51 protein-coding genes are annotated in these 57369 nt (G+C 75.2%); 35 read left to right on the top strand and 16 right to left on the bottom strand.

Translation table 11 applies throughout. The features are described from left to right. Positions 1 to 116: 116 nt before the first annotated feature. The 8 genes from gatC (at position 117) to JIG38_RS10140 (ending at position 7597) form a co-directional block, all read left to right on the top strand. Positions 117 to 413 carry an Asp-tRNA(Asn)/Glu-tRNA(Gln) amidotransferase subunit GatC gene (gene gatC / locus JIG38_RS10175; RefSeq protein ID WP_199423678.1) on the top strand — a complete coding sequence of 99 codons (297 nt, stop codon included), beginning with the start codon at positions 117 to 119 and terminating at the stop codon, positions 411 to 413. Then, a complete protein-coding gene (gatA, locus tag JIG38_RS10170; protein WP_199423677.1) occupies positions 413 to 1999 on the top strand; it encodes an Asp-tRNA(Asn)/Glu-tRNA(Gln) amidotransferase subunit GatA in 1587 nt (528 codons plus the stop codon). Before gatC ends, gatA begins: the two co-directional genes overlap by 1 nt. Further along, the gene (gene gatB / locus JIG38_RS10165; RefSeq protein WP_199423676.1) at positions 1996 to 3510 is read left to right on the top strand and encodes an Asp-tRNA(Asn)/Glu-tRNA(Gln) amidotransferase subunit GatB; all 1515 of its coding nucleotides are present in this window, start codon (positions 1996 to 1998) and stop codon (positions 3508 to 3510) included. Before gatA ends, gatB begins: the two co-directional genes overlap by 4 nt. A gap of 3 nt (positions 3511 to 3513) precedes the next feature. Next, positions 3514 to 4152, top strand: coding sequence for a GNAT family N-acetyltransferase (locus JIG38_RS10160; protein WP_199423675.1), 639 nt, complete (start codon positions 3514 to 3516; stop codon positions 4150 to 4152). Positions 4153 to 4159: 7 nt separating this feature from the next. Further along, complete coding sequence (locus JIG38_RS10155) at positions 4160 to 4573, top strand: YidH family protein (RefSeq protein WP_199423674.1); 414 nt, start codon at positions 4160 to 4162, stop codon at positions 4571 to 4573. A 13-nt stretch (positions 4574 to 4586) separates the two neighbouring features. Beyond that, positions 4587 to 4946 carry a DUF202 domain-containing protein gene (locus JIG38_RS10150; protein ID WP_199423673.1) on the top strand — a complete coding sequence of 120 codons (360 nt, stop codon included), beginning with the start codon at positions 4587 to 4589 and terminating at the stop codon, positions 4944 to 4946. Positions 4947 to 5047: 101 nt separating this feature from the next. Beyond that, positions 5048 to 5992 carry a 2-hydroxyacid dehydrogenase gene (locus JIG38_RS10145; RefSeq protein ID WP_199423672.1) on the top strand — a complete coding sequence of 315 codons (945 nt, stop codon included), beginning with the start codon at positions 5048 to 5050 and terminating at the stop codon, positions 5990 to 5992. Between the two features lie 93 nt (positions 5993 to 6085). After that, positions 6086 to 7597: a peptide MFS transporter gene (locus tag JIG38_RS10140; RefSeq protein ID WP_199423671.1), complete on the top strand. Its 1512-nt coding sequence runs from the start codon at positions 6086 to 6088 to the stop codon at positions 7595 to 7597. A gap of 41 nt (positions 7598 to 7638) precedes the next feature. Here the strand turns inward: JIG38_RS10140 and JIG38_RS10135 are convergent, their stop codons facing one another. After that, positions 7639 to 8649, bottom strand: coding sequence for a LacI family DNA-binding transcriptional regulator (locus JIG38_RS10135; protein ID WP_199423670.1), 1011 nt, complete (start codon positions 8647 to 8649; stop codon positions 7639 to 7641). Between the two features lie 295 nt (positions 8650 to 8944). Between JIG38_RS10135 and JIG38_RS10130 the strand changes: the two genes are divergently transcribed. From JIG38_RS10130 to JIG38_RS21025, 9 genes are all read left to right on the top strand, one after another. Beyond that, a complete protein-coding gene (locus tag JIG38_RS10130) occupies positions 8945 to 10252 on the top strand; it encodes an extracellular solute-binding protein (RefSeq protein ID WP_199423669.1) in 1308 nt (435 codons plus the stop codon). 5 nt (positions 10253 to 10257) lie between these two features. Further along, positions 10258 to 11280, top strand: a complete 1023-nt coding sequence (locus tag JIG38_RS10125) for a carbohydrate ABC transporter permease (RefSeq protein WP_199423668.1) — start codon at positions 10258 to 10260, stop codon at positions 11278 to 11280. Beyond that, the gene (locus tag JIG38_RS10120) at positions 11277 to 12167 is read left to right on the top strand and encodes a carbohydrate ABC transporter permease (protein ID WP_199423667.1); all 891 of its coding nucleotides are present in this window, start codon (positions 11277 to 11279) and stop codon (positions 12165 to 12167) included. Before JIG38_RS10125 ends, JIG38_RS10120 begins: the two co-directional genes overlap by 4 nt. A 248-nt stretch (positions 12168 to 12415) precedes the next feature. Continuing rightward, positions 12416 to 14791 (top strand): beta-xylosidase/alpha-l-arabinosidase, encoded by a 2376-nt coding sequence (locus tag JIG38_RS10115; RefSeq protein ID WP_199423735.1) that lies wholly within the window; start codon positions 12416 to 12418, stop codon positions 14789 to 14791. Continuing rightward, positions 14788 to 16356: a glycoside hydrolase family 43 protein gene (locus JIG38_RS10110; protein ID WP_199423666.1), complete on the top strand. Its 1569-nt coding sequence runs from the start codon at positions 14788 to 14790 to the stop codon at positions 16354 to 16356. Before JIG38_RS10115 ends, JIG38_RS10110 begins: the two co-directional genes overlap by 4 nt. A gap of 198 nt (positions 16357 to 16554) precedes the next feature. Continuing rightward, a complete protein-coding gene (locus JIG38_RS10105) occupies positions 16555 to 17220 on the top strand; it encodes a 4a-hydroxytetrahydrobiopterin dehydratase (protein WP_199423665.1) in 666 nt (221 codons plus the stop codon). Positions 17221 to 17274: 54 nt separating this feature from the next. Further along, on the top strand, positions 17275 to 17778 hold the full coding sequence (locus tag JIG38_RS10100) for a methyltransferase family protein (RefSeq protein WP_199423664.1): 504 nt from the start codon (positions 17275 to 17277) through the stop codon (positions 17776 to 17778). 73 nt (positions 17779 to 17851) lie between these two features. Then, complete coding sequence (ilvD, locus tag JIG38_RS10095; protein WP_199423663.1) at positions 17852 to 19567, top strand: dihydroxy-acid dehydratase; 1716 nt, start codon at positions 17852 to 17854, stop codon at positions 19565 to 19567. 16 nt (positions 19568 to 19583) lie between these two features. Further along, positions 19584 to 20417 carry a DUF4253 domain-containing protein gene (locus JIG38_RS21025; protein WP_199423662.1) on the top strand — a complete coding sequence of 278 codons (834 nt, stop codon included), beginning with the start codon at positions 19584 to 19586 and terminating at the stop codon, positions 20415 to 20417. Between the two features lie 18 nt (positions 20418 to 20435). Here the strand turns inward: JIG38_RS21025 and JIG38_RS10085 are convergent, their stop codons facing one another. The 4 genes from JIG38_RS10085 to JIG38_RS10070 form a co-directional block, all read right to left on the bottom strand. Next, the gene (locus JIG38_RS10085; RefSeq protein WP_199423661.1) at positions 20436 to 20804 is read right to left on the bottom strand and encodes a nitroreductase family deazaflavin-dependent oxidoreductase; all 369 of its coding nucleotides are present in this window, start codon (positions 20802 to 20804) and stop codon (positions 20436 to 20438) included. A gap of 141 nt (positions 20805 to 20945) precedes the next feature. Continuing rightward, the gene (locus tag JIG38_RS10080; protein WP_199423660.1) at positions 20946 to 21638 is read right to left on the bottom strand and encodes a GNAT family N-acetyltransferase; all 693 of its coding nucleotides are present in this window, start codon (positions 21636 to 21638) and stop codon (positions 20946 to 20948) included. A 48-nt stretch (positions 21639 to 21686) separates the two neighbouring features. Continuing rightward, positions 21687 to 22034, bottom strand: coding sequence for a hypothetical protein (locus JIG38_RS10075; RefSeq protein ID WP_199423659.1), 348 nt, complete (start codon positions 22032 to 22034; stop codon positions 21687 to 21689). A gap of 111 nt (positions 22035 to 22145) precedes the next feature. Further along, positions 22146 to 23333, bottom strand: a complete 1188-nt coding sequence (locus JIG38_RS10070) for a cytochrome P450 (RefSeq protein WP_199423658.1) — start codon at positions 23331 to 23333, stop codon at positions 22146 to 22148. Positions 23334 to 23378: 45 nt separating this feature from the next. Here JIG38_RS10070 and JIG38_RS10065 point away from each other — a divergent pair, with 45 nt between their 5' ends. The 5 genes from JIG38_RS10065 to JIG38_RS10045 are packed head-to-tail and all read left to right on the top strand — an operon-like array spanning position 23379 to position 29032. Then, a complete protein-coding gene (locus JIG38_RS10065; RefSeq protein WP_199423657.1) occupies positions 23379 to 24443 on the top strand; it encodes a 3-oxoacyl-ACP synthase III family protein in 1065 nt (354 codons plus the stop codon). Continuing rightward, on the top strand, positions 24440 to 25231 hold the full coding sequence (locus JIG38_RS10060) for a glycosyltransferase family 2 protein (RefSeq protein WP_199423656.1): 792 nt from the start codon (positions 24440 to 24442) through the stop codon (positions 25229 to 25231). The genes JIG38_RS10065 and JIG38_RS10060 overlap by 4 nt, the downstream gene beginning before the upstream one ends. Then, a complete protein-coding gene (locus tag JIG38_RS10055) occupies positions 25228 to 26439 on the top strand; it encodes a cytochrome P450 (protein WP_307844783.1) in 1212 nt (403 codons plus the stop codon). Before JIG38_RS10060 ends, JIG38_RS10055 begins: the two co-directional genes overlap by 4 nt. After that, entirely contained in the window at positions 26436 to 28088 is a 1653-nt protein-coding gene (locus tag JIG38_RS10050; RefSeq protein ID WP_199423655.1) for a class I adenylate-forming enzyme family protein, read from the top strand. Before JIG38_RS10055 ends, JIG38_RS10050 begins: the two co-directional genes overlap by 4 nt. Continuing rightward, positions 28085 to 29032, top strand: a complete 948-nt coding sequence (locus tag JIG38_RS10045; RefSeq protein WP_199423654.1) for an NAD-dependent epimerase/dehydratase family protein — start codon at positions 28085 to 28087, stop codon at positions 29030 to 29032. Before JIG38_RS10050 ends, JIG38_RS10045 begins: the two co-directional genes overlap by 4 nt. Positions 29033 to 29038: 6 nt before the next feature. Here JIG38_RS10045 and JIG38_RS10040 read toward each other — a convergent pair whose 3' ends face one another. Then, positions 29039 to 30079 carry a phosphotransferase family protein gene (locus JIG38_RS10040; protein ID WP_199423653.1) on the bottom strand — a complete coding sequence of 347 codons (1041 nt, stop codon included), beginning with the start codon at positions 30077 to 30079 and terminating at the stop codon, positions 29039 to 29041. Between the two features lie 76 nt (positions 30080 to 30155). Between JIG38_RS10040 and JIG38_RS10035 the strand changes: the two genes are divergently transcribed. The 7 genes from JIG38_RS10035 (at position 30156) to JIG38_RS10005 (ending at position 37791) form a co-directional block, all read left to right on the top strand. Further along, entirely contained in the window at positions 30156 to 30704 is a 549-nt protein-coding gene (locus tag JIG38_RS10035) for a pyridoxamine 5'-phosphate oxidase family protein (protein WP_199423652.1), read from the top strand. 265 nt (positions 30705 to 30969) lie between these two features. After that, on the top strand, positions 30970 to 32844 hold the full coding sequence (locus JIG38_RS10030) for an acetolactate synthase large subunit (RefSeq protein WP_199423651.1): 1875 nt from the start codon (positions 30970 to 30972) through the stop codon (positions 32842 to 32844). Continuing rightward, positions 32844 to 33623 carry an aspartate/glutamate racemase family protein gene (locus JIG38_RS10025; protein ID WP_199423650.1) on the top strand — a complete coding sequence of 260 codons (780 nt, stop codon included), beginning with the start codon at positions 32844 to 32846 and terminating at the stop codon, positions 33621 to 33623. Before JIG38_RS10030 ends, JIG38_RS10025 begins: the two co-directional genes overlap by 1 nt. Further along, complete coding sequence (ilvN, locus tag JIG38_RS10020; RefSeq protein WP_199423649.1) at positions 33620 to 34144, top strand: acetolactate synthase small subunit; 525 nt, start codon at positions 33620 to 33622, stop codon at positions 34142 to 34144. The genes JIG38_RS10025 and ilvN overlap by 4 nt, the downstream gene beginning before the upstream one ends. Before the next feature lie 48 nt (positions 34145 to 34192). Further along, entirely contained in the window at positions 34193 to 35221 is a 1029-nt protein-coding gene (gene ilvC, locus JIG38_RS10015; RefSeq protein ID WP_199423648.1) for a ketol-acid reductoisomerase, read from the top strand. Between the two features lie 295 nt (positions 35222 to 35516). After that, entirely contained in the window at positions 35517 to 36560 is a 1044-nt protein-coding gene (locus tag JIG38_RS10010; protein WP_199423647.1) for a 3-isopropylmalate dehydrogenase, read from the top strand. 79 nt (positions 36561 to 36639) lie between these two features. Further along, positions 36640 to 37791 carry a branched-chain amino acid aminotransferase gene (locus JIG38_RS10005; protein ID WP_199423646.1) on the top strand — a complete coding sequence of 384 codons (1152 nt, stop codon included), beginning with the start codon at positions 36640 to 36642 and terminating at the stop codon, positions 37789 to 37791. Between the two features lie 56 nt (positions 37792 to 37847). Here JIG38_RS10005 and JIG38_RS10000 read toward each other — a convergent pair whose 3' ends face one another. After that, on the bottom strand, positions 37848 to 38435 hold the full coding sequence (locus tag JIG38_RS10000; protein WP_199423645.1) for an ASCH domain-containing protein: 588 nt from the start codon (positions 38433 to 38435) through the stop codon (positions 37848 to 37850). A 300-nt stretch (positions 38436 to 38735) separates the two neighbouring features. On the opposite strand from JIG38_RS10000, the gene cimA reads away from it, so the two are divergent. Continuing rightward, complete coding sequence (cimA, locus tag JIG38_RS09995) at positions 38736 to 40331, top strand: citramalate synthase (protein WP_199423644.1); 1596 nt, start codon at positions 38736 to 38738, stop codon at positions 40329 to 40331. 30 nt (positions 40332 to 40361) lie between these two features. Here cimA and JIG38_RS09990 read toward each other — a convergent pair whose 3' ends face one another. Together JIG38_RS09990 and JIG38_RS09985 are read right to left on the bottom strand one after the other, a co-directional pair. Continuing rightward, on the bottom strand, positions 40362 to 41285 hold the full coding sequence (locus tag JIG38_RS09990) for a hypothetical protein (protein ID WP_199423643.1): 924 nt from the start codon (positions 41283 to 41285) through the stop codon (positions 40362 to 40364). 97 nt (positions 41286 to 41382) lie between these two features. After that, complete coding sequence (locus JIG38_RS09985) at positions 41383 to 42435, bottom strand: glutathione S-transferase family protein (RefSeq protein WP_199423642.1); 1053 nt, start codon at positions 42433 to 42435, stop codon at positions 41383 to 41385. Positions 42436 to 42520: 85 nt separating this feature from the next. On the opposite strand from JIG38_RS09985, the gene lplAB reads away from it, so the two are divergent. Continuing rightward, on the top strand, positions 42521 to 43570 hold the full coding sequence (gene lplAB, locus JIG38_RS09980) for a lipoate-protein ligase LplAB (RefSeq protein WP_199423641.1): 1050 nt from the start codon (positions 42521 to 42523) through the stop codon (positions 43568 to 43570). Next, entirely contained in the window at positions 43567 to 44052 is a 486-nt protein-coding gene (locus tag JIG38_RS09975) for an NUDIX hydrolase (protein ID WP_199423640.1), read from the top strand. Before lplAB ends, JIG38_RS09975 begins: the two co-directional genes overlap by 4 nt. 12 nt (positions 44053 to 44064) lie before the next feature. On the opposite strand, the gene JIG38_RS09970 is transcribed toward JIG38_RS09975, so the two are convergent. Then, complete coding sequence (locus JIG38_RS09970) at positions 44065 to 47565, bottom strand: ATP-binding cassette domain-containing protein (protein ID WP_307844781.1); 3501 nt, start codon at positions 47563 to 47565, stop codon at positions 44065 to 44067. Between the two features lie 127 nt (positions 47566 to 47692). Then, the gene (locus JIG38_RS09965; RefSeq protein WP_233404778.1) at positions 47693 to 48412 is read right to left on the bottom strand and encodes a YggS family pyridoxal phosphate-dependent enzyme; all 720 of its coding nucleotides are present in this window, start codon (positions 48410 to 48412) and stop codon (positions 47693 to 47695) included. Positions 48413 to 48489: 77 nt separating this feature from the next. On the opposite strand from JIG38_RS09965, the gene sigJ reads away from it, so the two are divergent. Further along, positions 48490 to 50082: an RNA polymerase sigma factor SigJ gene (gene sigJ, locus JIG38_RS09955; RefSeq protein ID WP_307844780.1), complete on the top strand. Its 1593-nt coding sequence runs from the start codon at positions 48490 to 48492 to the stop codon at positions 50080 to 50082. Positions 50083 to 50212: 130 nt separating this feature from the next. On the opposite strand, the gene JIG38_RS09950 is transcribed toward sigJ, so the two are convergent. Continuing rightward, positions 50213 to 50809: a carboxymuconolactone decarboxylase family protein gene (locus JIG38_RS09950; protein WP_199423638.1), complete on the bottom strand. Its 597-nt coding sequence runs from the start codon at positions 50807 to 50809 to the stop codon at positions 50213 to 50215. Between the two features lie 188 nt (positions 50810 to 50997). Between JIG38_RS09950 and JIG38_RS09945 the strand changes: the two genes are divergently transcribed. Both JIG38_RS09945 and JIG38_RS09940 read left to right on the top strand, forming a co-directional pair. Further along, the gene (locus JIG38_RS09945; RefSeq protein WP_199423637.1) at positions 50998 to 51387 is read left to right on the top strand and encodes a YccF domain-containing protein; all 390 of its coding nucleotides are present in this window, start codon (positions 50998 to 51000) and stop codon (positions 51385 to 51387) included. Between the two features lie 4 nt (positions 51388 to 51391). Next, positions 51392 to 51742, top strand: a complete 351-nt coding sequence (locus JIG38_RS09940; RefSeq protein WP_307844779.1) for a DUF5655 domain-containing protein — start codon at positions 51392 to 51394, stop codon at positions 51740 to 51742. Between the two features lie 12 nt (positions 51743 to 51754). Here JIG38_RS09940 and ybaK read toward each other — a convergent pair whose 3' ends face one another. From ybaK to JIG38_RS09920, 4 genes are read right to left on the bottom strand one after another with little or no spacing between them, the layout of a single operon-like run. Then, a complete protein-coding gene (ybaK, locus tag JIG38_RS09935) occupies positions 51755 to 52249 on the bottom strand; it encodes a Cys-tRNA(Pro) deacylase (RefSeq protein WP_199423636.1) in 495 nt (164 codons plus the stop codon). Positions 52250 to 52291: 42 nt separating this feature from the next. After that, a complete protein-coding gene (locus JIG38_RS09930) occupies positions 52292 to 54892 on the bottom strand; it encodes a DEAD/DEAH box helicase (protein ID WP_199423635.1) in 2601 nt (866 codons plus the stop codon). Positions 54893 to 54930: 38 nt separating this feature from the next. Continuing rightward, complete coding sequence (locus tag JIG38_RS09925; RefSeq protein WP_199423634.1) at positions 54931 to 56313, bottom strand: outer membrane protein assembly factor BamB family protein; 1383 nt, start codon at positions 56311 to 56313, stop codon at positions 54931 to 54933. A gap of 60 nt (positions 56314 to 56373) precedes the next feature. Beyond that, positions 56374 to 57336: a 3-methyladenine DNA glycosylase gene (locus JIG38_RS09920; RefSeq protein WP_372419883.1), complete on the bottom strand. Its 963-nt coding sequence runs from the start codon at positions 57334 to 57336 to the stop codon at positions 56374 to 56376. Positions 57337 to 57369: the final 33 nt, after the last annotated feature.

Genomic DNA, 57369 nt, shown 5'->3' with positions numbered 1-57369 from the left:
GGGTAGGGCCACCCCCACCACCCGCCCCGCCCCACAGCCCGTCGACCGGCGCGGTCCGCTCAGCAGGGGGTGGGCGCGCCCGGGGCGCTGGGGGACAGCCGTCTAGACTCCCCGCCATGTCCACCATCAACCGCGACGAGGTCGCGCGCCTCGCGGGGCTCGCCCGGATCGACCTGACCGACGCCGAGCTCACGCGCCTCGCGGGCGAGCTCGACGTCATCGTCGAGTCGGTCGCCCGGGTGAGCGAGATCGCCACCGCCGACGTGCCGGCGACGAGCCACCCCCTTCCGCTGACCAACGTGTTCCGCGAGGACGTGCCCGAGCAGCCTCTGCCCGTCGCCGACGCGCTCGCCGGTGCACCGTCGGCCGAGGGCGGCCGCTTCGCCGTCCCGCAGATCCTGGAGGAGGACTGATGGCAGGACGCCACCTGGCCGGACCTGACGGCACGCCCGCCGGCTCCACCGACCTCACGCGCTCCTCGGCCGCGGCGCTCGCCGAGGCCCTGGCCGCGGGCACGGTCACGAGCGTCGAGGTCACCCAGGCGCACCTCGACCGGATCGACGCGGTCGAGCCGGCGCTGCACGCCTTCCTCCACGTCGCGCACGACGAGGCGCTCGCCACGGCCCGCGACGTCGACGCCCGCCGCGCCGCCGGCGAGGACCTGCACCCCCTCGCGGGCGTGCCCGTCGCCGTCAAGGACGTCGTCGTCACCCGGGGCATGCCGACGACCGCGGGGTCGCGCATCCTCGAGGGCTGGGTCCCGCCCTACGACGCGACGCTCGTCGAGCGCCTGCGCGCCGCCGGCCTGCCGATCCTCGGCAAGACGAACATGGACGAGTTCGCCATGGGCTCGTCGACCGAGCACTCGGCCTACGGCAACACGCACAACCCGTGGGACCTCGACCGCATCCCGGGCGGCTCGGGCGGCGGCAGCGCGGCTGCCGTCGGCGGTTTCGAGGCGCCGCTCGCGATCGGCACGGACACGGGCGGCTCGATCCGCCAGCCCGCCGCCGTGACCGGCACGGTCGGCGTCAAGCCGACGTACGGCGGCGTCTCGCGCTACGGCCTCATCGCCCTCGCCTCCAGCCTCGACCAGGCCGGTCCCGTGACGCGCACCGTGCTCGACTCGGCCCTCCTGCACGAGGTGATCGGCGGCCACGACCGCCGCGACTCGACGTCGCTGCCCGAGCCCGTCGGACCGCTGGTCGAGTCCGCGCTGCAGGGTCGCACCGGCGACCTCACGGGCGTGCGGGTCGGCGTCGTCACCGAGCTCAACGGCGAGGGCTACCAGCCGGGCGTGCGCGCGCGGTTCGACGAGGCCCTCGAGCTGCTGCGCGGCGCCGGCGCCGAGATCGTCGAGGTGTCGTGCCCGCACTTCGAGTACGCGCTCGCGGCGTACTACCTCATCCTGCCCAGCGAGGCGTCGAGCAACCTCGCCAAGTTCGACGGCATGCGCTTCGGCCTGCGCGTCGTCCCCGAGGACAACCCGACCGCCGAGCGCGTCATGGCCGCGACCCGCGGCCAGGGCTTCGGCGACGAGGTCAAGCGCCGCATCATCCTGGGCACCTACGCGCTCTCGGCCGGCTACTACGACGCCTACTACGGCAGCGCGCAGAAGGTCCGCACGCTCGTCCAGCGCGACTTCGCCGCGGCGTTCGAGAAGGCCGACGTCCTCGTCTCGCCGACCGCGCCCACCACGGCGTTCCGCCTCGGCGAGAAGCTCGACGACCCGCTCGCCATGTACCTCAACGACGTCGCGACCATCCCCGCCAACCTCGCGGGCGTGCCCGGCATGTCGCTGCCCAGCGGCCTGTCCGACGACGGCCTGCCGGCGGGCTTCCAGGTCCTCGCGCCGGCGCGTGCGGACGCGCGGCTCTACCGCGTGGGCGCCGCGCTCGAGGCGCTCCTCGAGGCCCGGTGGGGTGGTCCGCTGCTCGACCGCGCCCCCGAGCTGCCCACGACCCAGGCGGCCGTCGCCGCAGAGGGGAGCGCCCGATGAGCGCCACCGCCACCACCGCCCTCGTGGACTACGACGACGCCGTCGACCGGTACGACCCGGTCATCGGCATCGAGGTCCACGTCGAGCTCGGCACCGCGACCAAGATGTTCGACGGCGCGCCGACGGAGTTCGGCGCGGACCCCAACACCCAGGTGACGCCCACCTCGCTCGGCCTGCCCGGCTCGCTGCCCGTGCTCAACCGGACCGCGGTCGAGTCGGCGATCAAGATCGGCCTCGCGCTCAACTGCGAGATCGCCGAGCTGTGCCGGTTCGCGCGGAAGAACTACTTCTACCCGGACGTCCCGAAGAACTTCCAGACCTCGCAGTACGACGAGCCCATCGCCTTCGACGGGTACCTCGACGTCGAGCTCGAGGACGGCACCGTGGTGCGCGTCGAGATCGAGCGCGCGCACATGGAGGAGGACGCGGGCAAGAACACCCACGTGGGCGGGGCGACCGGGCGCATCCACGGCGCCGAGTACTCGCTCGTCGACTACAACCGCGCCGGCATCCCGCTCGTGGAGATCGTCACGCGCCCCATCACGGGCGTCGGTGAGCGCGCCCCCGAGGTGGCGCGCGCGTACGTCCAGACGCTGCGGGACATCTTCCGCGGCCTCGGGGTCTCGGAGGCCCGGATGGAGCGCGGGAACGTCCGCGCGGACGTCAACGTCTCGCTGCGCCCGACGCCGGAGTCGCCGCTCGGCACGCGCACCGAGACGAAGAACGTCAACAGCTTCCGGTCGGTCGAGCGCGCGGTCCGGTACGAGGTGTCCCGCCAGGCGGGCGTGCTCGACGCGGGCGGCACGGTCGTCCAGGAGACCCGGCACTGGCACGAGGACACGGGCGTCACGACGTCGGGCCGCGTGAAGTCCGACGCGGAGGACTACCGGTACTTCCCCGAGCCGGACCTCGTGCCCGTCGCGCCGAGCCGCGCCTGGGTCGAGGAGATCCGCGCGTCGCTGCCTGAGGCGCCGGTGGCGCGCCGTCGCCGCCTCCAGGGCGAGTGGGGCTACGCCGACGCCGAGATGCGGGACGTCGTCAACGCGGGTGCGGTCGAGCTCATCGAGGCGACCGTCGCCGCGGGTGCGGCGCCCGCCGCGGCCCGCAAGTGGTGGATGGGCGAGCTCGCCCGGACCGCCAAGGCCGAGGGCGTCGACCTCGGCGACCTGCCCGTGACGCCCGAGCAGATCGGCGAGCTCCAGGGCCTCGTCGACGCGGGCCGGATCAACGACAAGCTCGCGCGCCAGGTGCTCGCGGGCGTGCTCGCGGGCGAGGGCTCGCCCGAGCAGGTCGTCGTCGCGCGCGGTCTCGAGGTCGTCTCGGACGACGGCGCCCTCGTGGCGGCCGTCGACGAGGCGCTCGCCGCCCAGCCCGACGTCGTCGACAAGATCCGCGGAGGCAACCTCGGGCCGGTCGGCGCGATCATCGGCGCCGTCATGAAGGCCACGCGCGGTCAGGCGGACGCCGCCCGGGTGCGCGCGATCGTCCTCGAGCGCGTCGGCCAGGGCTGAGCCGTGGCGGCCACCCCCGTCCTCGAGGGCGAGCTCGTGCGCCTGCGGCCGATCGGGCCGCAGGACGCCGAGCACATGTGGCAGATGCTCGACGACCCCGAGGGCATGCGCATGACGGGCACGACGGCGACCTTCACGCGCGCGCAGGTCGACGACTGGTGCGCGACCGTCGCCGCGCGCGAGGGCCGGTACGACTGGGCGATCACGCACGGCGGGGACGAGTACCTCGGCGAGATCGTGCTCAACGAGGTCGACGACCACTCCCGCAGCGCCAACCTGCGCCTCGCGCTGCGCCCGGGCCAGCGCGGGCGCGGCTTCGGCGGCGAGGCCATCGACATGGTGCTCGACCACGCGTTCGCGGACGCCCCGGAGGGCCTCGGGCTGCACCGCGTCGCCCTCGACGTGCTGAGCATCAACCCGCGCGCGCGGATGCTCTACGAGAGCCTCGGCTTCGTCGAGGAGGGCCGCCTGCGCGAGGCGCACCGCGACGGTGAGTTCTGGTGCGACGTCATCCTCATGGCCGTGCTCGAGGACGACCACCGCGCGGCTCGCGCCGCCGACGCCGCGCGCCGGGCGGCGGAGTCCGAGGCGGCTCGGACGGCCGAGGCCGAGCGCCGCGCGCACCGGGCCGACGACCACTGAGCCTGCCGTGACCCCGGAGCCGGCCGCGACCCCGGAGCGTCCGCACCCGCCCGGCGCGCCGCGGCGCCCCGCCTCCGTCTACGGCGTCGGCTCGGACCCCGACCCGCGGTTCAGCCTCGCCAACGAGCGCACGGCCCTGGCCTGGGTGCGCACGGGTCTCGCGCTCGTGGCCGGCGGCGTCGCGCTCACGTCCGTCGCGACCGCGGCGGGCCTGCCGGCGCTGCTCGACGTCGTCGCCGCCGCGCTCTGCGTGCTCGGCGGCGCCACGGCCGTGAGCGCGCAGCTCGGCTGGCGGGCGGCCGAGCGGGCGCTGCGCCGGGGCGACTCCCTGCCGCCGCCGCGCGCGCTCCCCGTGCTCGTGGCGGGCGTCGTCCTCGCTGCGGCGGTGCTCGCGGGGTACGCGGTCGCGGCGCTCGGGTGAGCGGGGTGGTCCGGTGAGCACGGCGGGCGCGCCGCTCGACGGCGACCCGGGCCTCCAGCGCGAGCGCACGGTGCTCGCGTGGCGGCGCACCGCACTGACGACGGCGGGTGCGGGGCTGGTCGTCGCGGGCGGCTGGGCCCGGCTCCTCGTTCCCGTGGACGGGGCCGGGTCGGCGCCCGCCGCGCCGGGGACCGCCGCCGTCGCCGTCGTCGGCGCCCTCGCCGCCGCGCTCGGCCTGGGCGGCGCCGCCTGGCTCCTGCGCCGCCGTCGGCCGCCCGGCCGCACGGCACCGCCCCTCGCCGCGTGCGCGGTGCTCGCCGCGGCGCTCGCCGCGCTGGGCACCGGGGCGGCGCTCCTCGGGGTCGGCGTGTGAGGCTGGTCCGGCGCCCGGGACGACGGGCCCTGCCGCCGACCGCCCTGCCCCCGACCGCACTGCCCCCGACGCCTGCCGCCGACGCGAGGAGACCGCACCGCATGCTGACCGTGACCGTACCGAGCACCGAGGTCCGCGACGGCCTGACCGCTCATGAGGTGCCCCCGGGCGTCCGGCTCGTCGTCTGGGACGTCCAGTCCGACCTGCCGGCCGGGGACGCCCCGGCGGCGGGCGACGACGTCGTCGTCGTGCTGCCGAACTCCTCGCTGGCGGAGGAGGCGTGGCGCCGTCTCGCGGCGGTGCCCGGGCTGCGCGTCGTGCACCTCACGAGCGCGGGGTACGAGCACGCGCTGCCCCACCTGCCGGCGGGAGTGCTCCTCTGCAACGGCCGCGGCGTGCACGACGACGGGACGGCCGAGCTCGCGCTCGGCCTCGTGCTCGCGGCGCAGCGCGGGATCGACGAGGCGGCCCGGGCGATGACGCGCCACGCGTGGGAGCCTCGGGCGCGGTCGTCGTTGGCCGACCGGCGCGTCCTCGTCGTCGGGGCGGGATCGATCGGCTCGGCGATCCGTCGCCGCCTCGAGGCGTTCGAGACCGACGTCGTCATGGTCGCGCGCACGGCCCGGGTCGAGGACGGCGTCGTGGTGCACGGCGTCGACGAGCTCCCCGAGCTCCTGCCGGACGTCGACGTCGTCGTGCTCGTGACGCCGCTGACGGACGAGACCGAGCGGCTGGTGGACGCCGCGTTCCTCGCGCGGATGCGCGACGGCGCGCTCCTCGTCAACGTGGGCCGCGGCCGGGTGGTCGACACCGACGCGCTCGTCGCCGAGCTCGAGCGCGGACGGCTGCGGGCCGCGCTCGACGTCACCGACCCCGAACCCCTGCCGCCGGGCCACCCGCTCTGGACGGCGCCGGGCGCCCTCGTGACGCCCCACGTGGGCGGCTGGACCGACGCGACCACGCCGCGCGTCGTGCGGCTCCTGCGCCGCCAGCTCACGCGCCTGGCCGCGGGCCTCGAGCCCGAGAACGTCGTCGCGCGGACCTGAGGCGCCGTCGCGCCGTGACGTCCGTCACGGCGCCCTGCTCGGCCGGGACCTTCGTGGCGGACGGGGCGTGTGCGCGGGCGCACGATGGGGATCATGCGTGAGCAGACCACCGACGCGGCGACCGTGCCCGGCGGCCGGACCTTCTTCGGCCACCCGCTGGGGCTGATGACCCTCTTCACCACGGAGCTGTGGGAGCGGTTCAGCTACTACGGCATGCGCGCGATCCTCCTGTACTACCTCACGGACTCCGTCGCCGACGGCGGTCTGGGCGTCGACGAGGGCACGGGCGCGGCGCTCGTCGCCATCTACGGCACCTCGGTCTACCTGCTGTCGGTGGTCGGCGGGTGGCTCGCGGACCGCGTGCTCGGCTCCCGGCGCTCGACGCTCCACGGCGGCGTCGTCATCGCGGCCGGGCACGTGGCGCTCGCGATCCCCAGCGCGCCGCTGTCCTACGTCGGCATCGCGCTCGTGGCGATCGGCACCGGCCTGCTCAAGCCCAACGTGTCGAGCATGGTCGGCGAGCTCTACCCGCGCCACGACCCGCGGCGCGACTCCGCCTTCTCGATCTTCTACATGGGCATCAACATCGGCTCCCTCGCAGCGCCGATCCTCGTGGGGGCCGCGCGCGCGTGGGCCGGGTACCACGCCGGCTTCGCCGTCGCGGCGGTCGGCATGGCGGTGGCCCTCGGCTTCTTCGTCGCGGGACGCCGGCTGCTCGGCGGCGCGGGGGACACGGTGCCCAACCCCGTGCGCCGCGAGGAGCGGCCCGCGCTCGTCCGCGGTGGCGCGATGGTCGTCGCGGCGGTCGCCGTCGCGGTGCTCGTCGCGCGCCTGTGGTCGGGCGAGGGCGGCGTCGGCGTGTTCATCGACACGATGAGCCTGCTCGCGTTCGCCGCGCCCGTGGCGTACTTCGTCGTCATGTTCCGCTCGCCGCGCGTCACCGCGCCCGAGCGGTCGCGGCTCGCGGCGTACGTCCCGCTGTTCGTGGCGGCGATGCTCTTCTGGATGATCTTCGAGCAGGCCGCGAGCACGATGGCGGCCTACGCGGCGGACCGGACGGAGCTCGAGGTGCTCGGGCTGACGATCCGGCCCGAGCTGTTCCAGTCCATCAACCCCGCGGCGATCGTGCTCCTCGCGCCCGTGTTCGCGTGGATGTGGGTGAAGCTGGACGACCGGCCCGCGACCGCGGTGAAGTTCGCGATCGGGCTCTCGCTCGCCGGCGTGAGCTTCCTCGTGCTCGCGGCCGCCGCCGCGGCGGCCGGGCCCGACGGCCGCTCGCCCGCGTGGGTGCTGGCGCTCGTCTACGTCATCCAGACGCTCGGCGAGCTGTTCCTGTCGCCCGTCGGGCTCGCGGCCACGACGCTGCTCGCGCCGGCCGCCTTCCGCAGCCAGGCGATGGCGCTGTGGTTCCTCGCGCCCGCGGCGGGCAACGCCATCACGGCCCAGGTCATCACCGCGACCCAGGGCGTGGACGAGGCGACGTTCTTCGGCGGCACGGGTGCCGTCGCGGTCGCGGCGGGGCTCGTCCTCCTCGCGCTCGCCCCGTGGGTCACGAGGCACATCCGCGAGGGCGAGGAGCAGGTTGCCACGCCCGTCGCGACCTGAGCCGCCGGCCGCTCCGTGGCCCGTCGAGCCGCGCTCCCGGCCTACAGCGCGCGGCAGGAGCTCCGCTCGACCAGCTCGGTCGGCAGGGTCACGTGCGTGGCCCGGCCGACGGCGTCGGAGTCGTCCATGAGCCCGACGAGCAGGCGCAGCGCCTCCTCGCCCATCCGGCGGATCGGCTGGTTGATGGTCGTCAGCGGGGGAGTCGTGGTCGCGGACTCGGGCACGTTGTCGAAGCCGATCACGGAGACGTCGTCGGGCACGGTCATGCCCAGCTCGCGCGCGACCTCCATCGTCCGGATCGCCGAGAGGTCGTTGGCCGCGAAGATCGCCGTCGGGCGGTCCGGCATGGTGAGGAGCTCGTGCGCCGGCTGGTCGGCGGTCTCCGGCCGGTAGCCACCGACCCGGACGAGCGACTCGTCGACCGGGATGCCGGCCGAGCGCAGGGCCGCGCGGTAGCCCTCCTCGCGCAGCCTCGCCGACTCGAGGTCCGTGCGGCCGCCCAGGAAGCCGATGCGGCGGTGACCGAGCGCGAGCAGGTGCTCGGTCGCGAGCACCGCGCCGCGCAGGTTGTCCGAGTCCACGGTGGGCAGCCCGGACGGACCGGTGTGCGGGTCGACCGCGACCACGGGGACGTGGCTGTCCGCGTCGACGACGGTGGGCGTCACGAGGATCGCGCCGTCGATGAGCGTGCCGCTCAGGCGCGAGAGGTAGCGCCGCTCCCAGCCGACGTTGCCGCCCGCGCGCCCACCGCCCGAGTAGGCGAGGAGCTCGTAGCCGGTCCCGCCGATCGCGCGCGAGATGCCCTTGAGCAGCTCGGTGCTGAAGGGCTCGAACTCGGCGACGAGGACGCCGATGACGTTGGTCCGGGTGCTGCGCAGGCTCCGCGCGACAAGGCTCGACTCGTAGCCGAGGTCGTCGATGACCTCCTGGACCTTGGCCGACGTCGCGAGCGCGACCCCGTAGCGGCCGTTGATGACCTTGGACACCGTGGCGACGGAGACGCCGGCGGTGCGCGCGACGTCGTTGATCGTCACGCGGCTGCGCTGCTGCATGGGGGGAGCATAGCGTTTCGATAACGTTATCGATATCGGTTGACACACCCGGTCGAGAATTGCGATGCTCGGCCCGCCAGCCTGTCGACGGGGAGAGGAGCACCGGTGAGGACACCTGTCGTCCTGACCACCGCGGGAGCCGAACGGCCCCGCACGGCCGACGCGGAGCATGCCGCGGTCGTCCGCCTCGAACCCCGACGGCCCTGATTCTCCGCACCGCTGCCCCACCCACGGCTCCCCGAGCCGAGCGAGCGGACAACGCCCACCCCGGCACACTCAACGAAGAGGACGACTCATGAAGACACGCAAGCTCCTGGCACCCACCGCGGTGCTGATGGCGACCGCGCTCCTCGCCGCGTGCAGCGGCGGCAGCGACGCCGGCGGCGGCGACGGCGGCTCGTCGAGCGAGGGCGGGGACGTCACGCTGACGTTCTGGCACAACTCGACGACGGGCCCGGGCAAGGAGTACTGGGACGAGACGGCGGCCCAGTTCGAGGAGGCCAACCCGGGCGTCACGGTGGAGATCCAGTCCATCCAGAACGAGGACATGGACGGCAAGCTCCAGACGGCGCTCAACTCGGGCGACGCGCCCGACATCTTCATGGCGCGCGGCGGCGGCAAGCTCGCCGACATCGTCGAGGCGGGCCAGGCGCTCGACCTCACCGACCTCATCGACCCCGAGGTCGAGTCCGCGGTCAGCGGCACGCTCAACGCGTTCACGATCGACGGCAAGGTCTACGGCATGCCGACCTCGGTCCTCCCGGGCGGCATCTACTACAACAAGACGATGTTCGAGCAGGCCGGCATCGAGGGCACGCCCGAGACGATCGCCGAGCTCGAGGACGCGGTCGCCAAGCTCAAGGCGATCGACGTCGACCCCATCGCGCTCGGTGGCAAGGCCGCCTGGCCGGCGGCGCACTGGTACTACTTCTTCGCGCTGCGCAGCTGCTCGCAGGAGGCCATGGAGACCGACGGCGCCGCGGTGCAGTTCGAGGACGACTGCTGGACCCAGGCGGCCCAGGAGCTCCAGGACTTCGCGTCGACCCAGCCGTTCAACGAGGGCTTCCTCACCACGGACGCGCAGGGCAGCGCCGCCTCGTCGGCGGGCATGCTCGCCAACGACCAGGCCGCCATGGAGCTCATGGGCGCGTGGAACCCGGGCGTCATCGCCGACCTCACGCCGGACAAGCAGCCCAAGGCCGACCTCGGCTGGTTCCCCTTCCCGGCCGTCGAGGACGGCGAGGGTGACCCCACCGCGATGATGGGTGGCGTCGACGGCTACTCCTGCTCCGCGCAGGCTCCCGCCGAGGAGTGCGCGGCCTTCCTCAACTTCTTCATGTCGAAGGAGCGCCAGGAGGCCTACGCCGAGGCGTTCGTCACGCTGCCCGCGAGCCAGGAGGCCCAGGGCGTCGTGACCGACCCCGCGCTGCTCGACGTCCTCGCGGCGTACAACGAGGCGGCGTACGTCCAGGTGTGGCTCGACACGCAGTTCGGCCAGAACGTGGGCAACGCCCTCAACGCCGGTGTCGTCGAGATGCTGGCCGGCAACGGCACGCCCGAGGGCATCGTGACCGCGGTCAACGACGCGGCGGCCAAGGGCTGACACCTATGAGTGACACCCTGGGCGAGAACACGCTCACCACGACGTCGCCCGAGGGTCCCTCCCGGGCCGGGGGCGGTGCCACCACGGCACCGTCCCCGGTCCGCCGGCCGCGCCGCGGCCCGGACTGGCGCAAGCGCGGCGAGATCGCGCTCCTCACGGGCCCCGCCGTCATCATGTTCCTCGCGTTCGTGATCTTCCCCGTGATCATGGCCGCGTACTACGGCTTCTACCGGTGGAAGGGCTTCGGCCCGCCCACCGACTTCGTCGGCCTCGACAACTACCTCGCGATCTTCCAGGACGACACGTTCCACGACGCGCTCCTGCACAACGGCTTCATCGTCGTGATGTCGCTCGTGCTGCAGGGACCCGCGGCCATCGCGCTCGCGCTGCTCCTCAACCAGCGGATGCGCGGACGCTCGCTGGTCCGGGTGCTGATCTTCGTCCCGTACGTCATCTCCGAGGTGATCGTCGGCACCGGCTGGAGCCTCATGCTCCGCACCACCGGGGCGTTCAACGCGGTGCTCGAGAGGATCGGGCTCGACGCGCTGACGCTGGACTGGCTCGCGAACCCCGACGTGGCGATCTGGTCCCTCATGATCATCATCACGTGGAAGTACATCGGGTTCGCGGTGATCCTCTTCCTCGCGGGGCTCCAGAGCATCCCCGAGGAGCTCTTCGAGGCGGCCGCGATCGACGGCGCGTCCTACTGGCAGATCCAGCGGCGCATCACGCTCCCGCTGCTCGGCCCCACCATCCGGATCTGGGCGTTCCTCTCGATCATCGGCTCGCTCCAGCTCTTCGACCTCGTCTACATCATCTGGGGTCAGTACGTGGCCGCGACCGCGGGCACGTCGACCATGGCGACCTACATGGTCGTCAACGGTCGCAACGCGGCGAACTACGGCTTCGGCAACGCGGTCGCCGTCGTGCTGTTCCTCATCTCGCTGGTCGTCGCACTCGTCTACCAGCGCTACGTCCTGCGCCGTGACACCGAGGGCGCGCTCACGGAAGGGAAGAAGAAGCCATGAGCGCGAGCACCCTCGCCGCACCGCCGCTGCCGGCGGAGCGGCCCGCCCGACGCCGGCGCGAGGGGGGACGCCTGGGGCGCGCCAGCCTCATGACGTACCTCGTCGCGATCTTCTTCGTCGGCATCTGCATCGGCCCGGTCGCCTACATCGTCATCGGCGGCTTCCGGAGCAACTCGCAGATCATCCGGGACCCCGCGGGGTTCCCGTCGCCGTGGGAGATCGGCAACTACCTCAGCGTGCTGACCAGCGACATCTTCTGGCAGCAGATGAGCAACTCGGCGATCAGCGCGCTCGCCACGACGGCAGGCGTCGTCGTGCTGGGCGTCATGGCCAGCTACGTGCTCGCGCGCTACGAGTTCCGGGGGCGGACGGCGCTGTACTCGCTCTTCGCCGCGGGGCTCATGTTCCCGATGACGGTCGCGATCACGCCGCTGTACATCCTCGTCCGCGAGCTCGGCCTCATGAACAGCCTCGCGGGGATCATCCTCCCGCAGATCGCGTTCGCGCTGCCGACGACGATCATCATCCTCGTGCCGTTCCTGCGGGCCATCCCGAAGGAGCTCGAGGAGGCGGCCTCGATCGACGGTGCGAGCCGGCTGGGCTTCTTCTTCCGGATGGTCGTCCCGCTGTCCCTGCCCGGTGTCATCACCACGGGGATCCTCGCGTTCATCGCGAGCTGGAACAGCTACATGCTCCCGCTGTTCATCCTCAACAACGAGTCGAACTACACGCTCCCGCTCGGCGTGCAGGCCTTCTCGGCGCAGTACTCGGTCGACACCGCCCGCGTGCTCGCGTTCACGTCGCTCTCGATGATCCCGGCCCTGATCTTCTTCTCGCTCTTCGAGCGGCGGATCGTCGGCGGCCTCACCGGGGCCGTCAAGGGGTAGTCCCGCAGGTCCCGGCGGTGGTGGGCACCGCCGGGACACGGGGACGGCGGCACCACCCGCCGGCCCTGCCTGCCGCACGTCCTGCCCACGACCGCTCGTGCTGATCTGCCCGCGACCTCGCGGGCGCCCGTCGCGTGGACGCCGCGCCGGGCGGAGCTCCAGGTGCGTCCCGAGGAAAGAAGGATCCGGTGACGGACGTCCCTGCCCTGCCCGAGGTCTCCGAGCGCGTGCGTGCGCTGCACGCCCGCATGACGCTCGAGGAGAAGCTCGCCCAGCTCGTCGGCTACTGGATCGACCAGAACGGCACGGTCGCGCCGATGCAGGCCGAGATGGCCGCCGGCGAGGGCGACCAGTCGCGGCTCGGCGAGATCACGCGGCAGGGCATCGGGCACTACACGCGTGTCTACGGCACGCGTCCCGTCGAGCCCGAGGAGCGCGCGGCGTGGCTGTGGGCCGAGCAGCGCCGCCTCCAGCGCGAGACCCGGCTCGGCATCCCCGCGCTCGTCCACGAGGAGGTCCTCACGGGCCTCGCCGCGTGGCGGGCCGCGACCTTCCCCACGCCGCTGGCCTGGGGCGCGTCGTTCGACCCCGACCTCGTGCACGAGGTCGGCGAGGCGATCGGCGACTCGATGCGCGAGCTCGGCATCCACCAGGGCCTCGCGCCCGTGCTCGACGTCGTCCGCGACCCGCGCTGGGGACGCGTCGACGAGTGCATCGGCGAGGACCCGTACCTCGTCGGCACCGTCGGCACGTCGTTCGTGCGCGGCATGCAGAGCACGGGCGTCCACGCCACGCTCAAGCACTTCGTCGGCTACTCCGGCTCGCGCGGCGGCCGCAACCACGGGCCCGTGTCCGCCGGGCCGCGCGAGGTGGCCGACGTCTTCCTCCCGCCGTTCGAGATGGCCGTCCTCGACGGCGGCGTCCGCTCGGTCATGAACTCCTACGCCGAGATCGACGGGGTGCCCGTCGCGGCGAACCCCGCGCTGCTCACGGACCTCCTGCGCGAGCGCTGGGGCTTCGACGGCGTCGTGGTCGCCGACTACTTCGCGATCGCCTTCCTCGAGGTCATGCACCGCGTCGCGGCCGACCGTGGCGAGGCCGCCGCGCTCGCGCTCCAGGCCGGGATCGACGTCGAGCTGCCGAACGGCGACGCGTACCTCGAGCCGCTCGCGGAGCGTGTCCGCTCCGGAGCGCTCGACGAGCGCTACGTCGACCGCGCGGTGCTGCGCGCGCTCGCGCAGAAGGAGGCCCTCGGCCTGCTCGAGCCCGACGCGTTCGCCGGCGAGCCGCCGTCGTCCGTCGACCTCGACTCGCCGCGCCACCGGGACCTCGCGCGCCGGCTCGCGGAGGAGTCGGTCGTGCTCCTCGCCAACGACGGCGTGCTGCCGCTCGCCGGGTGGGGCACGGCGCCCGCCCGGGTCGCCGTCGTCGGTCCCAACGCGGACCGGCCCGAGGCGCTCATGGGCTGCTACTCCTTCGCCAACCACGTGCTCGCGCACCACCCCGGCGTCGAGATCGGCTTCGAGATCCCGTCGGTCGCCGAGGCGCTGGCCCGGGCGTTCGCCGAGGCGGGTCTGCCGCAGCCCGAGCTCGTGCACGCCGCGGGCTGCGACGTCGAGGGCGACGACCGCTCGGGCTTCGACGAGGCCGTGGCGGCCGCGCAGGGCGCCGACGTCGCCGTCGTCGTCGTCGGGGACCAGGCCGGGCTGTTCGGCCGCGGCACCGTGGGCGAGGGCAACGACGCCGAGTCGCTCGAGCTGCCGGGCGTGCAGCGCGAGCTCGTCGAGGCGCTGGTCGCGACCGGCACGCCCGTCGTCCTCGTGCTCCTCACCGGCCGGCCGTACGCGATCGGCTGGGCGCTCGAGGGCGCCGGCCCGCGCCCCGGCGCCGTGCTCCAGGCGTTCTTCCCCGGCCAGGGCGGCGGGCTCGCGCTCGCCGACGTGATCACGGGACGGGTCAACCCGTCGGGCCGCCTGCCCGTCTCGCTGCCCCGCGCCACGGGCCAGATGCCGTACGGCTACCTCCAGCCGCTGCTCGGCGGACCGTCGGACGTCACGTCCGCCGACCCGACGCCGCTGCGGCCGTTCGGCTTCGGCCTGTCCTACACCGCCTTCGCCTACGGCGACCTCGAGGTCGACGCGTCGGTGCCGTCGTCGGGCGCCTTCACCGCGTCGGTGACGGTGACCAACACGGGGACGGTCGCGGGGACCGACGTCGTGCAGCTGTACGGGCACGACGTGCGCGCGACGGTGACGCGACCCGTCAGCCAGCTGCTGGGCTACGCGCGCGTCCCGCTCGAGCCGGGGGAGCAGGCGCGCGTGAGGTTCCGCGTGCCGACGACGCGCGTGGCGTTCTCCGACCGGCGCCTCGTCCGTGTCGTCGAGCCCGGCGACCTCGAGGTGTGGGTCGGCGCGCACGCCGCGGCGTCCGACGGGGACGGGGCGACCAACCACACGGGCGGCGCCATCCCCGCGGGGACGCGCGAGCGGTTCGCGGGCCCGGGCGGTGCGGCGACGAAGCGCGCCGTGGTCGCGATCACGGGCGACGTGCACGAGGTCGGGGTCGAGGACCCGCGCTGGGTCGAGGTCGACGTCGCGCGCCTCGGCAGCCGGGTGGCCGTGTGAGCACCGTGCGCAACCCGCTCCTGCCCGGGTGCTACCCGGACCCGACGATCTGCCGGGTCGGCGACACGTTCTACCTGGTCACGTCGACGTTCGAGTACCTGCCGGGCCTGCCGGTCCTGCGCAGCACGGACCTCGTGGGCTGGGAGCAGATCGGTCACGTCGTCGACCGCACCGGGCAGCTCGACTACGCGGGCATCGCGTCGTCGGGCGGCCTGTACGCGCCCACGCTGCGCCACCACGACGGCGTCTTCTACCTCGTGTGCACGCTCGTGGACCAGAGGGACCCCGCGCGCGGCGGCAACTTCCTCATGACGGCGACCGACCCCGCGGGCCCGTGGTCCGACCCCGTCTGGCTGGGGGTCGCCGGCATCGACCCCTCGATCTTCTTCGACGACGACGGGCGGGCCTGGGTGCACGGCACGCGTCTCGTGGCCGAGCCCGAGTGGTACCACCAGACCGAGGTCTGGCTGCGCGAGCTCGACCTCGAGCGGCTCGAGCTCGTCGGGCCCGAGCACGTGCTCTGGACGGGCGCCGTGCGCGGCGCCGTGTGGGCCGAGGGACCGCACCTCTACAAGGTCGACGGCACCTACTACCTGCTCGCCGCCGAGGGCGGGACCGAGATCCACCACGCCATCTCGGTCGCGCGCGCCGAGAAGGTCACCGGACCGTACGAGGGCAACCGTGGGAACCCGGTGCTCACCCACCGCCACCTCGGGCGCGGTGTCGACGTCGTCGGCGTCGGTCACGCGGACCTCACCCAGGCGCCGGACGGCTCGTGGTGGGCCGTGCTCCTGGGCATGCGCCCCTACGGCGGCTACCACTACAACCTCGGCCGCGAGACCTTCCTCGTGCCGGTGAGCTGGGAGGACGGCTGGCCGGTGTTCGCGCCGGGCGTCGGCCGCGTCCCGCCCGAGGTCGACGTGCCGTTCGCGGACGCGCCCGTGCTCGGCGCGGCCCAGGGGACGGCCTCGGGTGTGGTCGAGCCCGGCGACCTGCGCTGGACCGCCGTCCGCGCGCTCCCGTCCGACGTCGCGGCACCGCGCGGCGAGGGCTGGGAGCTGCCCCTGCGCGCGGCCACGCTGGCCGACGTCGACGTACCCGCGTTCGTGGGCCTGCGCCAGCAGCACCGCGCCGTCGACGTGCGCGCGGTCGTGGCGGCGGGGCTCGCGCCCGGCGAGGAGGTGGGTCTCGCGGTCCGGCAGTCCGAGCGCGACCACGTCCGGCTCGTCGTCACGACCACGGACGACGGCGCGGGCCTGCGGGCCGTCGTGGTGCACGTGCGCGGGGGAGCGGCGGCCGAGCTGGGCGAGGTCCGGCTCGAGGGTCCGTCCGACGCGCCCGTCACGCTCGGCGTCGAGGTGCGCGACCAGGACTACCGTCTCGTCGTGGCGACCGGCGCCGGCACGGAGCCGCGCACCGTGGCCGTCGCGGACGGGCGCACCCTGGACACGGTCGCGGCGGGCGGCTTCCTCGGCCTGTGGATCGGCGCGTACGCGTCGAGCAACGGCCGTCCGACGTCGACCGTCGCGCACGTCGAGCGCGTGGAGTACCTGCCGCGCGGCTGACCGACCTGCCCGCCACCGCGGGGCGGGCCGAGGGGGACGACGCGGAGGTCCGCACCGTCCCGCGGCGTCCGGGGACCGGCCAGGTGGTGCTGGCCGGTCCCGGGCGCCGCACCTGCTGACGTCGCGCGCGGGTGTCGCCGGCGGCGCCTGCGGCGGTGCCGTCTTCCGGGCGTCGGCGCGCGGTGCCACAGTGGCGCCATGACGACGATGCGCGACGCCGAGGTCACGGAGCTGGTCGACGGGCGGCACTGGCGGGTCGTGCTCGGCCGCCTCGAGGCCGTGTTCCGCACCGGGTCCTTCGCGCGCGGCGCCGAGCTCGTGCGGCGTCTGGCTGCGGTCGCCGACGACCTCGACCACCACCCCGACGTCATCTTGCGGTACCCGAGCGTGCTCGTCCGGACCGTGACGCACGACGCGGGCGGGCTCACCGAGCGCGACGTCCGGCTCGCGGCCGCCGTCTCCGCGCTCGCGGACGAGCTGGGGATCGAGCCCGACGCCACCGCGCCCCAGGTCCTCGAGGTCGCGATCGACGCGCTCGACATCCCCTCGGTCGTGCCGTTCTGGCGTGCGGTGCTGGGCTACGAGGACGAGCGGATCGACGCCGACGACGCGTCGCCCGCGCTCGTCGACCCGCGCGGCGTCGGGCCGTCGGTGTGGTTCCAGCAGATGGACGAGCCCCGCCCGCAGCGCAACCGCATCCACCTCGACGTGACGGTCCCGCACGACGCGGCCGAGGTACGCGTGGCGGCGGCGGTCGCGGCGGGCGGGCGGCTCGTGAGCGACGCCCGGGCGCCCGCGTTCTGGGTGCTCGCCGACGTCGAGGGCAACGAGGCGTGCGTCTGCACGTGGCAGGCCCGCGACTGAGGCCGGGGCCGGGGCCGGGGCAGGGGAGGCGGACGTGACCGGGACGGGCGTCCCGTGAGGCGGGGTGCGGCGGCCGCCGGCACGTCGCTGTTCCTCGCCGCGGCGCCCGGCACCGTCGCCGGCCTCGTGCCCTGGCTGCTGACGCGGTGGGTCGCGCGCGAGCCTGCGCCGCCGCTCGCCGTCCGGGTCGCCGGCGGCCTGCTCGCCCTCGCGGGCGGCGCGGTCCTGCTGCGCTCGTTCGTGGGGTTCGTCGTCGAGGGCCGGGGGACGCCGGCGCCGGTCGCACCGACCGAGCGGCTCGTCGTCGGCGGCCCGTACCGGTACGTCCGCAACCCCATGTACGTGGCGATCGTCGCCCTCGTGCTCGGGCAGGCGCTCCTGCTCGGCCGCGTCGTGCTGCTCGCCTACGCGCTGGTGACGTGGGCCGTGCCCGCCGCCTTCGTCCGCTGGTACGAGGAGCCGACGCTCGCGGCCCGCTACGGCGCGGAGTACGACGCGTACCGCCGCGCGGTCCCGGCCTGGGTGCCGCGCGCGACGCCGGGGTGGCCGCCGCGCTGAGCGGGCCGTGACAACTGTCCGATCCTCGACCCGGGCCGCCGACGCGTCTGCGGCGCGCCTAGGATCCGGAGCCATGACCGACACGCTCCCCGGGACCGACGCCGTCGACATCAAGCCGCGCAGCCGCACGGTCACGGACGGCCTCGAGGCCACCGCGTCGCGCGGCATGCTCCGCGCGGTGGGCATGGGTGACCAGGACTTCGCCAAGCCGCAGATCGGCGTCGCGAGCTCGTGGAACGAGATCACGCCGTGCAACCTGTCGCTCGACCGCCTCGCGAAGGCCGTGAAGAACGGCGTGCACGCGGGCGGCGGCTACCCGCTCGAGTTCGGCACCATCTCGGTGTCCGACGGCATCTCCATGGGCCACGAGGGCATGCACTTCTCGCTCGTGAGCCGCGACATCATCGCCGACAGCGTCGAGACCGTCATGCAGGCCGAGCGCCTCGACGGCTCGGTGCTCCTCGCGGGCTGCGACAAGTCCCTGCCCGGCATGCTCATGGCCGCGGCGCGCCTCGACCTCGCGTCGGTCTTCCTCTACGCCGGCTCGATCGCCCCGGGGTTCGTCAAGCTCACGGACGGCACCGAGAAGGACGTCACGATCATCGACGCGTTCGAGGCCGTGGGCGCGTGCGCGCGCGGGCTCATGAGCCGCGAGGACGTCGACCGCATCGAGCGCGCCATCTGCCCGGGCGAGGGTGCGTGCGGCGGCATGTACACCGCCAACACCATGGCGTCGGTCGCCGAGGCCATGGGCATGTCCCTGCCCGGCTCGGCCGCGCCGCCGTCGGCCGACCGCCGCCGCGACCAGTTCGCGGTGCGCTCGGGCGAGGCCGTCGTCGAGCTGCTGCGCCGCGGCATCACCGCGCGCCAGATCATGACCAAGGAGGCGTTCGAGAACGCGATCGCCGTCGTCATGGCGTTCGGCGGCTCGACGAACGCCGTGCTCCACCTGCTCGCCATCGCGCACGAGGCGGAGGTCGACCTCACGCTCGGCGACTTCCAGCGGGTCGCCGCGAAGGTCCCGCACCTCGGGGACCTCAAGCCCTTCGGCCGCTACGTGATGAACGACGTCGACCGCATCGGCGGCGTGCCCGTGATCATGAAGGCCCTGCTCGACGCCGGCCTGCTGCACGGCGACTGCCTCACGGTCACGGGCAGGACGGTCGCCGAGAACCTCGCCGACATCGCGCCGCCGGACCCGGACGGCAAGATCCTGCGCGCGCTCGACAACCCGATCCACCGCACCGGTGGCATCACGATCCTGCACGGGTCGCTCGCGCCCGAGGGCGCCGTGGTGAAGAGCGCGGGCTTCGACTCCGACGTCTTCGAGGGCACCGCGCGCGTGTTCGAGCGCGAGCGCGCCGCGATGGACGCGCTCGAGGACGGCACGATCGTCGCGGGCGACGTCGTCGTCATCCGCTACGAGGGCCCCAAGGGCGGTCCGGGCATGCGCGAGATGCTCGCCATCACGGGCGCGATCAAGGGCGCGGGCCTCGGCAAGGACGTCCTGCTGCTCACCGACGGTCGGTTCTCGGGCGGCACCACGGGCCTGTGCGTCGGCCACGTCGCGCCCGAGGCCGTGGACGCCGGCCCCATCGCCTTCGTGCGCGACGGCGACCGCATCCGGCTCGACGTCGCGCACGGGACGCTGGACCTGCTCGTCGACGAGGCCGAGCTCGCGCAGCGCGCGCAGGGCTGGGCCCCGCTGCCGCCCACGTACACGCGCGGTGTGCTCGCGAAGTACGCGAAGCTCGTCCAGTCCGCATCCAAGGGCGCCGTCCTGATCTGAGCTGCGGGCCGAGACCGTGGCGAGCACGCCGGACGTCGTCGCGACCGCCCTGCACGGCACCGTCCTGGCGGGCATGCCGGTCCGCGACGTCGACGGCGGGGCGCTGCTGATCGAGGGGATCGACCCGAACCGGGTGCTCGACTGCTGGCAGGCCGCGCGCGATGCGCTGCCGCGCACGGGCAGGTGGCCGGTCGCCGTCTGGCCCGAGCTGCCTGGCGATCTCGGCGCGCTGTCCAGCACGTGGCTGGACGCGGTGTCCCTCGCCCTGCCCGCCGTCGGCGACGAGCGCCGCTTCCCCCGCTACGTCCATCCCGTGCCCTCCGCGCAGTCGGCTTGGCACGAGCTCCTCGAGCACTACTTCCCGGGCGCTGGCTTCCGGGCAGCGATGGCGCGGGACCTCCCGGACCCGGTCCTCGACGACGACGTCGACCGGTGGGTCTTCGAGCAGCTGCAGGGCGATCCGGCGCTGGCCGCGTCCGTCGACGAGGCGGTCGAGCCGTGGGTCGGCACCCGGCCGTGGTTCACGCCGGACCGCGCGGACCTCCTTCTGCTCCCGACGACCTCGCCGTGGCTCGCGGTCCCGGCGCTCGGCTACTTCGGCGCCGAGTCGGACCCGAACGCCCTTGCCGCGGCCCTGCACCAGTGGCACGACGTCTGGGGGGCGGAGCTCGTGGCCGCCTGGGGCACCATGCTGCAGCTCGTCGTCCGCCGTCGTCCGCGCCAGGGTGAGGAGGCCTGGGAGCTGGCGGGCCAGCTGCTCGCGTGGGGCGGGAGCCTCCAGGTCCACCGGTGGCAGCTGGCGCAGGCACTGCCTCGCAGCGACGCCTGGTTCCTGCACGACCGGCCCTGACCCGGGCGGCGTCCTCCGTCACGCGTCGGTGGGCGTCAGCTCCATCAGCGGGCTCTGCTCCATCATCAGGTCGACGTCGTCGCGGCCCCAGCGCGCGGCCGCCGCCTCGATCAGCGGGCGGCGCTCGACCGGGTCCTCGACGACCCGCGCGAGGGCGGGGACGTCGGCGGTGAGGCCCCGCTTGAGGTGGATCGTCACGTGCGGGTCCGCCTCGACGTTGCGCAGCCACTGCCGCTTCGTGGGGAACGGCATGCCCGAGATGAAGAGCCGCCCGTCGAGCTCGTGCAGGTAGATCTCGATCCGTCGCGGCTCACGCGTGCGGCGCCCCGTCGTCGTCAGGTCGATCACCTGACTCCGGTGCAGCGCCGACCTCGTCCCGTCGTCCATGAGCCCTCCCACCCCCACTCTCGGCCGAGCCGCTCCGCCGGGCAAGGCCACGCCCCGCGCCGAGGGCGACATGTTCCGCCGAGCTCGGCACCTGCAGCTGTCGACCTCGACGGACGTCGTCGACCTCGGCGGGTGCTGGCGTCAGGTGACGGGGGCGGGGTCGATCGACAGGAAGCGGCGGAGCGCCTCGGCGCCCTCGACCGTGACCGGGTCACCGGCGCGCACGAACGTCTCCGGCGTCACGATCACGCGCTGCTCGTCGACACCGACCTTGCCGTCCCGCGCGTGCTGGACCATGCGGCGACGGCCGTTCTCGACGTAGCCGACCTTGCGGCTGACCGCCGCCGAGGCGTGGTTGCCGACGACGTAGCCCGACTCGCACGCCTGCGCACCGAGCTCGTCGAACGCGAAGCCGACGACGAGCCGTCGCATGAGCGTCCCCGTCCCGACCCCCTGGTGGTGCCGGCCCAGCCACGAGCCGGTGTGGACCGTGCGCGTCAGCGCGAAGTCGTCCGCGTGCAGGTCCTGCATGCCGACGAGCACGCCGTCGCGCCGGACGACGAGCGTGAGGCACCACTGGTCGGCCGCGACGGTCGCCCGCTGCGTCCACCACCACCGCAGCGAGCTCGTCGGGAACCCCTCCGGGGCGCCGGGGGCGAAGGTCTCCTGGTGCCAGGCGCGCAGGAAGGGCATGGGCAGCCCGGGGGCCTCGACACCGCCGCGCACGAGCTCGACGAGCTCGGGCAGGTCCTCGTCGCGCAGCACGCGGAGCTCGACGGGGCCGGCGGCGATCGACAGCGCGAAGGGCGGAAAGATCTCCTCGAGCGTGAGCATGCTGGATCCTCCCGTGCCGCGCGCGCCGCTGACGAGCGAGTTCGCTGCTCAGCTGGTGCTCGCCTCGCCGCGGATCAGCGCCTCGCCGTCGTGGACGGCGAGGGTCTGCCCGGGGCAGAGCGGCCCGTCGAGCCGGACGACGGCGCCGTCCGCGTAGGTCACGGTCACGTCGCCCTCGTAGCACTCGGTGACGTCGAGCAGGACGACGCCCCCGTGCGGCGTCACCTCGCCGACGTCCTCGGAGCCGAGGCGCACCGTGACGGAGCGGCCGCTGTCGTTCGTGATGCTGATGTCGCCGGTAGGGGCGCAGCCGGCGACGGCCGCGACCAGCAGCGCGGCTGCGCAGGCCACTGTTCGACGCCGTCGTCGCACCGTGATCGCCTCCTGTCGGGCCACCCAGCCTCCTGCTGCCGACCGTAGCCGGGCGCGCCCCCGGACGAACGCCGGACGAGGTGAAGGGATCGCGGAGAAGATCGGGCGGCCGTGCGAGACCCCGCACGCCCTGCGTCAGGCGCGCGTGACCACGAGGCGGCGGTACCCCGGCACGAGGACGCCGCGCTGCGGGCTGCGCCGCACGACGCGCAGCGGTTCGCCGTCGGCCCAGAGGGTCTCCACGAGTCCGCGCACCTCGGCGCGGGCGAGCGGTGCGCCCAGGCACAGGTGGCGGCCGGCGCCGAACCAGAGCTGGCGGTTCTCGGGCGCGTAGGGCCGGTCGAGGCGGAAGCGCCCGACGGCGGTGTTCGCGGACCACACGAGGGCCAGCAGGCTCTCGCCCGCGCGCAGCGTCCGCCCGCCCAGCTCGACGTCGGCCGCGACCGAACGCCCGATGACGACCGCCGGCGTGCTCACCCGCAGGCCCTCGCGCACCGCGTCGTCGAGGCGCTCGGGCTCGCGCAGCAGTCGGTGCTGCTCACCCGTGTCGACCAGCAGGGCGACCGTGCGCTGCATCGCCGAGGCCGACGTCTCCGTCCCCGCGACCAGCAGCAGCGCCGAGAGCCCCGTGGCCTCGCGCTCGGTCACCCCGAGCTCGCGCATGCGCCCGAGCAGCGTCGACCCGGGTGCGGTCCGGTAGGCGTGGGGCACGCCCGCGGTCAGCTCGGCGACGACGTCGCGGGCCACGTCCACGAGCGCGGGGTCGAGCACGGGCTGCGTGGTCGCGCGCATCGCCGTCGCGGCCAGCCGCTCGCCGCGCGCGAAGACGAGGCGCGCCTCGTCGTCGGTCACCTCGCCGTCGCCGCCCCCGACGGGAATGCCGAGCGACGCGATCATCATCCGGCCGACCGCGACGCGGGCGAGGTCGGCGACGTCGACCTCGCCACCGGCGGCGAGGGTCGCGCGCGCGGAGGCGAGCAGGGGTCCCCACACGTCCGCGACCTGCTCGCTCGCTGCCGCATCGGTGAACAGCTCGCGCGAGCGCGAGCGCAGGTCGTGGTGGCCGGGACCGTCGAACAGCTCGGTGACCCACGGGCCGAGCACCTGCGCCCACAGGTGCCCGACGCCGCCCTCACCGACCATGGAGAAGGCGCGGTGGTCGTTGAGCGCCTGTCGGGACAGGAGCGGCGACGCCGTCACCCAGCCCACGCGCGGCACGCGCACGACGCGGCGCGGGGCGAGCGCGCGGCCCGCGAGCAGCAGGGCGGCGACGGACGGGCGCGCGGCGACCAGGAGGGCCGCGTCGCGGGCGTGGGCGAGCATGGGCGTCACTGTGCCACCCCGGGGCGCCTGGCTAGGCTCCTCCGCATGCCCGCCGCCCTCCCGTCCGCGCGAGTGCGCTCCGCGCCGGCGCCCGTCGCGGTCCTGGCCGGGGTCGAGGTCCACCTGCCCGAGCGCACGGTCGCCGTCGCCGACGCCGAGCGCCGCCTCACCGAGCGCAACCCGGGCGTCGCGCCCCCGCCCGGCATGGTCGAGCGGCTCACCGGGGTGCGGACCGTCCACCTGCTGCCGGACGACTGGCAGGCGTCCGACCTCGCGGTCGCCGCGGCCGAGAAGCTGCTCGCCGCCCAGGGCCTGCGCACCGACGACGTCGACCTCCTGCTGTTCGCGTCCGCGAGCCAGGACATGGTCGAGCCCGCGACGGCGCACATCGTGGCCCAGAAGCTGGGCCTCCGGTGCCCGGTCATGGACGTGAAGAACGCGTGCAACTCCGTGCTCAACGCGTTCGAGGTCGCCGAGGCGCTCATCGGCACCGGGCGCTACGCCACCGTGCTCGTCGCGTCGGGGGAGGCGCCGTCGCGCGCGGTGCGCTGGGACGTGCCCGACCGCGCGACCTACCTGCGCTCGGCCGCGGGCTACACGATGTCCGACGGCGGCGCCGCGGTCCTGGTCCGCGCGGCGTCCCCGGACGCGGGCCCGGCGCCTGCGGGCATCCTCGCGTCGGCCTTCGCCGCCGAGTCGGGGCACTGGAGCATCGGCACGCTCCCCGGCGGCGGCACCACCCACCCCCGCGACCTCGACCGCACCTACTTCGACATCGACGGCGGCCGCCTGCGCGAGGCCTTCCTCGCGCTCGGCCCGGCGACGGTGCTCGACGTGCTCGGGCGTGCCGGCCTCACCTGGGACGACGTCGCCCTCGTCGCGGTGCACCAGGTCGCGGTGACCTACCTGCGCGACGTGCACGAGGCCCTCGGCCTGCCGCCCGAGAAGACCCTGCTCACCGTCGCGGACCACGGCAACCTCGCGTCGGTGACGCTCCCGCTCCAGCTCGTGCGCGCGCAGGAGCAGGGCCGCCTGGAGCCGGGCGACGTCGTCGTCCTCGTGGGCCTGGCGGGCGGCATCAGCATCGGCGCGATGGCCGTACGGATGTGAGCGGCCACCCCCGGCCGTACGCCGCCGCACGCACCGGCCGCCTCGCCGTCGTCGTGCCCGCGTTCCAGGAGGTCGCCGGCATCGGCGCGACCCTCACGGCGCTGCGCGACCAGGAGGACCAGGACTTCGACGTCGTGGTCGTCGACAACGGCTCGACCGACGGGACGGCCGACGTCGTGCGCGCGTTCGTCGAGCGGTGGGGCCTGACGCGGTGGCGGGTGGTCGAGGAGCAGGTCAAGGGCACCGGCGCGGCGGCCGACACGGGCATGCGCACCGCGATCGCCGCCGGGGCGACCCTCCTCGCCCGCACCGACGCCGACTGCGTCCCCGCGCCCGGCTGGACGCGCGCCGTGCGCCGGGCGCTCTCCACCGACCTCGAGCTCGTGACAGGCCCGATGCTGCCGCGCTCGGACGACGTGCCCGTCGGCCCGGCGCGCCGCGCGGCGCTCCGCGGTGCCGTCGCGCTCGCCGCCCGCTTCGGCCAGGTCCGCCCCGGCAACCAGGACCCCGCCTACCTCGGCCCGTACCTCATGTGCCCCGGCTGCAACCTCGCCATCACGGCGGACCTCTACGAGCGCGCGGGCGGCTTCCCGCGCACGGCGATCGAGGACCTCCACGAGGACCGCGCGCTCGTCAACGCGGTGCGCCGGCTCACGCCGCGCTACGGCTACCGCCGCGACGTCGTCATCCACGCGTCGGTGCGGCGCGTCCACGCGTGGGGGCTGCGCCGCACGCTCGCCTGGTACGCCGACCACCGGTACCGCCCCGAGCTCGTGGACATCCGGTGACCGGAGCGCCCGGTCTCGCGCGGCCGGCGGGGTCGCTCGCCGAGGCGATGCGCTGGGAGGAGCGTGTGCAGCACGGCGCCCACCCCGTCGTGCTGCCGTTCCTGCGCCGCGTGGCCGCCCGCGGGCCGGTCGTGCGCGTGCCCGGCATCGGCGTCGTCGTGAGCGACGCGGCGCTCGCGCGCGAGGTGCTCCTCGACGCGGCGACCTTCACCAAGACCGGGCCGGGCTCGCCGGCCGACCTCTGGACGCCCGTGCTCGGCCCCGCGGTGCTGCTCAACATGGAGGGCGCCGACCACGCGCGCCTGCGCGGGCGGCTCGCGGGCCTCTTCACGCCGCGCGCCGTCGCCGAGCTCACCGGGCCGGTCCTCGCGGCCGAGGGCGCGGCCCTCACCCGCGCGCTGGTCGCGAGGGAGACCGTCGACCTCGTGGCGATGGCCGGGCGCGTCGCGGGCTCGGTGATCTGCCGCATGACGGGCCTGCCCGCGACCGACGACGGCGTGCGCGCGGCGTTCCGGGACGCGCAGGAGATCGTCGGCATGGTCCGCCTCCACCGCCGGCGCCTCACCGGCGCGCAGGTGCGCCGGGCGCGCGCCGTGCTCGGCCGCCTCACCGCGCACGCGGCGATCGCGTACCGCGAGGGCGACGAGGCCACGGTGCCCGGGCGCATGCGCGGCCTCGGCCTCAGCGAGCGCGAGGCCCTCGGCGCCGTCGGGGCGTTCGTGCTCACGGGGACCGAGACGCTCGTGTCGTTCGTCCCGCGGCTCGCCGCGCTGCTCGCGGACACGGGGTGGGACGTGCGGCTCGCGGCCTCGGACGACCCGCTGCTCGCGGGACGCGTCGTCGGCGAGGCGCTGCGGATCACCGCGCCCACGCCCGCGATGCTCCGCAGCGTCGAGGCGCCCGGACGGATCGGGGACGTCGCCGTGCGCCCGGGGGACCGGGTCGTCGTCGCGACCCTGCTGTGCTGCCGCGCGGCCGGTCCGTTCGACCCGGACACCCCGCCGCCCGCCGCCGTCCGCCAGCTCTGGTTCGGCGCCGGGCCCCACTTCTGCCTCGGCATGCCGCTCGCGACCGTGCAGATCACCGCGGTGCTCGACGCGCTCGTCGCGGCGGTGCGCGAGCGCGGTCCGCTCCGCGTGGTCGACCGCGAGGTCGCCCGGCGCGTCCTCATCCCGGCCTACGCGTCCCTGCGGGTGGCGTGCGCGTGAGCGACGACCCTGCGGCGCACGGCGCCGACCTCGTCGCGGACGTCCTCGCGCAGTGCGACACCCACCCGGGCCGGGTCGCGCTGCGCCACGCCGGTCAGGAGACGACGTACGCGGCGCTCGGCGCGGGCGTGCGCGCGACCGCCGCGGCGCTGCGTGCCGGCGGGCTGCGCGACGGCGACCGCGTCCTGTTCTCGGTCCGCCCGCGCACCGAGGGGCTCGTCCTCGCTCTCGGCGTCGTGGCCGCGGGCGGCTCGCTCGTGCTCGTCGACCCCGGCTCGACGCCCGAGCTGTTCGCCGCGCGCGTGCGGGCGGCCGCGCCGACGTGGGCGGCGACCGAGTCGCTGCTGTACGCGCTGTCGCGGCCCGCGCTCGCGCACGTCGCGCGGCGCCGGGGCGTGCTGCTGCCCGACTACGCGCGGCTCGACGTGCGGCACGCGTACGCGGGGCGCTGGCTGCCGGGCGTCCCGCGCGGTGCGCGGCGGGCCCGCACGCTGGCCGCCGGGCCCCCGTCGGCCGAGGGCGTCACCCGACGCCCGGACGCCGAGGCGCTCGTCGTCTTCACCTCCGGCACGACGGCGGCCCCGCGCGCCGTCGTGCACACGCGCGGCTCGCTCGGCGCCGGCACCGCGCTGCTGCGCCAGGTGTGCGAGGTCGCGCCGGGCGACGTCGTGCACACCGACCAGATGCTGCTCGGCCTGCCCGCGCTCGTGGCGGGCGGCACGTGGTCGCTGCCGCGGCGCGCGCCCGCCGACGACGTCGTCGGCTACGCGGGCGGCCTGCCCGGCGCGGCGATGACGTTCCTCGTGCCCGCAGACGTCACCGCGCTGCTCGACGCGGTCGAGGACGGCCGCGTCGCGCCGACCGGGCCGCGGACCGTGCTCGTCGGCGGCGCGCCCGTCACCGCGGCGCTGCTCCGCCGGGCGCGCGCGCTGCTGCCCGGGACCCGCTGGGCGGGCGTCTACGGCATGACGGAGATCCTCCCCGTGGCCGTCGTCGAGGCGGAGGAGAAGCTCGCGGCTGCGGTCGACGGCGACCTCGTCGGACGTCCCCTCGCGGGCGTCACGGCCCGGCTCGACACCGGCGCCGTCGACGGCGACGCGGCCCCGGGCGTGGGCGAGCTCGTGCTGGGCGGGCCGTCGCTCATGCGCGGCTACCTGCTCGACGGTCCGGCGGCGTCGGGCGAGCACCGCACGGGCGACCTGGCGCGGTGGGACGCCGACGGCCGCCTCGTGCTCGTGGGCCGCACGCGCGACATGCTCATCCGGGGGACCACGAACATCTACCCGGGCCTGTACGAGCCGCGCCTCGCCGCGCTGCCGGGGGTCGCGGCGGCGTTCCTCGTGGGCGTGCCGCGGGCGGCCGACGGCGACGAGGAGGTCGTCCTGGTCGTCGTCCCGCACGCGCCGTCGGGCGGCGACGCAGCGCCGCGCGGCGCGGGCACGGGCGGGCGCACGGCGTTCGAGATCGGTGACGGCGGCGCGCTCGCCGACGCGCTGCGCCCCCTGCTGCCGACGGTGCTCGACCACGGTGCGATGCCCGACCACGTGCTGGTCGCCGACCGTGTCCCGGTCCAGGGCCGCAGCCGCAAGCCGGACCGCGCGGCCCTCGCGGGCGCCGCCGCGGCGCACCTCGCGTCCCGCGCGACATGAGCCGCCTCGTCGTGACCGGCGCCTCCGGGTTCGTCGGCGGCGCCGTCGCGCGCGCGGCCGTGCGCGCGGGATGGGAGGTGGTCACGACGTCGCGCCGGGCGGCGGGCGTGCCCGGCGCGCCGCACGTCACGTGGGACCTCACGGCCCCGCCCGGCGCCGAGGTCGCGCGCGCGCTGGCCGACGCGGACGTCGTCGTGCACGCGGCGGCCTGGGTGGGCGACGGCGGTCCGCTCGACCGCGTGCGCGCGGTCACCGTCGACGGCACGCGGGCCGTGCTCGAGGCCACCGGCGCCGCGCGGGTCGTCCACGTCTCGAGCGCGAGCGTCTACGACCCGCGCCGACCGAGCGTGCTCGCCCGCGAGCACGAGGCGCCCGTCGACCGGTACCTCGACGCGTACGCCGAGGCCAAGGCCGATGCCGAGCGCGTCGTGCTCGCGGCCGCCGCGCGACGCGACGTCGTCGTGCTGCGACCTCACGCGGTGTACGGCCCGGGCGACACGACGCTGCTGCCGCGCGTCCTCGGCGCGGTGCGTGGGGACCGGCTGCTGCTGCCCGGCGGCGGGGACGTCCGCCAGCACCTCACCGCCGTGGGCACCCTGGCTGAGGCGGCGCTCGCCGCGGCCACCGTGCCGCTCGCGGCCGGCACCGCGCTCGTCGCCAACGTCGCCGACGCCGAGCCCGTCGTGCTGCGCGACGCCCTCGCCGCCCTGCTCGCGGAGCGCGGCCTGCCGGTCCGCGTGGTGCCCGTCCCGGCCCGCCTAGCTCTCGCCGCGGCGGTCGTGGGAGAGGCCCTGCACCGGCTCCCGGGCGTGCCCGCCCCGCGGCTCACGCGCTACGCGCTCAGCCACCTCCTGCACGAGCGGACCTACGACCTCACGGTGCTGCGCGGGGTCCTCGGCGTCGCGCCGCGGCCGACGTCGTTCGCCGGCGCGGACGCGTGGTGAGCCTGCTCAGTGCGCGCCCGGCAGGCTGCGCAGGGCGGCACTCGCGAGGGTGACGAGGCCGCGCGGGGAGGCGAGGCCCCGCACGACGTCGAGCGCACGGCGCCGCGGCGCGAGGGCGTCGCCAGTGTCGAGGACCTGGCGCGACCAGTCGGCGACGTCGTCGCACGCCCGCAGCGCGAGGAACCACGCCGACCGGGCGGCGTCGGCGTCGACCGGCCCGTAGCCGGCCAGGACCGCGGCGCGCTGCGCGGGCGTGACCGGCGCGAAGGCGAGCACGCCGTCACGCACGAACATGAGGTCGCACTCGCGAGGTGCGAGGACCGCGTCGTCCCAGTCGACGAGCCAGACCCGGTCGCGCGGGCCGAGCAGCAGGTTGCCGAGGTGCGGGTCGCCGTGACAGACGACGGCCGGTCCCGGGTCCGCGAGGGGCCCCGCCCCGAGGCGCTCGACCGCGTCGGCCAGGGCCGTGACGGCGTCCCGCATCCCCGACCAGACTCCGGAGAGCCCGTCCACCAGCGGGTCCGCGCGTGCGTCGGGACCGAGCTCGCGCAGGCGCGCGTCGACGGACCGCGCGGACGCGACGACCGCCGGGTACGCGGCGCCGCCCGCGGGCAGCAGGGCGGCGAGCTCGTCGGTGACCTCGGCGGCGTGCACGGCCGCCAGCACCTCGCCGTACGCGCGCCAGTGCGCCGTCGTCATCGGCCCGTCGAGCGCCCGGGTGTCCGAGACCCACGGCACGAGCGTGAGGCGGTCCCCGTCCCCGCCGGCCCACAGCCGTCCGTGCCGGGTCCGCCGCGGGCCGACGACGCCGGGCACGCCCCGGTCCGCGAGGTACGCCGAGACGACCGTGCCCGCCGGCGTGCCGCCGCTGCTGCGCTTGAGCGCGTACCGGGAGCCGTCGTCGGCCCGGGCGCGCCACAGCCGTGCCCGCCGGTCGGCACCGTGCGCCACCTCCTCGGTCGCGACGAGCCTGACGCCGAACTCCTCGAGGACGCGGTCGCGCAGGGCGGCGGACCCCGGGTCCTGCGTCGTCGCCGCGTCGTCCACCCGACCAGCGTGCTCGCGCGCGTCCGCGGGCGACAGGGCTTTCCCGGCCGCCCGCGCCGTGCGGTAGGAAGTCCCGGTGGGAACCGTGCACCCGGCCATCGACGACCGCCTCGCCGCCTTCATCGAGGCCCAGCCGGTCTACTTCGTCGCGACCGCGCCGCTCGCGGGCGACGGGCACGTCAACGTCTCGCCCAAGGGCGGGCTCGGGACGCTGGTCGTGACGGGCCCGACGCAGGTCGCCTACCTCGACCTCACCGCGTCGGGGGCGGAGACCATCGCGCACCTGCGGGAGAACGGACGGATCACGGTGATGGTGTGCTCGTTCGAGCGTCGCCCGAACATCGTGCGGCTGCACGGCACGGGCCGGGTGGTGGGGCTCGGCGACCCCGAGCTCGCCGACTGGCTGCCGCGGTTCCCCGACCACCCCGGCACGCGGGCTGTCATCGTCGTCGACGTGCAGCGCGTGTCCGACTCGTGCGGCTTCGCCGTCCCGCTCATGGACTACGTGGCGGAGCGGGACGTGCTCGACCGCGCGAACGAGCGCAAGGGCGAGGACGGGCTGATCGAGTACCGGCGGCGCAAGAACCGCGAGAGCCTCGACGGTCTCCCTGCCGTCGACTGGTGACCGCGCGTGTGTCCGAACATCGGACACGTGAACCACGATGTGGACACCCGGGTGCCCTGCGTGACATCGGTCCGGCGCAGGCGTAGGGTGCCGAGGGTGCAGACGCTCCTCGTAGTACTTCCCTCGGCGCCCGACGTCCGCTGAGCAGGTCGTCCGCGCGCCACCCCTCGTCGAGCCCTCCCGGGCCGAGGGGTTTTTTCATGTCCGCACCGGCAGCACGCACAGCACGCACCACCAGCACGACCCGTCACAGCAGGGAGACACGATGGTCCAGGGCACGAACCCGGCCGCGCCGTCCACGGACGCCGCCCGGCAGGCCCCCCGCCCGACGCCGCAGCCGCCGGCGCGGCCGACGGCCGACACGGCGCGGACGTCCGTCGTCGCGCAGGGTGAGCCCGTCACGGGCGCGGAGTCGATCGTCCGCTCGCTCGAGGCGGCCGGGACGGAGGTGGTCTTCGGCATCCCCGGCGGCGCGATCCTGCCCACCTACGACCCGCTCATGGACTCGACGGCCGTGCGGCACATCCTCGTGCGGCACGAGCAGGGCGCGGGCCACGCGGCGTCCGGCTACGCGTACACCAGCGGCAAGGTCGGCGTGTGCATGGCGACGTCCGGCCCGGGCGCGACCAACCTCGTCACCCCCATCGCGGACGCGAACATGGACTCCGTCCCGCTCGTGGCGATCACGGGCCAGGTCGGTGCCTCAATGATTGGCACCGACGCGTTCCAGGAGGCCGACATCGTCGGCATCACGCTCCCGGTCACCAAGCACAACTTCCTCGTCACGGATCCCGACGAGATCCCGCGCGTCATCGCGCAGGCGTTCCACATCGCGCAGACCGGCCGGCCCGGACCGGTGCTCGTGGACATCGCCAAGTCCGCCATGCAGGCGCGCACGACGTTCTCGTGGCCGCCCGCGATCGACCTTCCGGGCTACCACCCGGTCACCAAGCCGCACGCCAAGCAGATCCGCGAGGCGGCCCGCCTGCTCGCGACGGCGCGGCGCCCGGTGCTCTACGTCGGCGGCGGCGCGATCCGCTCGGGCGCGCACGCCGAGCTGCGCAAGCTCGTCGACGCCTCCGGCGCGCCCGCCGTGACGACCCTCATGGCGCGCGGCGCCCTGCCCGACTCGCACCCGCAGAACCTCGGCATGCCCGGCATGCACGGCACCGTGCCCGCCGTCGCCGCGCTCCAGAAGGCCGACCTCGTCGTCGCCCTGGGCGCGCGCTTCGACGACCGCGTGACCGGCAAGCTCTCGTCCTTCGCGCCGAACGCGACGATCGTGCACGCGGACATCGACCCCGCCGAGATCGGCAAGAACCGCCGCGTCGACGTGCCGATCGTGGGCGACCTCAAGGAGGTCATCGCGGACCTGCTGCCCGAGCTCGCGCGCGAGCACACGCAGCACGGCAAGCCCGACCTCGAGGGCTGGTGGAAGCAGATCGACGACTGGCGCGAGACGTTCCCCCTCGGCTTCACCGAGCCCGAGGACGGCCACCTCGCGCCGCAGCACGTCATCAAGCGGATCGGCGAGATCTCCGGACCCGAGGCCGTCTACGTCGCGGGCGTCGGTCAGCACCAGATGTGGGCCGCGCAGTTCATCCGCTACGAGCGCCCCAACGCGTGGCTCAACTCGGGCGGCCTCGGGACCATGGGCTACTCGGTGCCCGCCGCGATGGGCGCGAAGGTCGGCGACATGGCCCGCACGGTGTGGTCCATCGACGGCGACGGCTGCTTCCAGATGACCAACCAGGAGCTCGCGACCTGCGCGATCAACGAGATCCCGATCAAGGTCGCGGTCATCAACAACTCGTCGCTCGGCATGGTCCGCCAGTGGCAGACGCTGTTCTACGAGTCGCGCTACTCGAACACCGACCTGCACACGGGCCACGGCACGCGTCGCATCCCGGACTTCGTCAAGCTCGCCGACGCCTACGGCTGCGTCGGCCTGCGCTGCGAGACCCTCGCCGACGTCGACGCGACCATCCAGCGCGCGATGGAGATCGACGACCAGCCCGTGGTCGTGGACTTCACCGTCTCGCGCGACGCGATGGTGTGGCCGATGGTCGCGGCCGGCGTGAGCAACGACGAGATCCAGTACGCGCGGGGCATCAGCCCGGCGTGGGACCGGGAGGAGTGATGGCCGGGGACAGCGGGCCGGCGACGCCCGTCCAGCGCCGCATCGGCCTGCTCGGCGGCACCTCGTGGGAGTCGTCGGCGACGTACTACACGGCACTCAACCGCGGGGTCCGCGACCGCCTCGGCGGCATGCACTCGGCCGACCTCGTGCTCCGCTCGGTCGACTTCGCCGAGGTCGAGGCGCTCCAGGTCGCGGGCGACTGGGCCGCGCTCGGCCGGCGCTACGAGGCCGAGGCCGCCGCGCTCGCGGCCGCCGGTGCCGAGGTCGTGGGCATCCTCGCGAACACCATGCACCTCGTGCACGACGACGTCGTGCGCGGCGCGGGGGAGGGCGTGCAGGTCGTCCACGTCGTCGACGCCGTCGCCGGCGCCGCGGCGGCCCTGGGCGTCACGCGGCTCGGCCTCCTGGGCACGCGCTACACGATGCGCTCGCGCGAGCTGTACCCCGCGCGGCTCGGCGGCCAGGGCATCGACGTCGTCGTCCCCGGGCCGGACGACGCCGACGAGGTGCACCGCGTCATCTACGACGAGCTCGTGCGCGGGGAGGTGCGCGACGCGTCGCGCGAGGCCTACCTCGAGATCGTCGCGCGGCTCGTGGACGACGGCGCCCAGGCCGTCGTCCTCGGCTGCACCGAGCTGTCGCTGCTGCTCGACGCGACCGACCCCGCCGCGGCACCCGTGCCGCTGCTCGACAGCACGTCCCTGCACGTCGTCGCCCTGCTCGACGCGGCGCTCGCGCCCGTCAGCACGCCCGTCCTCGAAGAAGAAGGTGCAGCATGAGCCGGCACACCCTCTCGGTGCTCGTCGAGAACAAGCCGGGTGTCCTGACGCGCGTCGCGGGCCTCTTCGCCCGCCGCTCGTTCAACATCCACTCCCTCGCCGTGGGCCCGACGGAGCACCCCGAGATCTCGCGCATCACGGTGGTCGTCGACGTCGACGAGCTCCCGCTCGAGCAGGTGACGAAGCAGCTCAACAAGCTCATCAACGTCATCAAGATCGTCGAGCTCGAGGCCGACGCGTCCGTCCAGCGCGAGCTGCTGCTCGTCAAGGTGCGCGCCGAGGTCTCTGTGCGCTCGCACGTCCTCGAGGTCGTCCAGCTCTTCCGGGCGCACGTGGTCGACGTCGTGCCCGACGCCGTGACCATCGAGGCGACCGGCAGCCCCGGCAAGCTCGACGCGCTGCTCGCGGCCCTCGAGCCGTTCGGCATCCGCGAGATCGTCCAGTCCGGCACGGTCGCCATCGGCCGCGGCTCGCGCTCCATCACGGACCGAGCGCTGGAACGCGTCAGCCGCTCGGCCTGACGTCCCGCACACTTCTGCACGACACCCGCTATCCAAGGAGATCCCGACGTGGCTGAGCTGTTCTACGACGACGACGCCGACCTGTCCCTCATCGCCGCCAAGAAGGTCGCGGTCATCGGCTACGGCAGCCAGGGCCACGCGCACTCGCTGAACCTGCGCGACTCCGGGGTCGACGTGACCGTCGGCCTGCGCGAGGGCTCGCCGTCGCGCGCCAAGGCCGAGGAGCAGGGCCTCAAGGTCGCGACCGTCGCCGACGCCGTGCGCGCCGCCGACGTCGTCGTCATCCTCGCGCCCGACCAGGTCCAGCGGCACGTCTACCGCGACGAGATCGCCCCCAACCTCCAGGACGGCGCGGCGCTCGTCTTCGGGCACGGCTTCAACATCCGCTTCGGCTACATCAAGCCCGAGGCCGGCCACGACGTGTTCATGGTCGCGCCCAAGGGCCCGGGCCACCTCGTGCGCCGCGAGTACGAGGGCGGCCGCGGCGTCCCCGTCATCGTCGCCGTCGAGCAGGATGCCTCGGGCCAGGCCTGGGACCTCGCGAAGTCCTACGCCAAGGCCATCGGCGGCCTGCGCGCGGGCGGCATCAAGACGACCTTCACCGAGGAGACCGAGACGGACCTCTTCGGCGAGCAGGCGGTCCTCTGCGGCGGCGCGTCGCAGCTCGTCCAGTACGGGTTCGAGACCCTGACCGAGGCGGGCTACCAGCCCGAGGTCGCCTACTTCGAGGTGCTGCACGAGCTCAAACTCATCGTCGACCTCATGGTCGAGGGCGGCATCGCCAAGCAGCGCTGGTCGGTCTCCGACACCGCCGAGTACGGCGACTACGTCTCCGGGCCCCGGGTCATCTCGCCCGAGGTCAAGGAGAACATGAAGGCCGTCCTCGCGGACATCCAGAACGGTGCCTTCGCCGAGCGCTTCATCGCGGACCAGGACAAGGGCGGGCCCGAGTTCGCCGAGCTCCGTGCGAAGGGCGAGGCGCACCCGATCGAGGCGACCGGGCGCGAGCTCCGCAAGATGTTCTCCTGGATCAAGGACTCGGACTCCGACTACGTCGAGGGCTCCGCGGCTCGCTGATCGTCCCCGGGACCGCGGGCGCGCTCCGGCGCGTCCGCGGCCGCCTCGGGGCGAGCCACGACCCGCGACCGCGGAGCGCCGTGCCGGCCCGCGGAGCGGCGTGCCCGTCTGTGGAGCGGCGTGCCGGGAGTGTGGAGCGTCGTGCCAGGACACGCCGGTGTGTCGCGGCACGACGCTCCGCGCTCCCGCCCCGCGCGCGTGCGCGGCGGAGAGCGGGTCGCGCGCCGGCCGCCTCATGGATCACGTGATGAGACGAGCGTCCCGGTGGATGGGACGGAGAGATAGGTTCGCACGCATGGGACGCAACATCCGGCTCGCCGTCGTCGCGGGTGACGGCATCGGGGTCGAGGTCGTGGAGCAGGGGCTCCGGGTCCTCGACGCCGCTCTCGCGGGTCAGGACGTGGAGGTGTCCACGACCGAGCTCGACCTGGGCGCGCAGCGCTGGCACCGGACGGGGGAGACCCTGACCGACGCCGACCTCGCGACCGTGCGCGAGCACGACGCGATCCTCCTGGGCGCGATCGGCGACCCGGGCGTCCCGTCGGGCGTCCTCGAGCGCGGTCTGCTGCTGCGCCTGCGCTTCGAGCTCGACCACTACGTCAATTTGCGGCCGGCCCGCCTGTTCCCGGGCGTGCGCTCGCCGCTCGCCGACCCGGGCGACGTCGACTTCGTCGTCGTGCGCGAGGGCACCGAGGGGCCCTACGTCGGGAACGGCGGCGCGATCCGCGTCGGCACGCCCGCCGAGGTCGCGAACGAGGTCTCGGTCAACACGCGGTTCGGCGTCGAGCGCGTGGTCCGCGACGCGTTCGCGCGCGCCCAGGCCCGTCCCCGCAAGCACCTCACGCTCGTGCACAAGCACAACGTCCTCGTGCACGCCGGCCACCTGTGGCGCCGCACGGTCGAGGCCGTGAACGCGGAGTTCCCCGACGTCACGACGGACTACCTGCACGTGGACGCGGCCACGATCTTCATGACGACGAACCCGTCGCGCTTCGACGTGATCGTCACCGACAACCTCTTCGGCGACATCCTCACCGACCAGGCCGCCGCGATCACGGGCGGCATCGGCCTCGCCGCCTCGGGCAACATCAACCCGGACCGCACGACGCCGTCGATGTTCGAGCCCGTGCACGGCTCGGCGCCGGACATCGCGGGCCAGGGCAAGGCCGACCCGACGGCGACGGTGCTGAGCGTGAGCATGCTGCTCGCCCACCTGGGGCTCGACGACGCCGCCGCGCGCGTCGAGGCCGCCGTCGCCGCCGACCTCGCCGAGCGGGGCGACCGAGTACGGTCGACGGCCGAGGTCGGGTCGGACCTCGCGGCACGCGTCGCAGGCTGAGACCCCCGTCGGCCGTCACCACCGGTACCGTCAGACCGAGCCCGCGACGGCTCGGTCACCGCCTGGTGAAAGGATCGACATGAGCACCACCACGCCCACCTCCGCCACCGCTGCCGGGACCGACGGGGGGCCGGTGCGCGAGTCCGCCGCCCACGCCTTCGAGGTCCGGGCGAGCGACACCGCGCGCAGCGACGCCGAGCGCGCCGCGCTCATGGAGGCGCCCGTCTTCGGCACCGTGTTCACGGACCACATGGCCCGCGTCACGTGGACGGCCGACGGCGGCTGGCGCGACCACCGCGTCGAGAAGCACGCGCCGCTCCAGCTCAACCCCGCGGCCGCCGTCCTGCACTACGGCCAGGAGGTGTTCGAGGGCCTCAAGGCGTACCAGCACGCCGACGGCTCGGTCTGGACGTTCCGCCCCTGGGCCAACGCCGCCCGCATGGCGGCGTCCGCGCGGCGCCTCGCGCTGCCGGAGCTGCCCGAGGCCGACTTCCTCGGCTCCATCGAGGCGCTCGTCCGCACGGACGCGGCGTGGGTGCCCTCGGGCGCCGAGACGAGCCTGTACCTGCGCCCGTTCATGTTCGCGTCCGAGACGTTCCTCGGGGTGCGGCCCGCGCGCGAGGTCGAGTACGTCGTCATCGCGTCGCCCGTCGGCCCGTACTTCTCGAGCGGCGTGAAGCCCGTCGCGATCTGGGTCGTCCAGGACTACCACCGCGCCGGGCCGGGCGGCACGGGCTTCGCCAAGTGCGGCGGCAACTACGCGGCGAGCCTGCTGCCGCAGCAGGAGGCGTACGCGCACGGCTGCGAGCAGGTGTGCTTCCTGGACGCGGTCACGAACACCGAGCTCGAGGAGCTCGGCGGCATGAACGTGTTCGTCGTCGGGGCCGACGGGTCGGTGTCCACGCCGCCGCTCAACGGCTCCATCCTCGAGGGCGTCACGCGCTCCTCGGTGCTCACGCTCCTGGGCGAGGCGGGCCGCGAGGTGCACGAGCGCCCGATCCCGCTCGCCGAGGTCCGCGCCGGGCTCGAGGACGGCAGCGTGGCTGAGGTGTTCGCGTGCGGCACGGCAGCGGTGGTCACGCCGATCGGCCGCCTCGCGAGCGGGGACTTCGACCTCACGGTCGGCGACGGCGAGACCGGCGCCGTGACCGCGTGGGTGCGGGACCAGCTCACGGGCATCCAGTACGGGCGCGCCGAGGACCGCCACGGCTGGATGCACCGGCTGATCTGACGCCTCGCACGGCGGTCCCGCCCGGTCGGCTCTCGAGCCGGCCGGGCGGCGTCGTCTCAGGACGACGCCGGGCCGGCCAGGTACGCGCGGCCGCGCGGCGAGAGGCGGTACCCCACGGCCAGGCTCTCGGTGAGCCCGAGGTTCTTCAGCTTGCGGACGTCGACCTTGAACGGGAGTGTCTCGCGCCCGACGGAGGCCGCCAGGTCGGGCGCGCGCTCCGCGGGCCGCTCCGCGATCAGCGCGAGCGTCGCGCGCGTCCACGGCCCGTGCGACGACGCGCGGTCGAGGCGGTCGAGCCGCCGGTCGATCTCGGCGCGCGCGGCGTCGTCGAGGTCGTCGGACGCCGCGAGCACGGCGCGCGGGTCGGGCTCGTCGACGAGGTGGAACGCGACGCGGTGCAGCGGCTGGTCCGGGTCCCCACCCACCCGCGCGAGCAGCGCCTCCACCGACGCGCACCCCGCGCGCCGGGCGTCGTCGGGCGTGAGCTGCCCGGGCGGGACGACGTCGACCCGCTCGACCTCGAGGATGCCGTGGATCGTGCGGTAGCGGTGGCCCGCGACCGCCTGCGCGCGCCGCCACCGCCGGAAGGTCAGGGTGACGGTCCCGGCCCGGATCGCGTCGCCGTCACGTGCGTCGAAGAGCACGGGCCCACCCTAGGAGCCGACGGCGGACACGCGCTTCCTACGGTGCCGTAGGTATGGCATCATCGGCCCGTGACCTGCTTCACCCTCATTATCGAGTAGCGCGTTCGGCACACCGCCGAGCGCGCAGACCTCCCGTACCCCGGGGGGTCTTTTTGTTGGTCCGGGCACCACCCACGCCCCGGACCCGCGAGCCGCCCGCTCCCGGCCCACCCTCGCCGGGAGGGCGGCGCGTCGGTCACGGCACCACCGGCACCACCCGCACGCGCTGCACCGCAGCACCGCTCGACGAGAAGAGCCACCGTGGAGAAGTTCGACGTCTACGACACGACGCTGCGCGACGGTGCGCAGCAGGAGGGGATGAACCTCTCCGTCGCGGACAAGCTCGCGATCGCCCCCCTGCTCGACGAGCTCGGGGTGGGCTTCATCGAGGGCGGCTGGCCGGGCGCGATCCCCAAGGACACCGAGTTCTTCCGGCGCGCCGCCAAGGAGCTCGACCTCAGGAACGCCGAGCTCGCGGCCTTCGGCTCGACGCGCAAGGCCGGCACGCGCGCGTCCGACGACGTCCAGGTGCGGGCCCTGCTCGACTCCGAGGCCCCCGTGGTGACCCTGGTCGCCAAGCACGACATCCGCCACGTCGAGCGCGCCCTGCGCACGACGGGCGAGGAGAACCTCGCCATGATCGCGGACACCGTCGCGTTCCTCGTGGGGGAGGGCCGCCGCGTCGTCGTCGACGCCGAGCACTTCTTCGACGGCTTCCGGTACGACGCCGACTACGCGCTGGCCGCGGTGCGCGCCGGCTTCGAGGCGGGCGCCGAGTGCGTCTGCCTGTGCGACACCAACGGGGGCATGCTCCCGGACTGGGTCCACGAGATCGTCGGGCGGGTGCGGCGCGAGGTCGACGGCCGGCTCGGGATGCACGCCCACAACGACTCGGGCTGCGCGGTCGCCAACACGCTGGCCGCGGTCTCGGCGGGAGCGGCGCACGTCCAGGGCACCGTCAACGGCTACGGGGAGCGCACCGGCAACGCCGACCTGCTCACGGTGGTCGCGAACCTCCAGCTCAAGGAGGGACGCGCGCTCCTCGCCGGGGAGGGGCTGCGCGAGGTGACGCGCATCGCGCACGCGATCAGCGAGATCACCAACATCGCGCCGTTCGCGCGCCAGCCGTACGTGGGCGCGAGCGCCTTCGCGCACAAGGCCGGCCTCCACGCGAGCGCCATCAAGGTCGACCCCGACCTCTACCAGCACATCGAGCCCACCCTCATCGGCAACGACATGCGCATGCTCATCTCCGACATGGCCGGACGCGCGTCGATCGAGCTCAAGGGCCGGGAGCTCGGCTTCGACCTCGCCGGGCAGGGCGAGCTGCTCTCGCGCGTGACGAACCGCGTCAAGGACGCCGAGGCGCAGGGCTACACCTACGACGCGGCCGACGCGTCCTTCGAGCTGCTGCTGCGCGAGGAGCTCGACGGCGAGCGGACGCGGTTCTTCGACACCGAGAGCTGGCGCGTCATCGTCGAGACCGTCCCGGGCAACCCGAGCGAGGCGAACGCCGAGGCGACGGTGAAGATGCACGTCGGCGGCCGGCGGGTCCTCTCGACGGGCGAGGGCAACGGTCCGGTCAACGCGCTCGACCACGCGCTCCGCCAGGCGCTCGCGACCACGTACCCCGAGATGAGCCGGTTCGAGCTCATCGACTTCAAGGTGCGGATCATGGACACCCAGCACGGCACGGACGCCGTGACGCGCGTGCTCGTCGAGACCATGGACACGGGCGCCGAGACGACCTGGCGCACGGTCGGCGTCGGGCCGAACATGGTCGAGGCGTCGTGGGAGGCGCTCGTCGACTCGGTCGTCTTCGGGCTGCTGCAGGCGGGGGTCGAGAACCGGTCCTGAGGCTCCTCCCGGCCCCTCACCGGAGGGGTCTCAGCCCTGCGCGGGCGCCGCCTCGTCGCCGTGGCAGCCGGGGTCGTCGGGCAGGAGCACGCGGACCCACGCCTCGTAGGTGACGCCGTCCTGGACGAAGCGGTCACCCTGGCGAGCGGCCTCGAGGGCCGGGCGGAGCACCGCCGCCTCCTCGTCCTCGACGACGAGGCAGTCGGCGTCCGCGAGCGGCGCGGCCACCGGCCAGTCGACGACCGCGGGCACGACGTCGCCGCCCGGCTCGCCCTCGGCGATCGGGCGCGCCATGACGGCGAAGCGCTCGGGCACGTACGGGCCGGTCTCCTCGGCCCTGTCGAGGACCTCACCGAGGTCGGTGACGAAGCCCGCGAGCACCTCGCGCGCCGTGCGCTGGTCGTCGGTGAGGCCGTCGTTGCCGCCACCGGTGAGCGAGATCTCGAGGGCGTAGGCGTCGTGGACCCACGTCTGGTCCCCGACCTGCAGCGTGACCGTCGTGGAGCCGACGTCGGTGATGTTCGGGAAGCCGTAGTCCGGCGGCTCGGCGAACAGGCCCGCGTCGCGCGCGGCGACGACGACCGCGTCGAGCTCGTCGTCCGTGAGGCGGTGCGTCTGCAGGTTCGGCAGCAGGTGCCCGGGGTACTCGAGCGTCGTCGGCCCGGTGCGCACCGCGAGCCCGTCGGCGTAGACGGTGAGGTCCGCGACCGTCTGGAACGCCCAGCCGACCGGGACGAACCCGCCGCCGCGCGCGACGCGCACGAGCAGCCCGTCGCCCTCGAGGTCGACGTCGTCCATCCCGCCTCCCTGCTCCTCGCCGCCGGTCGGCTGACCGGCGCCGTCGTCCTCGGTGCCCCCACCCGACCCTGCCCCGAGGCTCGCGCAGCCGGCCAGCATCGCGGCGAGCGCGAGCGCCGTCGTCGTGCTGCGCCTCGTGCGCGTCCAGCCGTCCACGTGCCACCGCCCCTCTCGCGGGCGACGTGTGCCGCCTCACCCCTCCTGTGTCCCGGGCGGTGCGGTGCTTGCAGCCGCGGGACCGCAGGCGGGGCGCTCAGCGCAGCGGCGTGTGGGCCGGCTCGACGCGCTCGCCGTCGCGGACGGGGCCGGGCGGGGTGCCGTCGCCGAACGGGCGTCCGCCCAGCGCCTCGCGGCCGTGCGGCGTGACCCAGCCGGCGAGGTCCGGCCCCTGCGGGACGATGCCGGTCGGGTTGATGTCGCGGTGCACGACGTAGTAGTGCTGCTTGATCTGGGCGAAGTCGACGGTGTCGCCGAAGCCCGGCGTCTGGAACAGGTCGCGCGCGTAGGCCCACAGGGCCGGCATCTCGGTCAGCCTGTTCCGGTTCGCCTTGAAGTGGCCGTGGTAGACGGCGTCGAACCGGACGAGCGTCGTGAACAGGCGCACGTCCGCCTCGGTGATCGTGTCGCCGACGAGGTAGCGGCGGCCGGTCAGGCGCTCCTCGAGCCAGTCCATGGCCGTCCAGAGGCGCGCGTAGGCCTCGTCGTAGGCCTCCTGCGAGCCCGCGAAGCCGCAGCGGTACACGCCGTTGTTGACCTCGGTGAACACGCGCTGCGCGACGTCGTCGATCTCCGCGCGGAGCTCCTCGGGGTAGAGGTCGGGCGCCCCGGGCCGGTGGAACGCGGTCCACTGGGTCGACAGGTCGAGCGTGATCTGCGCGAAGTCGTTCGTCACGACGGCGCCGCTCGGCACGTCGACGATCGCGGGGACCGTGATCCCGCGCGGGTACTCCGGGTCGCGCGCGAAGAAGGCCTCCTGGAGCCGCTCGATGCCGAGGACGGGGTCGCGGCCGCCCGGGTCGAGGTCGAAGGTCCAGGACCGCTCGTCGTGGGTGGGGCCCGGCAGGCCGAGGGAGATCGCGTCCTCGAGGCCGAGCAGTCGCCGCACGACGATCGACCGGTTCGCCCACGGGCAGGCGCGCGCGGCCACGAGCCGGTAGCGGCCCGCCTCCACGGGCCAGCCGTCGCGCGCGTCGACCGTGATCCGGTCCGTGATGTACCGGGTGTCGCGCTCGTACTCCTTGCCGGGGACGGTGTACCGGCCGCCCTCGGCGTGCTCGGTCCGCTCGGCCCGCTCGAGCTCGGTCATCGACGCCTCCCGTTCGATTGCGCTTTCAACGATATTAGGCGCGCGACGGACCTCGTGCGCGGTGGGGGCGCCGTAGGGTGACGGGGTGCGCGGAGAGTACAAGGTCCCCGGCGGCAAGCTCGTCGCGGTCGACCTCGAGGTCACGGACGGACGGATCAGCCGGGCGGCGGTGAGCGGGGACTTCTTCCTCGAGCCGGACTCGGCGCTGGAGAGCATCGACGGCGCCCTGCTCGGGATGCCCGAGGACGCCGGCGTCGCGCAGCTCGCCCAGGTCGTGCACAGCGTGCTCGGCGAGGACGTCACCATGGTCGGCTTCGACGCGGAGGCGGTCGCGGTCGCGGTGCGCCGCGCGCTGGGCCACGCGTCGCGGTGGGAGGACCACGAGTTCGAGCTGGTGCACGAGGGCCCGGAGAGCCCCGCGATGCACATGGCGCTCGACCAGGTGCTCGCCGAGGAGGTGGGCGAGGGCCACCGCCCTCCGACGCTCCGCATCTGGGAGTGGGGCGCACCGGCCGTCGTCATCGGCTCGTTCCAGTCGCTGCGCAACGAGGTCGACCCCGAGGGCGCCGAGCGCCACGGCATCACGGTCGTGCGCCGCATCTCGGGCGGCGGGGCCATGTTCATCGAGCCCGGCAACACGATCACCTACTCGCTCACGGTCCCCGGCTCGCTCGTCGAGGGGCTGAGCTTCGAGCGCTCGTACGCGTTCCTCGACGACTGGGTCATCGGTGCCCTGCACGGGCTGGGCATCGACGCCACGTACGTGCCGCTCAACGACATCGCGTCGCCCGCGGGCAAGATCGCCGGCGCGGCGCAGAAGCGCATGGCGAACGGCGCCGTGCTGCACCACGTGACCATGGCGTACGACATCGACGCGTCGAAGATGCTCGAGGTGCTGCGCATCGGTCGCGAGAAGATGTCGGACAAGGGGACGAAGAGCGCGAACAAGCGCGTCGACCCGCTGCGCTCGCAGACGGGGATGGCGCGCGCCGACGTCATCGAGGCGTTCAAGGACCACTTCCGCAGCCGGTACGCCACCGTCGACGGCGCCGTGAGCGCGCCGGAGCGTGCGCGCGCCGAGGAGCTCGCGCGCACCAAGTTCTCGACGCAGGAGTGGACGGCGCGCGTCCCGTGACCGACGAGGCGGGCGCGGACCCCGGTGCGCCCGTCGAGCGCCGCACGCGCGTCGGCGGCTACGCCTTCTGCGTCAGCGACGGCGCGGTGCTGCTCTGCCGGATGAGCCCCGGCTACCGCGGAGGCCGGCGCTGGACCCTGCCGGGCGGCGGCGTCGACTTCGGCGAGAGCCCTGCGGACGCCGCACGCCGCGAGGTGCGCGAGGAGACCGGGCTCGAGGTCGCGCTGGGGCCGCTCCTGGGCGTGGACTCGCTGCACGTCCCGCACCTCGTGGCACCCGACGAGCCCGCGCCGCTCGACCTGCACGCCGTCCGCGTCGTCTACCGCGCGGAGGTCGTCGGCGGCACGCTGCGGGCCGAGGCGGCGGGCAGCACCGACCTCGCGGCATGGGTGCCGCTCGCCGAGCTCCGGGCCTCCGACCCCGCACGCCGCGTCCCGCGCGTCGAGCTCGTCGACGCGGCGCTGGGGTGGTCCGGGCTCTGAGCCCGCCGGGCCTCAGCCCGCCAGGTGGCCCCACTCCTCGACGAGGTCGGCCCACGGCCCGACCGCGGCGACCCGTCCCTCGTCGAGGACGACGACGCGATCGGCGCGCTCGAGCGCCGACCGCTTCGAGCTCGAGCCGACGACGGTGACCCCGCGGCGGTGCAGCGCGTCCCAGACCTCGACCTCGGTGCGCGCGTCGAGCGCGGACGAGACGTCGTCGGCGACGAGCAGCTCGGCCTCGGTCGCGAGCGCGCGCGCGAGGGCGAGCCGCTGGACCTGCCCGCCCGAGAGGCGCACGCCGCGGTGGCCGACGAGCGCGCCGTGGCCGCCCGCGTCGTCGACGTCGCTGCGCAGCCGCGCGTCGTCCACCGAGGCGGCGACGCCTCGCACGTGGTCGAGCCGGATGTTGTCCTCGAACGTCCCGGAGAGCACGCGCGGCACCTGGGACACGTAGGCCACCTGGCCGGGCCGCAGGAACCGCTGCGGGTCGTCGACCTCGGTGCCGTTCCAGCGGATGCGGCCCTCGTGGTCCACCAGACCTGCGAGGGCCCCGAGCAGGCTCGACTTCCCCGCGCCCACGCGCCCGACGACGAGCACGAGCTCGCCGGCCTCGACGGTCAGGTCGACGCCGGCGACCCCGACCGTGCCGTCGTCGTGGACGGCGTCGACGCCCTCGAGGGTGAGCCGGCGCAGGGGCACGCGGGGTGCGGGGAGGGGCGACGGCGCGGTGCCGCGGACGAGGTCGACGCCCGGCGGCATCGTGACCAGGTCGGTCCTGCCCGAGAGGGCGCCGGCCGCCTGCAGCCAGCGGCGCGCGACGGGCGCCTCGGTGACCGCCGCGCCGGCGACGGCGCCGAACCAGCCCGAGCCGGCGACGCTCGTGCTCACCAGGAGCGCGGTGGCGAGCCCCCAGACGCCCGTGAGGTAGAACGCCCAGGACGTGACGACGCCGAGCTGCACGAGGACCGCCGGGACGCCGTCGAGCAGCGACCGGACCCGCAGCTCGCGCACCGACGCCGCGACGCGGCGTCCGTCGACGCGCTCGAGGTGGCGCTGGACCGCGGACGTGGCCGCGGCGAGCTTGACCGCGCGTGCGGCGTCGAGCGCGGAGACCAGCGAGCGTCCGAAGCGCGCGCGCTCGTCGCCGGCGACCCGCGCCGAACGGCCGGCGACGGGCGCGCCCGCTGCCGAGACGGCCGCCGAGAGCCCGAGGACCGCGGCGAGCGCCGCGCCCGCGAGGAGGCTGCCGCCCGCGACGCACGACGCCACGACGAGCAGGACGCCGTTGGTCACGTCGACCCACCGGTCGGCGTAGAGGACGGCGCGCTCGCTGTCGAGCGCGCGGGCGGTGACCTCGCCGGGCGGCGTCCGCGGCAGCCGGCGCTGGCGCGTCTGCCCGAGCAGCACGGCGAGCCGCATGCGGAGTGTCACCGCCGACCACCACAGCGGGTAGACGCGGAACGCGAACGCGACGAGCAGCGGCGTGACCAGCAGCCCCGCGGCGAGCCCGACCGCCTCGGGCCACGGCTGCTCGCCGCGACCGAGCGCGGTGACGAGCCGGCCCCACAGCCACCCGGTGAGGACGCCGTACGCGCCGAGGAAGGAGCCGCCGAAGAAGGCCAGCGCGCCGGCCACGCCCCACCTCGGGTACGCGGCCACGAGCTGGAGCGTCGTCCGGGCGAGCCGGGGCGCCCGCGACGGCGCCACCGCGCGCGGCGTGCGGCGCACCCCGCGGGCGGGCAGGGCCGCGTTCGTGGTGACGGTGACCGGGTCGCCCGACGACGCGAGGAGGTCGCGGAACGGGCCGGGCTCGGCGGCGAGGCGGTCGCGCGGCCCGTGCTGGACGACCCGGCCGCGGTCCAGCACCGCGACGGCGTCGCACCGCCGGGTCGTGGAGAGGCGGTGCGCGATGACGACGCCCGTCCGGCCGGCGAGGAGCCGCTCGGAGGCCCGCGTCACACGGTGCTCGGTGAGCGGGTCCATGCGCGCCGTGGCCTCGTCGAGCACGACGACGCCGACGTCGCGCACGAGGAGCCGCGCGAAGGCGACGAGCTGCTCCTCGCCCGCGGACAGCGTCGTGCCGCCCGTCCCGAGGCGCGTGTCCACGCCGTCGGGCAGCGAGGCGACCCAGTCCTCCAGGCCCAGCTCGGCGAGCGCGCCGAGCACGCGCTCGCGCGGGACGTCCGCGAAGAGCGTGATGTTCTCGGCCAGGGTCGCCGCGAGGATCTCGGTGCGCTGCGTGACGACGCCCACCGCCCGGCGCAGCGCGTCGACGTCGGCCGTGGTGACGTCCTCGCCGCCCACGAGCACCGTGCCGGGCGGCGGCTCGACGGCGCGCGAGAGCAGCTTGGCGACCGTCGACTTGCCCGCGCCGGTGCGGCCGACGAGCGCGCACGTCGTGCCCGCCGGGACGGTGAGGTCGACGTCCGTGAGCGCGAAGCCGCCGGGGTACGTGAACGTCAGCGCGCGCAGCTCGACGTCGAGCGGGCCGCTCGGCAGCGCGGTGCCGCCTGCGGGCTCGGTCGGCGCGCCGAGGAGCGCCCCCACGCGCTGGAGCGCGCCGAGGCCGGCCTGGAGCTCGGGCAGGTGGTGGCTCACCTGGCTGAGCTGCCCGACGAACGTGGTCACGAGCAGCCACAGCGTGACCAGCGCGGCGACGTCGAGGCGGCCGCGCGTCACGAGCGCGACCCCGGCGACGGCGAGGCCGGCGAGGAGCGCGTGCAGGACGAGCCCGGTGCGCAGGCTCACCGCGAGCGACGCGCGGCACGTGTCGGCTACCCGGGCCAGGACCGCGCTCGCGCGCTCGGTGTACCGCCGCACGACGTGGGCCTGCCCGAGGGAGGACCGGACGTCGTCGCGCCCGGTGACGGCCTCCTCGAGCTGCGCGGAGTGGTCCGACCATGCGGACTCCTCGGCGAGCTTGCGCCGCGCGAGCTCGGGCGTGAGCCGGCGCGCCACGAGCACGACGACGACCGCGACGAGCGGGAAGGCGACCCATGCGGGCCACCAGGTGGCGCCCGCGACGACCCAGGCGAGGACCGAGCGCAGCAGGGAGCGGGACATCGCCCAGCCCGTGCGCGTGAGCGTCACGCCGAGCTGGCGCGGGTCGTCGTCGACCCGGTCCATGAGCTCGCCGACCGCCTGCTCCTCGAGCGCGGGGAGCGGCTGGCGGAACGCGGCACGCAGGAGGTCGGCGCGCAGGCGGCCCTCGGCGCGGCCGACGACGGCGGCGAACAGCGTGCGGCCGAGGGTGTCGAGCACCGTCGACGCGAGGAGGACGGCCCCGAGCGCGACCACGAGCGCCGTCGTCGGCTCCTCGGCGAGGCGGCCCGCCACCACCGAGCCGGCGGTCTCGCCGACCGCGGCGAGGACGGCGACGACGAGGGCGGTGGTCGAGGCCGGCCCGGCGAGGCGACGCCACGTCAGCGGCCGGGCGGCGTCGCCGGGAGCGGCGGTCGCCGAGGCCTCCGGCTCGCGTGCCTCGGGCCTCGACGGGTGCGCCTGCACAGCCACGGTCCGCCTCCCGTCGGTGCCCGCGGCCGGCCGGCCGGGTCGCACCACGCTAGCCGGGGCCGCCGACACCGGTCGCCGCCATATCCGCCCCGCCGAACCCGGGAGGTTCGGCGGTCCGCCGCGTCGCTCAGGCGCGCGGGCGGTCCCCGAACACCGCGGTCCCGACCCGGACGAGGGTCGAGCCCTCCGCGACGGCCGTCTCCAGGTCGCCGCTCATGCCCATCGACAGCTCGCGCGCCGCCGCCGTGCCGGGTGCGCCCGACGCGACCAGCGCGTCGCGCAGACCGCGCAGGCGCGCGAAGCCGGCCGCGACCCGCTCGACGTCGCGCGACGCCGCGCCGATCGTCATGAGGCCGACGAGGCGCAGGCGGGGGAGGGCGGCGACGGCCAGGGCGAGCTCGAGCGCGGCGTCGGGCGCGACCCCGGCCTTGGTCGCCTCGCCCGACACGTTGACCTGCACCATGACGTCGAGGTCGCGGTCGACGGCCTCGCAGCGGCGCGACAGCCGCTCGGCGAGGTCGAGGTCGTCGACGCTCTGCACGCACTCCGCCCAGCGCAGCGCGAGGTTGACCTTGTTGCTCTGGAGGCGCCCGATGACGTGCAGCGAGGGTGCGAGGTCCGCGAGTGCCGGCGCCTTGGCGACGAGCTCCTGGACCTTGTTCTCGCCCAGCAGGTCCGCCCCCGCGAGCACGGCCTCGCGCACGACGTCGACCGGCATGGTCTTGGTCGCGAGGAGGACGCGCACCTCGTCGGGGTCGCGGCCCGCGGCCCGGGCCGCGTCGGCGACGCGCTCGCGCAGGGCGGCGAGGTGCAGGGCGACGGGTCGCCGGAAGGTCTGCTCGGGCAGGTCGGGCACAGACGGGACCCTACCCAGCGCGCCGCGGACCGTCCGCGACGGCACGCGCCGTCGGGCAGGATCGTCGGGTGGATCGCACCGCCCTCCTCAGCCTGCTCGCCGACGGGGTCGAGGATGCCCGCGCCCTGCTCGTCGGCGTCGACGGCGCCGACGGCGCGGGGAAGACGGTCCTCGCGGACGAGCTGGCCGCCGTGCTGCGCGAGCGGGGCCGCCCCGTGGTCCGCGTGAGCCTCGACGGGTTCCACCAGCCCCGCGCGGTCCGGTACCGGCGCGGCCGCTCGTCGCCCGAGGGCTTCGTCCTCGACTCCTACGACGTCGAGCGGTTCGTGACCGACGTCGTCGAGGGCGCGCGCGAGCGGCGCTCGGTGCGTCCGGCGGCGTTCGACCACCGCACGGACGCGCACGTCACCGCGGCCGCGGTCCCGCTGGGGCCGGGCGCCGTCGTGCTGGTCGACGGCATGTTCCTGCACCGCGACGAGCTCGCGGAGGTCTGGGACCTGTCCGTGTACCTGCAGGCCCGGTCGGCGGTGCGGTTCGCGCGCATGGCGGTGCGGGACGGCAGCCCGGCGGACCCCGGGCACCCGGCGAACGCGCGCTACCTCGAGGGGCAGCGCCTGTACCGCCGCACGTGCGACCCGCTGGCGCGGGCCGACGTCGTCGTGGACCACGACGACCCCGCGCACCCGGTGGTGCTGCGGTCCGGCGGCGGGACCCGCCGTCGTGCGCGCCTCGTCGAGCAGGCGGGCGACGGCGCCGCGCCCGCCGCGCTCGCGGCGGAGCTCGAGCGGGAGCGCCCCCGGCTCGTCGGCCTCGCGTACCGCATGCTCGGGAGCCGGCAGGACGCGGAGGACGCCGTCCAGGACGCGTGGCTGCGGCTCGCCCGCGCGGACCGGTCCGCGATCGCGGACCTGCCCGCCTGGCTGACGACCGTGACCTCGCGCCTGTGCCTGGACCGCCTGCGCGCGGTACGCGCCGAGCGCGCGCGGTACGTCGGCCCGTGGCTCCCCGAGCCGCTCGTCGTGCGGGTGCCCGACGGCAGGCCCGGGCCGGCCGAGCGCGCCGAGACCGACGAGTCGGTCCGGATGGCGCTGCTCGTGGTGCTCGAGCAGCTGACGCCCGAGCAGCGCGTCGCCTTCGTGCTGCACGACGTCTTCGCGGTGCCGTTCGACGAGGTCGCCGGGGTGCTGGGGACGACGCCGGGCAACGCGCGCCAGCTCGCGTCGCGCGCCCGCCAGGCCGTCCGGGAGGCGGCCCCCGAGCCGGCCGTGCCGGTCGCGGAGCAGCGCACGGTGGTCGAGGCGTTCGTGCGGGCCGCGCTCGAGGGCGACCTCCCGGGCCTCGTGGCCGTGCTCGCCCCCGACGTCGTGCTGCGCAGCGACGGCGGGGGCCTGGTCCACGCGGCGCTGCGGCCCGTGCTCGGAGCGGACCACGTCGCGCGCTTCGTGCTCGGCATCCGCGACCGCGCCGGCGACGGCGAGGTCCGCGTCGTGCCCGCCCTCGTCAACGGCGAGGTCGGCGCGGTGCTGCACCTCGTCGCCGGGGCGGGCACCCGGACCGACGCGGGGACGACCGTCGTCGTCCCGCGCGTCGGCGCCGACGGCCGGATCCAGGGTCTCGACCTGGTCCGTAACCCGGACAAGCTCACGCGCGTCCCGGTCTGACCGTCCGACCGCCCGGAGGGCCGCTGGAGCCGGCGTCCCACGGGTCGGCCGGACGAGAGGTGCGGCGCGCGGTGCCGGTGAGGCCCGGATGACGGGCTGCGGGGCACGGGAGCCCCACCAGCCCCACGCGTCACGTGCGCCGCACGTCCCGGTCGGCCGGAGCGACGTCGACGCCCGGCAGCACGCAGACCGCGGCGTCGGTGAACCCCTGCGAGGTGATGCCGAGCGCGTGGTTGAGGCGCGAGCGCTGGTTCTCGAGCGCGACGAGGTGCGCGAGCTCCACGACGCCCGCGTCGCCGAGCTCCGCCCGCAGCGCGGCGACCTGCTCGTCCGTGACGGACGTGGGCGTCGCCGTCGCCGCGTCCGCGAACGCCATCGCGCGCCGCTCGAGGGGCGTGAAGAGGTCCGAGGTCTCGTAGTCGGGCACGGCCATGATCCGCTCGGCCGTGAGGCCGCCGCGCAGCGCGAGCATCGCGCCGAAGTCGATGCACCACGGGCAGCCGATGACGACGGCGACCCTGTGCTGCACGAGGTCGCGCAGGGAGTCCGGCAGCCGGTGGCGCTGGCGCAGCAGCATCGTCTCGCTCACCGCGGTGACCCAGAAGACGCCGCGGTGGTGGGCGACCACGCGGTGCGGCTCGAGCGAGCGGCCGAACATGCGCCGGGTCGTCGCGAGCGCGACGCGGGCGAGCGGGCCGGGGCGGGGGGCGGCGGGGATGCGGGCCATGGTTCCTCCTTCTCGGGCCGCCGGTCGCGGCCCTCGGGGGAGTGACGCCGTCGGGGCGCCCGATGTGACAGGCGCCCGGGCAGGCGCGGTGTGGGGTCCGTCACACGCCGGTGCGCGCGGCGCAGGGCGGGTCGGACCAGGGACGTCCCCGATGCCGTCGCGGTGGCGGCGTGGGGCAGGGTGGACCCGTGCGCACGCTCCTCAACATCATCTGGCTCGTTCTCGCCGGCTTCTGGCTCGCCCTCGGCTACGCCGCGGCGGGCGTGATCTGCTGCCTGCTGATCGTGACGATCCCGTTCGGCATCGCGTCGTTCCGGATCGCGGGCTACACGCTCTGGCCCTTCGGGCGCACCGTGGTCGAGCGGCCCGGCGCGGGCGTGATGTCCGCGCTCGGCAACGTCATCTGGGTGGTCGTCGCGGGCATCTGGCTCGCGATCGGGCACGTCGCGACCGCGATCCCGCTGTTCGTCTCGATCATTGGCATCCCCATGGGCGTCGCGAACCTCAAGCTCATCCCCGTCTCGCTCATGCCGCTCGGCAAGGAGATCGTCCCGAGCACGCGGCCCTTCGGCGGCTGAGGACGTGCGCGCCGAGGACGTCCTGGACAGCGACCCGGTCGCCCTGGACGTCCTCGCGGCCGTGCGGTCCGCCCTCGCGCCGCTGCCCGACGTCGAGGAGCACGTGACCCGCACGCAGGTCGCCTTCCGGCGGTCGCGCGGCTTCGCGTACCTGTGGCGGCCGGGCCGCGTCGTCCGCTCCGACGTCCCGGTCGTCCTCACCCTCGCCCTCGGGCGCCGCGACGCCTCGACGCGCTGGAAGGAGGTGGCGCACCCGAGCGCGCGCCACTGGATGCACCACCTGGAGGTGCGCGACGCGTCCGCCCTCGACGCGGAGGTGCTCGCGTGGCTCGCCGAGGCCGCCGACCGTGCGTGAGGCGCGCCCGCCTCAGTCCCGCGCGATGTCCGCGACGACGGCGCCGGTGAGGCGCACGAGGTCCGCGGGCGCGAGCTCGACGTCGAGCCCGCGTCGCCCGCCCGAGACGAAGACCGTGTCGAACAGGTCCACCGTCTCGTCGACCACGGTCGGGTGCGCCGTCTTCTGCCCGAGCGGCGAGATGCCACCGACGACGTAGCCCGTCGCGCGCTCGGCGGCCGGCTTCTCGGCCATGACGGCCCTCTTGCCGCCGACGGCGGTCGCGAGCGCCTTGAGGTCGAGCTTGCCGGTCACGGGCACGACGGCGACCGTGAGCACCCCGTCGACGACCGTCATGAGCGTCTTGAAGACCTGCTCGGGCGGCACGCCGAGCACCTGCGCGGCCTCGAGCCCGTAGCCGACGTCGGACGCCGGGTCGTGCTCGTAGGGGTGGGCCGTGTGCGGGACGCCCGCGGCCGCGAGCGCGACGAGCGCGGGGGTGCCGGACGGAGCGGTCTTCTTCGCCACGGCGGCAGCGTACGAGACGCGCCCGCGTCCGGGCGCCGGCGCTCAGAGCCTGCCGGCCGCCGTCACCACGAGCGCGACCTCGCCCCGCTCGTCGCTCGCCGCGAGGTCCACCGTGGCGTCGATCCGCCAGTCGTGGTGCCCGGCCGGGTCGTCGAGGAGCTGGCGCACGTCCCAGCGGCTCGCGCCCTCGGTGAGCAGCAGGAGCGCGGGCCCGCGCGCGTCGGGCCCGGTGCCGAGGTCGTCGTGCTCGTCGAAGTACGGGTCGAGTGCGTCGCGCCACCGCTCGGCCGTCCACCGCTCGCCGTCGGCGTCGACGTCGCCGAGCGCGCCGAGCGCCTCCCAGCGCTCGCGCGCCGCGAGCTCGACACGCCGGAAGAGCGCGTTGCGGACGAGCACGCGCAGCGCCCGGACGTTGCCCGTGATCGCGGGCGGGGCGACCTCCGTCGGCCCGCCCGCGGCCGCGTCGGCGACGGCCTCGGGGTTGCTCAGGCGCTCCCACTCGTCGAGGAGGCTCGAGTCCGTGCCGCGCACGAGCGCGCCGAGCCACTCGACGAGGTCCTCGAGCTGGTCGTCCCGACGCTCGGCGGGCACGGTCTGGCGCACCGCGCGGTAGGCGTCGGCGAGGTAGCGCAGCAGCACGCCCTCGGTGCGCTCGAGCCCGTACACCGAGACGTACTCGGTGAAGGTCATGGCGCGCTCGGCCATGTCCCGCACCACAGACTTCGGCGAGAGCTCGTGGTCGGCGACCCACGGGTTGGTGCGCCGGTAGATCGCGAAGGTCGCGTCGAGCAGCTCGGCGAGCGGCTTCGGGTAGGTGACGTCGTCGAGCGCCGCCATGCGCTCCTCGTAGTCGTACCCCTCGGCCTTCATCGCGCCGATCGCCTCGCCGCGCGCCTTCTTCTCCTGCGCGTAGAGCACCTGGCGCGGGTCGTCGAGGGTCGACTCGATGACCGACAGCACGTCGAGCGCGTACGTCGGCGCCTCCCGGTCGAGCACGTCGAGCGCCGCGTAGGCGAAGGGCGACAGGGGCTGGTTGAGCGCGAAGTCCGCCGGCACGTCGACGGTGAGGCGCACGGTGCGGCGCCCGTCGGCCAGCCGGACGCGCTCGACGACGCCGGCCGCCCGCAGCGACCGGTAGACGGCGACGGCCTGCCGCACGTGCCGGCCGCGCGAGGCCTCGGGCTCGTGGCTCTCGCGCAGCAGCCGCGTCATGGCCGCGACGGGGTCGCCGCGGCGCGCGAGCACGTTGAGCACCATCGCGTGCGTGACCGCGAAGCTCGAGGTCAGCGGCTCGGGCGGCGAGTCGCGCAGGCGCTCGAACGTCTTGTCCGTCCAGTTGACCGCGCCCTCGGGCGCCTTCTTGCGGACGATCTTCCGGAGCTTCTTCGGGTCGTCGCCCGCCTTGGCGAGCAGCTTGCGGTTCTCGATGACGTGCTCGGGCGCCATGACGAGGACCTCGCCGAGCGTGTCGAAGCCCGCGCGTCCGGCGCGCCCGGCGATCTGGTGGAACTCGCGCGCGCTGAGGTGCCGCATGCGCGTGCCGTCGTACTTGACCAGGCTCGTGAGGACGACCGTCCGGATGGGCACGTTGATGCCGACCCCGAGCGTGTCCGTCCCGCACACCACGGTGAGGAGGCCCTGCTGGGTGAGCCGCTCGACGACCCGCCGGTAGCGGGGCAGCATGCCCGCGTGGTGCACGCCGATGCCGTGCCGCAGCAGCCGCGAGAGGGTCTTCCCGAAGCCCGTGCCGAACCGGAACGCGCCGAGCTCCGCAGCGATCGCGTCGCGCTGCTCACGGGAGGCGACCGTCGTCGAGAGCAGCGCCTGGGCCTGCTCGGCCGCCGCGGCCTGCGTGAAGTGCACGAGGTAGACGGGCGCGCGCCGGGTGCGGACCAGCTCCTCGACGACCTCGTGCAGCGGCTCGACGACGTAGGAGAACGTCAGCGGGACGGGTCGCTCGGTGCTCGTCACGGCCGCGACAGGCGTCCCGGTCCGGCGCTCGAGGTCGGTGACGAAGAAGTCGACGTCGCCCAGGGTCGCGGACATGAGGAGGAACTGGGTGCGCGGGAGCTCGAGCAGCGGCACCTGCCACGCCCAGCCGCGCTGCGGGTCGGCGTAGAAGTGGAACTCGTCCATGACGACCTGGCCGACGGCGTCGTCGCCGGGGACCGCGGGGTCGTCGTCCGGGAGGGCGTCGGCGAGCGGGTCGCCCGTGCGCTCGCCGCCCGTGCGCAGCGCGACGTTCGCGAGGATCTCGGCGGTGCAGCAGATGATGGGGGCGCCCGGGTTGACGCTGCTGTCGCCCGTCATCATGCCGACGTTCTCGGCACCGAACGCCGCGACGAGCGCGAAGAACTTCTCGCTCACGAGCGCCTTGAGCGGCGCCGTGTAGAAGGTGCGGCGGCCCTGGGCGAGCGCGACGAAGTGCGCGGCCATGGCGACGAGCGACTTCCCCGAACCGGTGGGCGTCGCGAGGATGACGTGCGAGCCGGTGACGAGCTCGAGCAGCGCCTCCTGCTGCGCCGGGTAGAGCTCGTAGCCCTGCTCGGCCGCCCACGCGGTGAACGCCTCGTAGAGCGCGTCGGGGTCGGGCTCCGCGGGCAGGCGGGAGGCGAGCGTCGCGGCGCCGGTGTCGGTGGTCATCGCGCCCATCCTCCCAGGTCTGACGCGCGGCGCGGGGCTCAGCCGGTGGCCTGGTCGTCCGGGAGCTCGGGGACGGCGGCGGTCCAGCGCTCGGTGCCGTCGTGCAGGTCGAGCGCGACGGTCCGTGCGCACGCGTCGTCGTCGTCCGGCACGGCGAGCCGCACGCCGTCGGTGACGACGGCGCCCGGGTCCCAGCACGCGCCGAGCGGCCGGGACCAGGCGACCTCGCCCGAGGCGACGTCGACCGCGGTGAGCTCGTCGCCCTCGTCGAGCACGACGAGCCCGTCGAGGCGCGCGGGCACGGCCTGGGGCATCCGGCGCTCCCACAGCGGGCCCGTGACGACGTCGAGCGCGCGCAGCGTCCACCCGTCCTGGAGGAGGAGCACCTGGGGGACCGAGCCGTCGTCCACGGCGGGACGCACGGGCGCTCCCTCGAGGCGCACGCCCGCGCGTCCGGTGCGGTCGTACCAGGTGCCCAGCTCGGGGGTCGCCCACACGGCGAAGCCGACGGCGGAGGTCCGGACGTCGACCGAGATGCGCCGGGCGCCGGGAGCGGTCCAGGTGCCGAGCACCGTCCCGTCCGCGTCGAGGACGGCGGCGGCGGGGCCGGTGAGGACGACGAGCCCGTCCTGGACCCGGACCCGCAGGTGCCGCGCGAGGACCCAGGCCGGCAGGGGCACGCGCACGGACCACGCGTCGCCACCGAGCAGGTCGCGGCGCGTGATCTCGGCCGTGCCCGCGACGCGGCGGGCGACCACGAGGTCGTCCTCGAGCGGCGCCCAGTCGATGGTGCCGGGGCCCAGGTCCACCTCCTCGTGGACGCGGCCGTCGGCGGCACCGAGCACGAGCAGGCGGTCGGGCGTGCCGCCGAGGACGGCGTCCGTCGTCGGGCCCGCCACGCCGGGCGTGCCCGGGACGACGCACGTGAGGAGGGCGGCGTCCGCCGCGGCCGGCTCGCACGCCGCCCCGCGGCCCGCGGCGTCCACGTCGGCCGGGGCGACCCAGCGCGTGGTGCCGTCGGGCGCCGTCGCGACCGTGCGCAGCGCGCCGTCGACGGGCTGCGGGCCCACCGCCGTGCCGTCCGGGAGGACGAGGGTCGTGGACCGGTCGCCGGGCCAGCCGCGGCGGTCGGCCGGGGGCGTGCGCAGCGACGGGACGGTGCCGGCGACGTCCGCGAGCGCCGCGACGCGCGCGTCGTCCGCCGCCGCGGCCTCGCGCTCGGCCTGGACGCCCACCGCGAGCGCGACGACGACCGCGAGAGCGCCGGCCACTGCGGCCTGCTGCCGCCGCCGGCGCCCGGGGTCCGCGCGACGTGCGCGAGGCCGGCCCCGGCCCGCCCGGGCTGCGGCGTCCGGGCCGGCCGGCTCGCGCGCCTCGTCGTCGACGAGGGCGACGTCGACCATCCCGGGCGGCCGCACCATGCCGCGAGCGTACGTCCGGCCGGAGGGACCCACCCGGCGGGCGGCGGGACCCGGGAGCCGTCAGGCGGCGGCGGCGACGAGCGCGTCGCAGACCGCGACGAGGCGGGCCCGGAGCCCGGCGGCACGCGCGGCGAAGGCGCGCTGGCGTGCGACGTACTCCGCGCGGCCCTCGGGGGTCTCGATGGCGACGGGCTCGTAGCCCAGGCCGGCGAGGTCGTAGGGCGACGCCTGCATGTCGAGGACGCGGATCTCGGACGCGAGCGCGAAGCAGTCCAGCAGGAGGTCGCCCGGGCAGGCCGGCCCGAGCTTGATCGCCCACTTGAGGCAGTCCATGTTGGCGTGCAGGCAGCCGGGCTGCTCGAGCGCGACCTGCGTCTCGCGGGTCGGCTGGAGGCGGTTGAGCGGGACGGCGTCGGGCGTGAAGAAGCGGAACGCGTCGATGTGCGAGCAGCGCACCGGGTGCCGCTCGACGACGGCGTCCGTGCCCGCGGGCCCCAGGCGCAGCGGCAGGTCGTGGCGTCGGTCGGTCGCGCCGCGGTAGACCATCGCCCACTCGTGCAGGCCCAGGCAGCCCGTGAAGGCCGACCGCGACGCCGTCGCCGTGAGGAGGGTGCGCACGTACGTCACGGTGGACCCGCGGTCGGCGAGGAACGCGTCCACGTCGAGGTGCACGACGTCGTCGGTGGTGGCGTACCACCGCCAAGCCCGGCGCGGCGGCGCACCGTCGGCCTCGGCACCGCCGGGCGACGCCCCGACCCCGCCGGGCGGTGTCCCGAGTCCCGTGCCGACGCCCGGGTGCCACCGGCGCAGCTGCGCGGGGCGGGTGCCGTAGTACTCGTAGAGGAAGTCCTCGACGGCGTGCCGCTCGCCCGCGGCGCGGCGCGCGCGGTGCCCGGCCGTCAGCGCGTCGGCCCGCTCCGCGTGCGCCGCCTCGAGACGTGACCACCGCTCGGGCGCGAGCACCGTCGCGACCGGTCGGGCGCGACCCGGCGCGGCGGGGTCGCGGGACGTGGTCGAGGGCACCCGTCCAGGGTAGGTGGGCCGCGACCCCACGCC

It is taken from the genome of Actinotalea solisilvae, from assembly GCF_016464425.1.
GTDB lineage: Bacteria > Actinomycetota > Actinomycetes > Actinomycetales > Cellulomonadaceae > Actinotalea > Actinotalea solisilvae.
This window is presented reverse-complemented; position numbering and strand designations above follow the sequence as displayed.

Coding starts and splice junctions, on each gene's coding strand:
- JIG38_RS10105 (WP_199423665.1), top strand. CDS start 16,555: ATGACGACGATGCGCGACGCCGAGGTCACGGAGCTGGTCGACGGGCGG.
- JIG38_RS10070 (WP_199423658.1), bottom strand. CDS start 23,333: ATGCTCGCCCACGCCCGCGACGCGGCCCTCCTGGTCGCCGCGCGCCCG.
- JIG38_RS10115 (WP_199423735.1), top strand. CDS start 12,416: ATGACGCTCGAGGAGAAGCTCGCCCAGCTCGTCGGCTACTGGATCGAC.
- JIG38_RS10145 (WP_199423672.1), top strand. CDS start 5,048: ATGCTGACCGTGACCGTACCGAGCACCGAGGTCCGCGACGGCCTGACC.
- JIG38_RS10140 (WP_199423671.1), top strand. CDS start 6,086: ATGCGTGAGCAGACCACCGACGCGGCGACCGTGCCCGGCGGCCGGACC.
- JIG38_RS10130 (WP_199423669.1), top strand. CDS start 8,945: ATGAAGACACGCAAGCTCCTGGCACCCACCGCGGTGCTGATGGCGACC.
- JIG38_RS10005 (WP_199423646.1), top strand. CDS start 36,640: ATGAGCACCACCACGCCCACCTCCGCCACCGCTGCCGGGACCGACGGG.
- JIG38_RS10045 (WP_199423654.1), top strand. CDS start 28,085: ATGAGCCGCCTCGTCGTGACCGGCGCCTCCGGGTTCGTCGGCGGCGCC.
- JIG38_RS10085 (WP_199423661.1), bottom strand. CDS start 20,804: ATGGACGACGGGACGAGGTCGGCGCTGCACCGGAGTCAGGTGATCGAC.
- JIG38_RS10120 (WP_199423667.1), top strand. CDS start 11,277: ATGAGCGCGAGCACCCTCGCCGCACCGCCGCTGCCGGCGGAGCGGCCC.
- gatC (WP_199423678.1), top strand. CDS start 117: ATGTCCACCATCAACCGCGACGAGGTCGCGCGCCTCGCGGGGCTCGCC.
- JIG38_RS09930 (WP_199423635.1), bottom strand. CDS start 54,892: ATGACCACCGACACCGGCGCCGCGACGCTCGCCTCCCGCCTGCCCGCG.
- JIG38_RS10010 (WP_199423647.1), top strand. CDS start 35,517: ATGGGACGCAACATCCGGCTCGCCGTCGTCGCGGGTGACGGCATCGGG.
- JIG38_RS10080 (WP_199423660.1), bottom strand. CDS start 21,638: ATGCTCACGCTCGAGGAGATCTTTCCGCCCTTCGCGCTGTCGATCGCC.
- JIG38_RS10025 (WP_199423650.1), top strand. CDS start 32,844: ATGGCCGGGGACAGCGGGCCGGCGACGCCCGTCCAGCGCCGCATCGGC.
- ilvN (WP_199423649.1), top strand. CDS start 33,620: ATGAGCCGGCACACCCTCTCGGTGCTCGTCGAGAACAAGCCGGGTGTC.
- JIG38_RS10030 (WP_199423651.1), top strand. CDS start 30,970: ATGGTCCAGGGCACGAACCCGGCCGCGCCGTCCACGGACGCCGCCCGG.
- JIG38_RS09925 (WP_199423634.1), bottom strand. CDS start 56,313: ATGGTGCGGCCGCCCGGGATGGTCGACGTCGCCCTCGTCGACGACGAG.
- ilvD (WP_199423663.1), top strand. CDS start 17,852: ATGACCGACACGCTCCCCGGGACCGACGCCGTCGACATCAAGCCGCGC.
- JIG38_RS09950 (WP_199423638.1), bottom strand. CDS start 50,809: ATGGCCCGCATCCCCGCCGCCCCCCGCCCCGGCCCGCTCGCCCGCGTC.
- JIG38_RS09985 (WP_199423642.1), bottom strand. CDS start 42,435: ATGACCGAGCTCGAGCGGGCCGAGCGGACCGAGCACGCCGAGGGCGGC.
- JIG38_RS10125 (WP_199423668.1), top strand. CDS start 10,258: ATGAGTGACACCCTGGGCGAGAACACGCTCACCACGACGTCGCCCGAG.
- JIG38_RS10065 (WP_199423657.1), top strand. CDS start 23,379: ATGCCCGCCGCCCTCCCGTCCGCGCGAGTGCGCTCCGCGCCGGCGCCC.
- gatA (WP_199423677.1), top strand. CDS start 413: ATGGCAGGACGCCACCTGGCCGGACCTGACGGCACGCCCGCCGGCTCC.
- gatB (WP_199423676.1), top strand. CDS start 1,996: ATGAGCGCCACCGCCACCACCGCCCTCGTGGACTACGACGACGCCGTC.
- JIG38_RS10135 (WP_199423670.1), bottom strand. CDS start 8,649: ATGCAGCAGCGCAGCCGCGTGACGATCAACGACGTCGCGCGCACCGCC.